At 60.4% G+C, this 48,169-nt stretch carries 59 protein-coding genes (1 of these 59 running past the window's edge); 26 read left to right on the top strand and 33 right to left on the bottom strand.

Annotation, left to right across the window (positions count from 1 at the left end):
- Window positions 1–120: 120 nt before the first annotated feature.
- From ISX84_RS10370 to ISX84_RS10355, 4 genes are all read right to left on the bottom strand, one after another.
- Complete coding sequence (locus ISX84_RS10370) at window positions 121–831, bottom strand: alpha/beta fold hydrolase (RefSeq protein ID WP_195820245.1); 711 nt, start codon at window positions 829–831, stop codon at window positions 121–123.
- 218 nt (window positions 832–1,049) lie between these two features.
- Window positions 1,050–1,679, bottom strand: a complete 630-nt coding sequence (locus ISX84_RS10365) for a hypothetical protein (protein WP_195820302.1) — start codon at window positions 1,677–1,679, stop codon at window positions 1,050–1,052.
- Between the two features lie 17 nt (window positions 1,680–1,696).
- Window positions 1,697–2,131, bottom strand: a complete 435-nt coding sequence (locus ISX84_RS10360; RefSeq protein WP_195820244.1) for a VOC family protein — start codon at window positions 2,129–2,131, stop codon at window positions 1,697–1,699.
- A 9-nt stretch (window positions 2,132–2,140) separates the two neighbouring features.
- Window positions 2,141–2,893: an alpha/beta fold hydrolase gene (locus ISX84_RS10355; RefSeq protein WP_195820243.1), complete on the bottom strand. Its 753-nt coding sequence runs from the start codon at window positions 2,891–2,893 to the stop codon at window positions 2,141–2,143.
- 117 nt (window positions 2,894–3,010) lie between these two features.
- On the opposite strand from ISX84_RS10355, the gene ISX84_RS10350 reads away from it, so the two are divergent.
- Together ISX84_RS10350 and ISX84_RS10345 are read left to right on the top strand one after the other, a co-directional pair.
- Window positions 3,011–3,769, top strand: coding sequence for an ArsR/SmtB family transcription factor (locus tag ISX84_RS10350; protein ID WP_195820242.1), 759 nt, complete (start codon window positions 3,011–3,013; stop codon window positions 3,767–3,769).
- A 3-nt stretch (window positions 3,770–3,772) separates the two neighbouring features.
- Window positions 3,773–4,186, top strand: coding sequence for an MAPEG family protein (locus tag ISX84_RS10345; protein ID WP_195820241.1), 414 nt, complete (start codon window positions 3,773–3,775; stop codon window positions 4,184–4,186).
- 21 nt (window positions 4,187–4,207) lie between these two features.
- Here the strand turns inward: ISX84_RS10345 and ISX84_RS10340 are convergent, their stop codons facing one another.
- Entirely contained in the window at window positions 4,208–4,540 is a 333-nt protein-coding gene (locus ISX84_RS10340) for a hypothetical protein (protein WP_229884198.1), read from the bottom strand.
- A 105-nt stretch (window positions 4,541–4,645) separates the two neighbouring features.
- Here ISX84_RS10340 and thrS point away from each other — a divergent pair, with 105 nt between their 5' ends.
- From thrS to ISX84_RS10315, 5 genes are all read left to right on the top strand, one after another.
- Window positions 4,646–6,604 (top strand): threonine--tRNA ligase, encoded by a 1,959-nt coding sequence (gene thrS, locus ISX84_RS10335; protein WP_195820240.1) that lies wholly within the window; start codon window positions 4,646–4,648, stop codon window positions 6,602–6,604.
- A 206-nt stretch (window positions 6,605–6,810) separates the two neighbouring features.
- Entirely contained in the window at window positions 6,811–7,113 is a 303-nt protein-coding gene (locus tag ISX84_RS10330) for a BufA1 family periplasmic bufferin-type metallophore (RefSeq protein ID WP_195820239.1), read from the top strand.
- A gap of 94 nt (window positions 7,114–7,207) precedes the next feature.
- The gene (gene bufB, locus ISX84_RS10325) at window positions 7,208–8,062 is read left to right on the top strand and encodes an MNIO family bufferin maturase (RefSeq protein WP_195820238.1); all 855 of its coding nucleotides are present in this window, start codon (window positions 7,208–7,210) and stop codon (window positions 8,060–8,062) included.
- Window positions 8,059–8,814, top strand: coding sequence for an HvfC/BufC N-terminal domain-containing protein (locus ISX84_RS10320; RefSeq protein ID WP_195820237.1), 756 nt, complete (start codon window positions 8,059–8,061; stop codon window positions 8,812–8,814). Before bufB ends, ISX84_RS10320 begins: the two co-directional genes overlap by 4 nt.
- Window positions 8,815–9,363 (top strand): DoxX family protein, encoded by a 549-nt coding sequence (locus ISX84_RS10315; protein ID WP_195820236.1) that lies wholly within the window; start codon window positions 8,815–8,817, stop codon window positions 9,361–9,363.
- Between the two features lie 5 nt (window positions 9,364–9,368).
- On the opposite strand, the gene ISX84_RS10310 is transcribed toward ISX84_RS10315, so the two are convergent.
- Window positions 9,369–9,686: an arsenate reductase family protein gene (locus ISX84_RS10310; RefSeq protein ID WP_195820235.1), complete on the bottom strand. Its 318-nt coding sequence runs from the start codon at window positions 9,684–9,686 to the stop codon at window positions 9,369–9,371.
- 190 nt (window positions 9,687–9,876) lie between these two features.
- Here ISX84_RS10310 and ISX84_RS10305 point away from each other — a divergent pair, with 190 nt between their 5' ends.
- On the top strand, window positions 9,877–10,083 hold the full coding sequence (locus tag ISX84_RS10305; protein ID WP_195820234.1) for a cold-shock protein: 207 nt from the start codon (window positions 9,877–9,879) through the stop codon (window positions 10,081–10,083).
- 118 nt (window positions 10,084–10,201) lie between these two features.
- Window positions 10,202–10,444 (top strand): hypothetical protein, encoded by a 243-nt coding sequence (locus tag ISX84_RS10300; RefSeq protein WP_195820233.1) that lies wholly within the window; start codon window positions 10,202–10,204, stop codon window positions 10,442–10,444.
- Here ISX84_RS10300 and ISX84_RS10295 read toward each other — a convergent pair.
- The 4 genes from ISX84_RS10295 to thyX all read right to left on the bottom strand — a co-directional run bounded on the left by ISX84_RS10295 (window position 10,441) and on the right by thyX (window position 14,166).
- On the bottom strand, window positions 10,441–10,731 hold the full coding sequence (locus ISX84_RS10295; protein WP_195820232.1) for a hypothetical protein: 291 nt from the start codon (window positions 10,729–10,731) through the stop codon (window positions 10,441–10,443). The genes ISX84_RS10300 and ISX84_RS10295 overlap by 4 nt on opposite strands.
- 60 nt (window positions 10,732–10,791) lie before the next feature.
- On the bottom strand, window positions 10,792–11,970 hold the full coding sequence (locus ISX84_RS10290) for a cytochrome P450 (protein WP_195820231.1): 1,179 nt from the start codon (window positions 11,968–11,970) through the stop codon (window positions 10,792–10,794).
- A gap of 400 nt (window positions 11,971–12,370) precedes the next feature.
- Window positions 12,371–13,096 (bottom strand): glycosyltransferase family 2 protein, encoded by a 726-nt coding sequence (locus ISX84_RS10285; RefSeq protein WP_195820230.1) that lies wholly within the window; start codon window positions 13,094–13,096, stop codon window positions 12,371–12,373.
- Between the two features lie 164 nt (window positions 13,097–13,260).
- The gene (gene thyX / locus ISX84_RS10280; RefSeq protein WP_195820229.1) at window positions 13,261–14,166 is read right to left on the bottom strand and encodes an FAD-dependent thymidylate synthase; all 906 of its coding nucleotides are present in this window, start codon (window positions 14,164–14,166) and stop codon (window positions 13,261–13,263) included.
- Between the two features lie 183 nt (window positions 14,167–14,349).
- Here thyX and ISX84_RS10275 point away from each other — a divergent pair, with 183 nt between their 5' ends.
- The 3 genes from ISX84_RS10275 to ISX84_RS10265 are packed head-to-tail and all read left to right on the top strand — an operon-like array spanning window position 14,350 to window position 16,204.
- The gene (locus tag ISX84_RS10275) at window positions 14,350–14,778 is read left to right on the top strand and encodes a VOC family protein (protein ID WP_195820228.1); all 429 of its coding nucleotides are present in this window, start codon (window positions 14,350–14,352) and stop codon (window positions 14,776–14,778) included.
- Complete coding sequence (locus ISX84_RS10270; protein ID WP_195820227.1) at window positions 14,775–15,485, top strand: DUF1194 domain-containing protein; 711 nt, start codon at window positions 14,775–14,777, stop codon at window positions 15,483–15,485. The genes ISX84_RS10275 and ISX84_RS10270 overlap by 4 nt, the downstream gene beginning before the upstream one ends.
- Window positions 15,482–16,204 carry a DUF1194 domain-containing protein gene (locus ISX84_RS10265; protein WP_195820226.1) on the top strand — a complete coding sequence of 241 codons (723 nt, stop codon included), beginning with the start codon at window positions 15,482–15,484 and terminating at the stop codon, window positions 16,202–16,204. The genes ISX84_RS10270 and ISX84_RS10265 overlap by 4 nt, the downstream gene beginning before the upstream one ends.
- Here the strand turns inward: ISX84_RS10265 and ISX84_RS10260 are convergent.
- From ISX84_RS10260 to ISX84_RS10250, 3 genes are all read right to left on the bottom strand, one after another.
- Window positions 16,198–16,710 (bottom strand): MarR family winged helix-turn-helix transcriptional regulator, encoded by a 513-nt coding sequence (locus ISX84_RS10260; RefSeq protein ID WP_195820225.1) that lies wholly within the window; start codon window positions 16,708–16,710, stop codon window positions 16,198–16,200. The genes ISX84_RS10265 and ISX84_RS10260 overlap by 7 nt on opposite strands.
- Window positions 16,711–16,804: 94 nt before the next feature.
- Window positions 16,805–17,071 carry a succinate dehydrogenase assembly factor 2 gene (locus tag ISX84_RS10255; protein WP_195820224.1) on the bottom strand — a complete coding sequence of 89 codons (267 nt, stop codon included), beginning with the start codon at window positions 17,069–17,071 and terminating at the stop codon, window positions 16,805–16,807.
- On the bottom strand, window positions 17,055–17,462 hold the full coding sequence (locus ISX84_RS10250; protein WP_195820223.1) for a helix-turn-helix domain-containing protein: 408 nt from the start codon (window positions 17,460–17,462) through the stop codon (window positions 17,055–17,057). The genes ISX84_RS10255 and ISX84_RS10250 overlap by 17 nt, the downstream gene beginning before the upstream one ends.
- Before the next feature lie 88 nt (window positions 17,463–17,550).
- On the opposite strand from ISX84_RS10250, the gene ISX84_RS10245 reads away from it, so the two are divergent.
- The 4 genes from ISX84_RS10245 to ISX84_RS10230 all read left to right on the top strand — a co-directional run bounded on the left by ISX84_RS10245 (window position 17,551) and on the right by ISX84_RS10230 (window position 23,525).
- A complete protein-coding gene (locus ISX84_RS10245; RefSeq protein WP_195820300.1) occupies window positions 17,551–18,753 on the top strand; it encodes a pyridoxal phosphate-dependent aminotransferase in 1,203 nt (400 codons plus the stop codon).
- A gap of 13 nt (window positions 18,754–18,766) precedes the next feature.
- Window positions 18,767–19,174, top strand: coding sequence for a hypothetical protein (locus ISX84_RS10240; protein WP_195820222.1), 408 nt, complete (start codon window positions 18,767–18,769; stop codon window positions 19,172–19,174).
- A gap of 315 nt (window positions 19,175–19,489) precedes the next feature.
- Complete coding sequence (locus ISX84_RS10235) at window positions 19,490–20,644, top strand: ABC transporter substrate-binding protein (protein ID WP_195820221.1); 1,155 nt, start codon at window positions 19,490–19,492, stop codon at window positions 20,642–20,644.
- Window positions 20,645–20,738: 94 nt separating this feature from the next.
- Entirely contained in the window at window positions 20,739–23,525 is a 2,787-nt protein-coding gene (locus ISX84_RS10230; RefSeq protein ID WP_195820220.1) for a methyl-accepting chemotaxis protein, read from the top strand.
- Window positions 23,526–23,682: 157 nt separating this feature from the next.
- Here ISX84_RS10230 and ychF read toward each other — a convergent pair whose 3' ends face one another.
- Window positions 23,683–24,780, bottom strand: coding sequence for a redox-regulated ATPase YchF (ychF, locus tag ISX84_RS10225; RefSeq protein ID WP_195820219.1), 1,098 nt, complete (start codon window positions 24,778–24,780; stop codon window positions 23,683–23,685).
- Between the two features lie 59 nt (window positions 24,781–24,839).
- Complete coding sequence (locus ISX84_RS10220) at window positions 24,840–25,031, bottom strand: hypothetical protein (RefSeq protein ID WP_195820218.1); 192 nt, start codon at window positions 25,029–25,031, stop codon at window positions 24,840–24,842.
- A gap of 151 nt (window positions 25,032–25,182) precedes the next feature.
- Here ISX84_RS10220 and trpA point away from each other — a divergent pair, with 151 nt between their 5' ends.
- Window positions 25,183–25,974, top strand: coding sequence for a tryptophan synthase subunit alpha (gene trpA / locus ISX84_RS10215; protein ID WP_195820217.1), 792 nt, complete (start codon window positions 25,183–25,185; stop codon window positions 25,972–25,974).
- A 2-nt stretch (window positions 25,975–25,976) separates the two neighbouring features.
- Here the strand turns inward: trpA and ISX84_RS10210 are convergent, their stop codons facing one another.
- Both ISX84_RS10210 and ISX84_RS10205 read right to left on the bottom strand, forming a co-directional pair.
- Window positions 25,977–26,432: a MarR family winged helix-turn-helix transcriptional regulator gene (locus tag ISX84_RS10210; protein ID WP_195820216.1), complete on the bottom strand. Its 456-nt coding sequence runs from the start codon at window positions 26,430–26,432 to the stop codon at window positions 25,977–25,979.
- Complete coding sequence (locus ISX84_RS10205; RefSeq protein ID WP_195820215.1) at window positions 26,425–27,531, bottom strand: Acg family FMN-binding oxidoreductase; 1,107 nt, start codon at window positions 27,529–27,531, stop codon at window positions 26,425–26,427. The genes ISX84_RS10210 and ISX84_RS10205 overlap by 8 nt, the downstream gene beginning before the upstream one ends.
- Before the next feature lie 137 nt (window positions 27,532–27,668).
- On the opposite strand from ISX84_RS10205, the gene ISX84_RS10200 reads away from it, so the two are divergent.
- Window positions 27,669–28,838, top strand: coding sequence for an alpha-hydroxy acid oxidase (locus tag ISX84_RS10200; protein ID WP_195820214.1), 1,170 nt, complete (start codon window positions 27,669–27,671; stop codon window positions 28,836–28,838).
- On the opposite strand, the gene ISX84_RS23465 is transcribed toward ISX84_RS10200, so the two are convergent.
- Window positions 28,832–29,998: an MFS transporter gene (locus ISX84_RS23465; protein WP_442800618.1), complete on the bottom strand. Its 1,167-nt coding sequence runs from the start codon at window positions 29,996–29,998 to the stop codon at window positions 28,832–28,834. The genes ISX84_RS10200 and ISX84_RS23465 overlap by 7 nt on opposite strands.
- 149 nt (window positions 29,999–30,147) lie before the next feature.
- On the opposite strand from ISX84_RS23465, the gene ISX84_RS10190 reads away from it, so the two are divergent.
- From ISX84_RS10190 to ISX84_RS10170, 5 genes are all read left to right on the top strand, one after another.
- On the top strand, window positions 30,148–30,819 hold the full coding sequence (locus ISX84_RS10190; RefSeq protein ID WP_195820212.1) for a 50S ribosomal protein L25/general stress protein Ctc: 672 nt from the start codon (window positions 30,148–30,150) through the stop codon (window positions 30,817–30,819).
- A gap of 105 nt (window positions 30,820–30,924) precedes the next feature.
- Window positions 30,925–31,617 carry an aminoacyl-tRNA hydrolase gene (gene pth / locus ISX84_RS10185; RefSeq protein ID WP_195820211.1) on the top strand — a complete coding sequence of 231 codons (693 nt, stop codon included), beginning with the start codon at window positions 30,925–30,927 and terminating at the stop codon, window positions 31,615–31,617.
- On the top strand, window positions 31,617–32,663 hold the full coding sequence (locus ISX84_RS10180) for a DUF2332 domain-containing protein (protein ID WP_195820299.1): 1,047 nt from the start codon (window positions 31,617–31,619) through the stop codon (window positions 32,661–32,663). Before pth ends, ISX84_RS10180 begins: the two co-directional genes overlap by 1 nt.
- A gap of 3 nt (window positions 32,664–32,666) precedes the next feature.
- Window positions 32,667–33,830 (top strand): serine hydrolase domain-containing protein, encoded by a 1,164-nt coding sequence (locus ISX84_RS10175; RefSeq protein WP_195820210.1) that lies wholly within the window; start codon window positions 32,667–32,669, stop codon window positions 33,828–33,830.
- A 10-nt stretch (window positions 33,831–33,840) separates the two neighbouring features.
- Window positions 33,841–34,215 carry a DUF2237 family protein gene (locus ISX84_RS10170; protein WP_195820209.1) on the top strand — a complete coding sequence of 125 codons (375 nt, stop codon included), beginning with the start codon at window positions 33,841–33,843 and terminating at the stop codon, window positions 34,213–34,215.
- 171 nt (window positions 34,216–34,386) lie between these two features.
- Here ISX84_RS10170 and ISX84_RS10165 read toward each other — a convergent pair whose 3' ends face one another.
- The 6 genes from ISX84_RS10165 to ihfB form a co-directional block, all read right to left on the bottom strand.
- Window positions 34,387–34,590 carry a hypothetical protein gene (locus ISX84_RS10165; RefSeq protein ID WP_195820208.1) on the bottom strand — a complete coding sequence of 68 codons (204 nt, stop codon included), beginning with the start codon at window positions 34,588–34,590 and terminating at the stop codon, window positions 34,387–34,389.
- 232 nt (window positions 34,591–34,822) lie between these two features.
- Window positions 34,823–36,055 (bottom strand): tryptophan synthase subunit beta, encoded by a 1,233-nt coding sequence (gene trpB, locus ISX84_RS10160; protein WP_195820207.1) that lies wholly within the window; start codon window positions 36,053–36,055, stop codon window positions 34,823–34,825.
- 14 nt (window positions 36,056–36,069) lie between these two features.
- Window positions 36,070–36,516, bottom strand: a complete 447-nt coding sequence (locus tag ISX84_RS10155; RefSeq protein WP_195820298.1) for a GNAT family N-acetyltransferase — start codon at window positions 36,514–36,516, stop codon at window positions 36,070–36,072.
- Window positions 36,516–37,160: a phosphoribosylanthranilate isomerase gene (locus ISX84_RS10150; protein ID WP_195820206.1), complete on the bottom strand. Its 645-nt coding sequence runs from the start codon at window positions 37,158–37,160 to the stop codon at window positions 36,516–36,518. The genes ISX84_RS10155 and ISX84_RS10150 overlap by 1 nt, the downstream gene beginning before the upstream one ends.
- Window positions 37,161–37,205: 45 nt before the next feature.
- The gene (locus ISX84_RS10145; RefSeq protein ID WP_195820205.1) at window positions 37,206–37,556 is read right to left on the bottom strand and encodes a LapA family protein; all 351 of its coding nucleotides are present in this window, start codon (window positions 37,554–37,556) and stop codon (window positions 37,206–37,208) included.
- Window positions 37,556–37,840: an integration host factor subunit beta gene (gene ihfB, locus ISX84_RS10140; protein ID WP_195820204.1), complete on the bottom strand. Its 285-nt coding sequence runs from the start codon at window positions 37,838–37,840 to the stop codon at window positions 37,556–37,558. Before ihfB ends, ISX84_RS10145 begins: the two co-directional genes overlap by 1 nt.
- Window positions 37,841–38,310: 470 nt before the next feature.
- On the opposite strand from ihfB, the gene ISX84_RS10135 reads away from it, so the two are divergent.
- On the top strand, window positions 38,311–39,957 hold the full coding sequence (locus ISX84_RS10135; protein ID WP_195820203.1) for an NAD(P)-binding domain-containing protein: 1,647 nt from the start codon (window positions 38,311–38,313) through the stop codon (window positions 39,955–39,957).
- Between the two features lie 114 nt (window positions 39,958–40,071).
- Here the strand turns inward: ISX84_RS10135 and ISX84_RS10130 are convergent, their stop codons facing one another.
- From ISX84_RS10130 to ISX84_RS10110, 5 genes are all read right to left on the bottom strand, one after another.
- Window positions 40,072–40,494 carry a cupin domain-containing protein gene (locus ISX84_RS10130; RefSeq protein ID WP_195820202.1) on the bottom strand — a complete coding sequence of 141 codons (423 nt, stop codon included), beginning with the start codon at window positions 40,492–40,494 and terminating at the stop codon, window positions 40,072–40,074.
- Window positions 40,495–40,624: 130 nt separating this feature from the next.
- Window positions 40,625–40,891 (bottom strand): hypothetical protein, encoded by a 267-nt coding sequence (locus ISX84_RS10125; protein WP_195820201.1) that lies wholly within the window; start codon window positions 40,889–40,891, stop codon window positions 40,625–40,627.
- A gap of 76 nt (window positions 40,892–40,967) precedes the next feature.
- A complete protein-coding gene (gene rpsA, locus ISX84_RS10120; RefSeq protein ID WP_195820200.1) occupies window positions 40,968–42,644 on the bottom strand; it encodes a 30S ribosomal protein S1 in 1,677 nt (558 codons plus the stop codon).
- A gap of 187 nt (window positions 42,645–42,831) precedes the next feature.
- Window positions 42,832–43,530, bottom strand: coding sequence for a hypothetical protein (locus tag ISX84_RS10115; protein WP_195820199.1), 699 nt, complete (start codon window positions 43,528–43,530; stop codon window positions 42,832–42,834).
- Complete coding sequence (locus tag ISX84_RS10110) at window positions 43,527–44,237, bottom strand: VPLPA-CTERM sorting domain-containing protein (protein WP_195820198.1); 711 nt, start codon at window positions 44,235–44,237, stop codon at window positions 43,527–43,529. Before ISX84_RS10110 ends, ISX84_RS10115 begins: the two co-directional genes overlap by 4 nt.
- Window positions 44,238–44,326: 89 nt before the next feature.
- Here ISX84_RS10110 and ISX84_RS10105 point away from each other — a divergent pair, with 89 nt between their 5' ends.
- On the top strand, window positions 44,327–44,488 hold the full coding sequence (locus tag ISX84_RS10105; protein WP_195820197.1) for a hypothetical protein: 162 nt from the start codon (window positions 44,327–44,329) through the stop codon (window positions 44,486–44,488).
- Between the two features lie 84 nt (window positions 44,489–44,572).
- On the opposite strand, the gene ISX84_RS10100 is transcribed toward ISX84_RS10105, so the two are convergent.
- From ISX84_RS10100 to trmB, 4 genes are all read right to left on the bottom strand, one after another.
- Entirely contained in the window at window positions 44,573–45,118 is a 546-nt protein-coding gene (locus ISX84_RS10100; protein WP_195820196.1) for a hypothetical protein, read from the bottom strand.
- A 101-nt stretch (window positions 45,119–45,219) separates the two neighbouring features.
- On the bottom strand, window positions 45,220–45,834 hold the full coding sequence (locus ISX84_RS10095) for a (d)CMP kinase (RefSeq protein ID WP_195820195.1): 615 nt from the start codon (window positions 45,832–45,834) through the stop codon (window positions 45,220–45,222).
- Window positions 45,831–47,183, bottom strand: coding sequence for a 3-phosphoshikimate 1-carboxyvinyltransferase (gene aroA, locus ISX84_RS10090; protein ID WP_195820194.1), 1,353 nt, complete (start codon window positions 47,181–47,183; stop codon window positions 45,831–45,833). Before aroA ends, ISX84_RS10095 begins: the two co-directional genes overlap by 4 nt.
- Before the next feature lie 82 nt (window positions 47,184–47,265).
- A complete protein-coding gene (gene trmB / locus ISX84_RS10085; RefSeq protein WP_195820193.1) occupies window positions 47,266–47,967 on the bottom strand; it encodes a tRNA (guanosine(46)-N7)-methyltransferase TrmB in 702 nt (233 codons plus the stop codon).
- Window positions 47,968–48,084: 117 nt separating this feature from the next.
- On the opposite strand from trmB, the gene ISX84_RS10080 reads away from it, so the two are divergent.
- On the top strand, window positions 48,085–48,169 hold the beginning of the coding sequence (locus ISX84_RS10080) for a response regulator (RefSeq protein WP_195820192.1). Its footprint extends 797 nt past the window's final position; 85 of the gene's 882 nt are visible here — the first part of the coding sequence; it begins with the start codon at window positions 48,085–48,087; its stop codon lies off the right edge, out of view.

Raw genomic sequence — 48,169 nt, 5'->3', positions numbered from 1 at the left:
AGCCATTGCGACGTGGTGAGTTCGTAACGCTTGGTCATGTGATCATCTCCAGACTGCTCAATCTGGTCCTCTATGAATCACACAATCACATCCCTTGTGAATCCTGAATGTCGATTGGTCCTAGCGCAGCACCAATGGCAGCCCCATCCAATCGCGCAGCGCCTGCGTTGTCTCATCCGGCTGTTCCAGCGTCGGCAGATGGCCGGAATTCGGCAAAACGCACAGCGTCGCATAGGGGATGAGTTCGGACATGAACTCGTGCCGTTTGACCGGGCAAAGCGCATCATGCGCGCCGCACAGCACCAGCGCCGGGACCTTGCATTTGCGCAGCGTGCTCTGCTGATCCCGCCGCCGCTGCAGCGCTCGCGATTGCCGCACGAAAATCTCGGGGCCCAGCGCATCGGCCATATCCATGACCAGATCGAGCACCGCCTGCTGGTGCGGCCCCGGTGCCAGGTAGTTCGGCTTCATCTCCTCGCGCATCACGTCGAGCATCCGACCCGTACGCGCGGCCACGATCTGCGGCTCGCGCGCGGCGGCAACCTGCGGCGTTTCCGCCAGCGGGTTGGTGTCCATCAAGGCGATGCGCGTCACCCGGTCCGGCGCGCGGCGCAGGATCTCCATCGCGACGATGCCGCCCATGCTCAGCCCCGCCAGAGCAAACCGACCGGGCAGTTGATCCAGCAGGCCGGAGGCAATTTCTTCCACACGTTCGCCTTGCGTGATCGGGCCGACCATCACCGCCGTATCCGACGACAACGCCGCGATCTGCGGCCCAAAAAGCCGCGCGTCACACATCAGGCCGGGCAGTAGAACCAGGGGTTCAGCCATCCTACATTCCACTATCCGCAATGGTGATGGTGCTGATCATATCCTGCCCTGTTAACTGGTCGTTTTGCGGCAGTCTTACCCGCCATATGCGCAATCACAAGGCCATCCGGGGAGTGTTCGGCAAATCCCGGCCTTTCACCTGATCTCGGCAAAGCGCAGCGCACCTGGAAGCTGATCGGCAATCCGCACTCAATCGGGATTTTGGAGGCGCCGCGAGGTCATTCGGTCTGGCAATTGGGAAAATCTATGCTGCGAAAAGGTGGAAAATCAGCATAGCGCGCCTGCCTTTCCTTCAAAGGCTCAGACGGCTCCTCTCCGGCGCGCAGCAACATCCCCCTTGGCGCGATGTAGCTCGAAATCGTGCGCAGCGGCGACGGGCGCCAGACAAGGTTGAAGGCTGCGAGCTTTGGAAAGAACCACGCCTCGGAATAGGGCAGATGGTCGTGGATCCACCATGCCAGATCGCGCCAGTCGCGGCCCGCCTCATAGCGATCCGTGAACCACGGGATGGCCAGCGACGTGCCCGCCACCGCCTTGTCACCGCGGCCGATGTCCCAGATGTGACATTCGATCGGGTTGTCGTTGGCCGCGCAGTTCAGTTTGTGCGCGTTGCCGTATCCGTTCAAAGTAGGCGAGCGGTATCCCGACCGGATGGCGAGGCGGCCAAAGGTCTCTTCCAGCGGATCCAGCAGTTCGGTGCACAGCATACGCCCATTCTCGATGGTCAGCTCCGGGTCGGGCGGCACGTTGGGCACCCCATGCATATTGCTGATTTCGGAATAGAGGAAATCGCGCATGTAGAAGTGTTTTGACAGACGCACCCGGCCCAGCGTTTCAAGGCTCCACATGGATTTGGGGCTGCGCATCAGCCGTCCCCGTAGCCCAACCACCGAAATGCGCCGTCCTCTCTCAAGGGTGAAAAGGGGTTATGTGCGATTTCCCAGATGTGGCCCTCGGGGTCGGCAAAATAGCCATGGTGCCCGCCCCAGAACACATCCTGTGCGGGCTTGAGGATTTTGGCGCCCGCAGCCTCTGCCTGCGCCAAAAGCGGGGCGACGTCGCCTTTGTCGGGCAGGTTGTGGGCGAAGGTACTGGCGCCATACCCAAGATCCGTCAGCGGGACACCGATGTCTTCCGCAAGCTTATCCAACGGGTAGAGCCCAAGGGTCTGGCCAATCAGGTCATAGGCGATCACCCCGTCCGGCGACGGCGTGCGTTGCCAGCCCAAGGCGTCGTAGAACGCCGCCAGTGCCGCGACGTCGCGCGCGCCAAGCGTGATGAGACTGATCCGCTGGTCCATGTGATCCTCCTATTTTGTTGCATCCAAAATATCGACAATCGCGTCCTCGATCAGCCCCAGACACGGGCCGTCTGAAAACCGGTGGTCTGCATCCTTGACGAACGTGAGACGCATGTCGGGGCAGGTCGCATGCTCCATCAGGCGGAGGGCGGTTTCCGTGCTGACAGCGGTATCTGCCGTGCCCTGCAGGCAGCGCACCGGGAACGGCAGATCAAGCGGCGCGCGCAGGACGAGATTGCGCCGCCCGTCCTCGATCATCCGCCGCGTCACGATGTAGGGTTCCATGTAGTCGGACGGGATCTCCACCTGGCCCTGCGCCATCACCTGCTGCTGTTGGGCCTCGGAAAACCCGGCCCAATAGCTGTCTTCCGTAAAGTCAGGCGCGGCCGCAATGGTGACCAGCCCCGCCAGCCGGTCCGGTATCTGTCGCGCCAGCAAGAGCGCCTGCCAGCCCCCCATGGAAGATCCGACCGGGATGATTGGCCCCTCCGTTAGACCCGCGACGATGGCCGCGGTATCTTCTGCCCAGTCCCCGATGGCGCCCTCTTCGAAGGTCCCGGACGACTGGCCATGCCCGGAGTAGTCGAACCGAAGGAAAGCACGGCCCTCGCGCCGCGCCCAGTCTTCAAGATGCAGCGCCTTGGTGCCTTCCATATCGGATTTGAGCCCGCCCAGGAACACGACCCACGGGCCTGCGCCCGGTGTGCGATGATAGGCAAGCCGTCGGCCCTGCGGGCTATCGAAGAAGCTTGGAGAGGTCATTCGGAGTGTCCTTTTTGGCTGCGATCATGTGCGCAAGCCCATTGGCCCGCAATCCATTTTATATTTTTTATAGGTTACTATATTGTCACGTGACTAGTAAGTAACCTATAAGAGGATATGGATTCGATTTTCAAAGCCTTGGCCGACCCCACGCGCCGGATGCTGCTGGACAGCCTGCGTGCCAAACCGGGACAGAGCCTCCTTGATCTGCAAGGCCAGCTCGACATGTCGCGGTTTGGCGTGATGAAGCATCTGGGCGTGCTGGAAGAGGCCAAGCTGATCGTGACCCACAAGAAAGGCCGGTTCAAATACCACTACCTCAACGCCCTGCCCCTGCAGGAAGCGATAGACCGCTGGGTGGAGCCCCTGCTCCAGCAACCGGCGGCACGAGCGGTGCTAAATCTTAAAACTCAACTTGAAGGAACACCGAGAATGACCAAACCCGATTTCATGATGCAGACCTATATTCACTGCACCCAGGACGCGCTGTGGCATGCTTTGACGGACGCCGAGGCCAATGCCGCCTATAACTTCGTGGCGGGCAGCTGCGTGCGCGAGGGCAACAAGCTGATCCTGAAATTCGAGGACGGCACGCCGATGCTGATCCTGACGGAGACCAAGCTGACCCCCAAAACCCGGATTGAGAGCACGTTTGAGCCGCATTGGGCCGGACCGGATGTGCCGCTGGAGCATTCGCGTTTTGTCTATCTGATTGAACCGCAGGGTGAAAACTGCATGCTCACGCTTGAGCATTATGACATTCCCGCCGGTCAGGAAGGCGTGGCAGATGGCTGGCACCGCACCCTCGCTGGCCTGAAAACATGGCTGGAGACCGGGCAATCGGTGCGCTTTTCGCACGCAGAAGCGGAGGGGTGAGCGATGCAGGCCGGAACACTTCCTACTGAAATGGGCGTGCTGATCATGCTCTGCATTTTCGCAGCCTCCCTCTGGATCCCTTACATCGTCGGCGTGAACACGGACCCGCATCCGGCGGATAACTTCACTCGCCCCGGTGATCTGACGCAATTGCGGCCCTGGGTGCACCGGGCTTACCGCGCGCATCTGAACCTGCTGGAGCAGTTGCTGCCCTTTGCCATCCTGGTGCTGGTGATTGACCGTCTGGGCGGATACTCGACGCTGACTTACTGGACAGCCATCGCGTTCTTCTGGCTGCGGGTCGCCCATGCGGTGGGCATGATTTCAGGTCTCGCAAGGCTTCCCCTGCGCCCCATCATCTTCACCGCGGGCTGGATCTGTTGTCTGCTGATGGCATACGCGGCCTACACGGCCTGACTGCAACCGTCTTCGGCGCGGTTACCCACTAACGTAGGGGGCGGCGCCGGGGCGGTAAAAAATCTTCTGGTTGTGGAGACGCCCAAGCAGTTCTTCATTTTCCCGCTGATCCGCTTCGATGACGGTGATCGACTGCAGATCCGCAGGATTTTCCTCCGACAAAGCACGGCGCATCCGGCACAATTCCCGACCACGGGCCCGCAGAGATTCTTCGATCAGATCGACATCATGGATGCTCAATTCGAATGTGCGGTTATAGCGCGGCATGACGGTCCTTCCGGTCATTTTACCATTTGGGTACATGTCGGATTTAGCATACGAGATGTCGCAGTCAACGTATTCTTGGGTATACATTGGATAGCGCTGCTTGACACATCTGCCCCCAGGCGTCATCAGCACGCTCACATAACCCGCAACCGGGCGTCTCGTAGGCGCCAAACCGACGAGGAGTGCCAGCAGATGGCTCCCAAAGACAACGCAATCTCTCTCACCTTTCCCGATGGCAATGCGCGCAGCTTCGAGGCGGGCGTCACCGCAGGCGATGTGGCCGCCAGCATCTCCACCTCGCTGCGCAAAAAGGCGATCTCCGCCACCGTGAACGGGGTGCACTACGATCTCGCCTGGCCCATCGAAGAGGACGCCGAGATCGCCATTCACACCATGGCGGACGAAGAGCAGGCCAACGAGCTGGTGCGCCACGATCTGGCGCATATCATGGCCCGCGCCGTGCAGGAAATCTGGCCCGACACCCAGGTCACCATCGGCCCGGTGATCAAGGATGGCTGGTACTATGATTTTGATCGGGCTGAACCGTTCACACCGGAAGACCTGGGCCTCATCGAAAAGAAGATGAAGGACATCATCAACAAGCGTGATCCCGTCCGCACCGAGGTCTGGGACCGCGCACGCGCGATCAAGCATTACGAAGAGGCGGGCGAGCCTTACAAGGTGGAACTCATCGACGCCATTCCGGGGGACGAGCCGCTGCGCATGTATTGGCACGGTGACTGGCAGGATCTTTGCCGGGGGCCGCACCTGCAGCATACCGGGCAGGTGCCCGGCGACGCCTTCAAGCTGATGTCCATCGCCGGGGCCTACTGGCGCGGCGACAGCGACCGCGCGATGCTGCAACGTATCTACGGCGTGGCTTTCACCGGCAAGGAAAAGCTGCGGGCGCATCTCAACATGCTGGAGGAAGCCGCCAAGCGTGACCACCGCAAGCTGGGTCGCGAGATGGATCTCTTTCACATGCAGGAAGAGGCGCCGGGACAGGTCTTCTGGCACGCAAACGGCTGGTCGATCTACACCACCCTGCAGGACTACATGCGCCGCAAACAGCGCGCGGCAGGCTATCAGGAGGTGAACACCCCACAGGTCGTGGACCGCAAGCTCTGGGAGGCGTCTGGCCACTGGGACAAGTATCAGGAGCATATGTTCATCGTCGAGGTCGACGAGGAGCACGCGCGGGAAAAGGCGATCAACGCGCTGAAACCGATGAACTGCCCCTGCCACGTGCAGATCTTCAACCAGGGCCTGAAATCCTATCGCGATCTGCCGCTGCGCATGGCCGAATTCGGCTCATGCAATCGCTATGAGCCGTCTGGCGCGCTGCACGGGATCATGCGGGTGCGCGGTTTTACCCAGGACGATGGCCATATCTTCTGCCGTGAAGACCAGATCGAGGCGGAATGCGCGGCGTTCATCACCTACCTGTCGTCGGTCTACAAGGATCTGGGGTTCGAAAGCTTCGAGATCATGTTCGCCACCCGGCCTGAAAAGCGCGTGGGGTCCGAGGAGAGCTGGGATCACGTCGAGGCCGCGCTGGAAAACGCGATCAAGGCAACCGGACATCCCTATACCCTCGACGAAGGAGAGGGCGCGTTCTACGGGCCGAAACTGGACTTCAAACTGACCGACGCGATTGGTCGGGAGTGGCAGTGCGGCACCTTCCAGGTGGACCCCAACCTGCCCGAGCGTCTGAGCGCCACCTACGTAGGTGAAGACGGCGCGAAACATCGACCCTACATGCTGCACCGCGCCTGCCTAGGGTCGTTCGAGCGCTTCATCGGCATCCTGATTGAGAATTCGGCGGGCAAACTGCCGTTCTGGCTCGCACCGCGTCAGGTCGTCGTCGCCTCGATCATCTCCGACGCCGATGACTATGTGCATGAGGTTGTTGCGACTTTGAAGGCTGCCGGTGTCCGCGCCGAAGCCGATGTGCGCAACGAGAAGATCAACTACAAGGTCCGCGAACACTCCGTGGGCAAGGTGCCGGTTATCCTCGCCGTCGGCGCCCGCGAGGTCGAAGAACGCACTGTGACCCTCCGGCGTCTGGGCGAAAAACGCACAAGCGTCGAAGCGCTGGACAGCCTGACACAAACACTGGCGCGCGAAGCAACGCCGCCTGATCTTTTGTAACAATTCCGGCCCCCGCATGCCGCACAGCTGCCCGCGGGGACCGATTTTGTAACATTCCGTGAAGAATGGCGTGTTTTTGCCACTGTCTACCCAACGTCTTCTGACGGCTGCGTGAGGCACGACCTCGTGAGTGGAAAGTCCGTTTCCCAACGTCTAGATTTTGCCCTATCATTGACCGCGATGGTCCTCAAAAAGGGAATGAAATCATGTCCAACACAATGAAAACAGTCGCAATTGCCGGTGCTGTCGCTGCTGCCCTGACTGCACAGGTGACAACAGCCGAAGCGGCTGCGAAGGAAAAATGCTACGGCGTTTCGCTGGCAGGTGCCAATGACTGCGCGGCCGGCCCCGGCACAACCTGCGCGGGCACCTCCACCGTTGATTACCAAGGCAACGCCTGGACGCTGGTCGATGCTGGCACATGCGCTGAAATCGAACTGCCCGACCTGGCAGACGGCACACCGCGCCAAGGTTCGCTGGAAGAGCTGAGCCGCGATCTGCCTGCATAAGCATGCACACGAAATTGATCCCACCCGGTGATGCAGATCGCCGGGTGGGGTCCCCCTGAAAACGCCTCGGGACACATGACGTCGGAGGGCCAAGATGTTAGACAACTCCCCTCGTTTTGAACACCTGCCGCCCGCGCCCGGCGTCGGATACAAACCCCAGCATTTTGCGGAATTGCGCGCAGATCCCGGTGCGGTCGAATGGATCGAGATCCACGCGGAAAACTACATGGGCGATGGCGGGCGTCCCCTGGCGCAGTTGCGGGCGCTGTCCGAACAGTTTGCGCTGTCTGTGCATGGCGTCGGCCTCAGCATTGGCGGGGAGGACAAGTTGGACGCGGAGCACCTGGCGCGGCTGAAGACCCTTGTCGGTTGGTCCAAACCGGCAAGCTTTTCCGAGCATCTGGCGTGGTCCACCCATGGCGCGGAGTTCCTGAATGACCTGCTGCCCCTGCCCTACACAAACGACACGCTGACCCGCGTGGCCGATCACATCGATCAGGTGCAATCAACGCTTGGGTGCCAGATGTTGCTGGAGAACCCGTCAAGCTATCTGGCCTTTGCCGAAAGCACCTTGTCGGAGACCGATTTTCTGACCGAATTGGTGCGGCGCACCGGCTGTGGTCTCTTGCTGGACGTCAACAACGTTTTCATCTCCGCCACTAATCTCGGGATGTCAGCATCCGACTACATCGATGCCTTCCCGCTGCAGGCCGTTGGCGAAATACATGTGGGCGGCCATGACGAAGAAGTCGACGATCACGGCGCCCCCTTGCTGATCGACAGCCATGGCAAACCGGTAGATGATCCCGTCTGGGCGCTGCTGGACCTGACACTCGCCAAATCCGGCGCGCGCCCCGTTCTGGTAGAATGGGACAATGAAGTCCCCGACTGGCCGGTGTTGCGCAGCGAAACCGAGCGGGCAGCACGGGCACTTGCCCTGGTCAAATGACAGTCTCACAAACCACATTTCGAAGCGCCCTGCTCGATGCGGCGCAGGATGTGCCCGACGGCTTGTTGGATGGCCATGCCGCCCCTGCGGGCCGCCGCTTTTCCGTCTATCGAAATAACGTGGTGGTATCGCTGACAGAGGCGCTCCGCACGGCGTTTCCCTTGCTGCACAAACTGTTGGGGGCCCAGACCTTCGACAGGCTGGCCGCTGTCTATGTCCGTGCGCACCCACCGGCCTCTCCGCTGATGATGCACTACGGGGAAAAGCTGCCCGCGTTTCTGGAGAGCTTTGCCCCGCTCCAGCACATTGGCTACCTCCCCGACTGCGCGCGGTTGGATCTGGCGCTCAGACGGTCTTATCACGCGGCGGATGCATCCCCCGTACCAGCGGACACTTTCCAGTGTGATCCGCAGGAGCTTGTCCAGATACGGCTGTCACTGGCGCCCGCCGCGCAGATCGTCAGGTCCGCCTGGCCGCTTTACGATATCTGGCGGGTCAACAACGAAGCCGGCGCGCCGAAACCGCGCGCGGTGGCGCAGGACGTGCTGATCACGCGACCGGGATTTGACCCTGCCCCCCATCTGCTTTCAGATGGCGCGGCGGTATGGCTGGAAAACCTGCAAATCGGTCGAACGCTTGGCGATGCGCATGAGGCAGCGCTCGCGGCGCACCCCGCCTTTGACCTTGCCACATCCCTTTCGCAGGCTTTGCAAACCTGCGCCCTGACTGAATACAAGACAAAGGACAGCTAGATGATCTCTCTTTATGCTTCGGTGACACACCGTCTGTCGCAGGCGGACTGGCTGCTTGCGACATTGGCGCGGCTGGTCTTTGCGGGCACTTTGCTCATGTATTTCTGGGTGTCCGGGCTCACCAAACTCGGAGAGGGGTTCATGGGCCTATTTCAACCCTCCGTCGGGGCCTACGCCCAGATTTTTCCCAAGGTGATGGAGGCCGTCACCTACGACACCTCTCAACTGTCAGTGTTCCATTGGGCCGTCGTTGTCGCAGGCACATGGGCTGAATTCATCCTGCCGGCGCTGATTGTCATCGGCCTGCTCACCCGTCTTTCCGCCCTCGGGATGATCGGCTTTGTCGTCGTGCAATCCCTCACCGATCTTTTTGGTCACGGCGGGTTGGAGCACAAGGAAACCTTCGGCGCGTGGTTTGATCGCTTCCCGGACAGCGTGATCCTCGATCAGCGCAGTTTCTGGGTCTTTGTCCTGCTGGTTCTGGTCATCAAAGGTGCCGGCCCCCTGTCATTGGACAACGCCCTGCGCAAACGCACACCCGCCGCCTGATCGGCTCAGGCGGCCCCCAGCGCCGCCTGCGTGTCCTTGCTCCATCCCAGATGCATATCGGCCCCCGTCACGATCAGGGGCCGCTTCATCAAGCTGGGATGTGCCTGTAGCTGTTCCAGAGGTGGCCTGTTCCTTTCCGCCTCGTCCATCCCGCGCCAGGTCGTCGAGCGCGTGTTGATCAAAGCGTCGCCAAAATGCGCTAAAGCAGCCGTCAAAACCTCCTCCGGCACACCCTCTGCGCGGACATCCACGAGCTGTGCTTTGGGCAAGGCTTTCAGCGCTTTACGGCAGGTGTCGCAGTTTTTCAATCCATATAGTCGCATCAATTACTCACAAATCCGATAATTCGGGGGTGAAATCGTCGCGTTTCGCCCCGTTTCGCTTGATTTTTACACGCGAAGGGCAATCTCTTAAAGGGTAGCTGGTCTGATTTTTGCGATCAAACTGGCCGCACGAACAAGCTGCTCCGGAAGCGCTGGGGCGGTCAGGCAATACAAAGGAGGCACGGGACTGATGCCAAACGGCACCGTGAAGTGGTTTAACACCACAAAAGGTTATGGCTTCATCGCCCCAGAAGGCGGTGGATCAGATGTGTTTGTACATATCTCAGCGGTTGAAAGGTCCGGGTTGACCGGCCTGGCCGACGATCAAAAAGTCAGCTTCGAGCTGTCCGAAGGACGCGATGGACGGCAGATGGCGAGTGATCTCAAGCTGCTCTAACATTCTGACATAAAGCGGCCTTTTCAAGCGGGCGGCCAGCAGGTCGGCCGTCGGCAAACGCGCCGTTTACACATTGTTTGCCATGGATGGCGTATCTTTGCCGTCGAAGGTGAAGACAATGACTGAATTCCTCTCGGTTCTGCTGCTGTACTACGGCTGTGATGCAGTTGCTGCGACACGTGCGCTCGATCATTCAGAAGTCATGGAATGCATGGCGCATTACCAGGACGTCAAAGAGTATTTCACCGAACCTGGGATGGATGGCGCAGCGCATCCCCAAAGTGCCTATCAGAATTTCAAAGCGTGGGAACGCCGGAATGCCGAAACCGTCGCTGACCTGCGCCGCGCGGCATCAGGTTAAGCGGGATCATGTGGACCGAAATCCGTCCAGTGTTCGCCCATCGCAACGATGCACGACGTGCCTGACGCATAGCGCACAACCATCGTCCAATCGCCGCGCTGATCCGTCCAGACCTCCATCACCTGCTCCCGCCCGCGCAGCCCGCTGGCCTGCCGCGCACTGCCGTACTGAAGTGTAAGCCTGTCGCGCAACTCCTCTGACGGCGCGCAGAGAACGTCTCCGATCGGGGAGGCCTGTGCTGCGGATGGGACCGCCAGTGTGAGGAGAGCAAGAGCGCGAAACAACATATGTCCAATGTAACAGTTTTGCGACGCGCTGTGGATAAAAATCTGATCAGAAACGCGCGTCTACACCTGAGCGTGCAGCGACGCATACCCGCGGAACCGAATGCGACCGCCCTGCACGCGCCTTGTGATCGCGTAATCCGGAAAACGTCGCAGAAAGCGGGCCACAGCAATGCGCCCCTCCATCCGCGCGAGGGTCAGACCGACGCAGACATGCGGCCCGCTGGCAAAAGCCAAATGACGGTTTGGCTGGCGCGTGATGTCAAATCGCGCCGGATCCTCAAAAACCTCCGGGTCGCGATTTGCAGCACCAATACAAAGATGCAGGTTCGTCCCCTTGGGGATGCTGTGACCGCCCAGCGATACATCTTGCGTGGTCTCCCGGTTGCCAAACTGGTTCGGGGAGCGGAAGCGGAGGACCTCTTCGATGGCACCATCAATAAGGGTCGGGTCAGAGATCAGTTTTTCACGCTGGCTCGGGTGGTCGTGCAACAGCGCAAGGCCATTGCCGATCAGGTTCGTGGTCGTCTCATGTCCCGCGTTCAGGATAAAGATGCAGTTTTGAATGAGTTCGATTTCTGACAGTTGCCCGCTGTCATCGCCTTGAATGAGGCGGGTCAACACATCGGTCTCTGGGTCACCGGGCGCGGCGCGTCTCCGGTCGATAAGGTCCTGCAAATATGCTTTGAATGCCGTGACCGCCTGATGGCCACGGGAGAGCTGTGCCTCGGTCAGCGTAGGCTCCAAGGCCCCGAGGATAGCCAGGGACCAGTCCCGCAGCGGGCCGCGCTCTGCCATAGGCACGTCGAGCAGGTTGCCGATGACCTGAATAGGAATCGAGGCGGCGAAGTCCTCAATCAGGTCAGGGGCTTGCGGCAGCGCCTCAAGCAAGGCATCGACCGTGGCAATCAGTCCCGGTTCCATGCGCCTCAGCGCTTTCGGCGTGAGTGCCGATGTCATGATCCGCCGCACGCGCGTGTGCAGTGGCGGGTCGTTGAACACGAGCGATGTCGTGTGGTGCTCGAAGAGCGGTGAGCCTGCGCCAAACTTCGGGGCGAAGGCAGCCTTTTTGTCCGATTTGTAGAGGTCTACATCCCGGTAAATGGCGCTGAGGTCCGCGTGGCGGGAGAGCAGGAAAGAGCCGTCAGGCTGCGCGGAGACAGGCGCCTCGCGCAGCAGGGCATCATAGTACGGAAAAGGATTTTCCACGAAATCGGCCGGGGGCGCTGCGAGGGTGAGCATGGGGGCAGTCTGCGCACCATAAATGTCTTGTCAATGGACGGGCCAAGCGTACACACAACCCGACAACGCGAGTTGATCGCAGACCGACGGTGCCAACAAAAAGACTACGAAGGACTACGGTTACGGCACCATTAAGAAAACCAGCAATACTTACTTGGCTGGGGCAAATCCATACCAGCTAAGCGTAACACCGACGCATGATCAATATCCCCTCTCTCCCGACACAATAGCAGATGAGGGCGACACCCCGGGCGCCAAAAGTGGCTTTCTTACCTCACGACTATTTCTAAAAGTCCACACTACAAGATCCCACCAGATAGAAAAACCTGCCCCCAACCCCAAAATGTGTTGAAGCTTATCGGTGTTCACGTTTACTCAGAACCAAAACCGTGCATCGCGGTCACTGCTTTCTAATCAGGTCTGCGAGCACCGTATCTTCAACTGTGCATCTTGAATTTACGTCCTTGAACACCTCCATAACACGAAACCTGTCCATCATTGGATCAAAGGCGTCGCCCCTTGTCATTTTCACTTTTTTCCAGAAAATCTGGCTCTGCGTGTAATAGTGGTTGATCTGCATGGTTGCATTGTCGGAAACCGTCCGTGCTGAATCCAAACCCTTGATTGTATGTATTTCAATCATCGACGACTTGGTCAGCTTTTTAGCCCGCACGAGGTACTTTCGATGCCTATGGCCACCAAGATCAGCTTGTTTGAAACAGAGCTCTTTTCTCAGGCTCTTCGGGTGATCGCCTTCATTCGGGCACCCAAACACGCTCCAATTGCAGTACACAACGTCAAGTGTTTCATATTCGGCAAGTTTGTTCTTTAGTGGCTGTCCATTTTTTACGAACCAAAACTCATCCAAATCAGCAATCAGCAACCACTTCCATTTCTGACGAACCTCAAAGTGCTTGATTGCTGTCCAGTAGTGCTCGGTTTGCCGGTGCGGTTGGTCGAGCCGTATACAGGAGACGCGATCGTCATTGCGCCACGCCTTTATGCGATCTGCGGACCCATCCGTACTACCGTTATCGATCAGAATAATCTTATCCGCGCCAAGCCAAATATAATGTTGTATCCATTCGTCTAAAGCCAGTTCCTCGTTCTTGAAGATTCCCAACACGCACAGTGTGTCTGCTTCTTCTTCCCTGACTCTAGTACGACTTCGCTCCTCAAGACGATTGCGATTCCATGCTCGAAGACTTCGCACGAAGCCATTGGACCAACTTTTCGTATTTATTCCCAAAAACTTCACAACGTCACCTTCCCATTGTTCTCTCTACGTTGTCAGGCAATGGCTTGTCGGAACTCCCGCCACTCCCCCTTGCTCATCCCAGAGGTCTCCTGCGTGACCTCCTCTCCGGCGAGCATCTTCTTGATGCACTCGAGCGCCCGGCCTGAGAGCGTGGCTCCGCCCAAACGATAGTCCTCGAAGGCGCCGTAGGCGGCGGGGACCCAATCCTTGACCATGGCACAGACCGCATCCGCATAGACGCGGATTTCGTATTGCGCGTGCGCGTCGGCGCGCAGACGCAGGAAGTGGAAGAGGTTGTGCAGGTCCACCTTCCAGTACCATTGGGTGTAGACATTGGCGGGCAGGTTCATGCGGGCAAGCTCGCGCGCGAGGCCCTGTTGGCCGTCCTGTGAGATCATCTCTTCGTAGTGGTCATAGCACTGCATGGCGTCCTGTTGCAGGTAGCGCAGGACGCGTTCGGCCTCTTCGCCCGTCAGGGCCTCACCCCGGCCCTGGTTGTTCACCACGGATTGGGCGGCGAGGTCGTCCGGTGCCGGAATGTAGAATTCACGGTCGAGGATCGAGTAGCGGGCGGAGTATTCGTTCACGTTGGCGGTCCGGTGGCGGATCCACTGGCGGGCGACAAAAACGGGCAGTTTCACGTGCAGCTTGACTTCGCACATCTCGAAGGGGGTGGAGTGCCAGTGGCGCATGAGGTAGCGGATGAGCCCCTCGTCGTTCTGCACGGATTTGGTGCCGCGGCCGTAGGAGACGCGGGCGGCCTGGCAGATGGCGGCGTCGTCGCCCATGTAGTCGATGACGCGGACAAAGCCGTGATCGAGCACGGGCTGCGCGGTATAGAGGTGCTTTTCCATGCCGGGGGCGGTGGCGCGCAGGGTCGGCGTGGGCTGGCTGCGTTGAGCGTCGATTTCGGCTTGATGCTCGGCGGAAAGCGGCATGGGGACATCCTTTCGAGGGCATGAGTCGCATACGACTATATCTGGGCGCGCACGCGCGCGGAACAGCTATATGGTGTATTTCGGTATTGTTTTAGAACGGCCGTTGATCAGGGGGATGTGACTGGCATCCCGGTGCGAGCGTGCTAGTGTTGCGTCGAACGAGTGAAGTGATGGAGGGGCGCAATGAGCCTGACGTATTTGCACACGATGGTCCGGGTGAAGGATCTGGAGAAATCGATCGCGTTTTACGAGCTGTTGGGGTTGAAGGAAACGCGACGGATGGACAGCGAGGGCGGGCGCTTCACGCTGGTGTTCATGGCGCCGCCCGGACAGGAAGAGTGCCCGGTGGAGTTGACCTACAACTGGGATGGGGACGAGGGGTTGCCCGATGACAGTCGTCATTTTGGACATCTGGCATACCGTGTCGGCAATATCTACGAGGTCTGTCAGCATCTGATGGACAACGGCGTGACGATCAACCGGCCACCGCGCGACGGGCATATGGCCTTCGTCCGCTCGCCCGACAACATCTCCATCGAACTGCTGCAGGAAGGCGACAATCTGGCCCCGGCCGAGCCTTGGGCGAGCATGGAAAACACAGGCCACTGGTGATCCGCGCGAGCCTCTGCGCAGGTCTGCTGCTGGCGGGTCCGGCGGCGGCGGAGTGTCGGCTGGCGCTGGTTCTGGCGCTGGATGTGTCAAGCTCCGTCGATGCCGCGGAGGACAGGTTGCAGCGGGGCGGTCTTGTGGCCGCTCTGACCGCACCCGAAGTGGAGGCAGCCTTTTTCGCGGCGGACAGCCACGTAGCACTTGCCGCATACGAGTGGTCCGGGCGCTACAATCAGGAAATGCTGCTGGAGTGGACGCTGATCGACAGCCGCGCCACGCTATTGCACGCGGCGGAGACGATTGCGGCGAGCAGCCGCAGCCACAACGATTTTCCGACCGCGATGGGTTATGCGCTTGGATATGGTGCGGGATTGCTCACGCGCGGGCCGCGCTGTCTCTACCGGACGCTCGACATGGCCGGGGATGGGCAGAACAACGAGGGCTTTGGCCCGGCACAGGCCTATGCCGAGTTTCCGTTTGATGGGGTGACGGTCAACGGTCTGGTGGTCAATGGCGCGGACTACGAGGCCGAAACCGGGTTGATCGCTTTCTATCAGGCGCAGGTGCTGCACGGGCCCGGGGCTTTCCTTGAAATTGCGCAGGGGTTTGAAGATTACGAGCGCGCCATGCGGCGCAAGCTGGAGCGGGAGCTCTCGCCTCCGGTGATCGGAGCGGTGCCAGCAGGGTCCGATGGGGAGCCGAAGGGATGAACCGCCTGCGCGGCCTCTGCCTGAGTTTATCGCTGGCTGCCGGGCTTGTCGGTGAGGCCACAGCTGCGTGTCGTCAGGCGCTGGCACTTGCGCTAGACGTATCGGGCTCGGTTGATTTGCGGGAGTACCGCCTGCAGCTCGATGGTTTGGTCACTGCGCTGAACGATCCTGAGGTGGTGCAGGCGCTATTGGCTGTGCCCAGTGCTCCGATCACGCTGATGGTGTTCGAGTGGAGCGGCCGGTCGGATCAGGTTGTGCTGGTCCCCTGGACCACGCTGACGGATCGCGCCACGCTGGCGGACATCAGCGGCACACTGGCGGGCACGAAACGGCGGGTTGCAACCCCCGGAACCGCGCTGGGGATCGCGATGAATGTCGGCGCGGCCTACCTCGATCAGCAAAAGGACTGCACCAAACGAACCCTCGATATCTCAGGGGACGGCGAATCAAATCTTGGTCCCCGGCCTCGCGAGTTCCGCGATGCCATTGGCGCCCGCGGCATCACCATCAACGCGCTGGTCATCGGTGCGGATGCCGCGACCAAAGGTGACCGTGGACAGGACGACATAGGTGAGCTGTCTTCCTACTACCGGGCTGAAGTGATTACAGGGCCGAATGCATTTGTGCAAACGGCCCTGGGCTTTGAGGATTATGCGGCAGCCATGACCGCCAAGCTGAAACGCGAGATTGATGGTCTGACGATCAGCAAACTTCAGTAGATATAGCGGATTTGGTCGGACCAATACCGCTCCATGCGCTTCAGCGACCGCGTGATGTCGTCGATACCATCCGGGCCCAAAACGCCCTTGGCCTCCAGACCATCTGCATGACGGGAGAATAGCTCGGAAACGACAACCCTGATTTTCTGCCCCTTGTCCGTCAGCTTCACCCGCACCGAACGCCGGTCAATCTCGCAACGCTGGTGGTGCATGTAGCCCATATCCACCAGTTTCTTCAGATTGTAGCTGACGTTGCTGCCCTGATAGTACCCGCGGCTTTTCAATTCGCCTGCGGTCACCTCGTTGTCGCCGATGTTGAAGAGCAGCAGTGCCTGTACCGCATTGATCTCCAGCACGCCGACACGCTCAAATTCGTCTTTGATGACGTCCAGCAGCAGTCGATGAAGACGCTCCACCAGCGACAGCGCTTCCAGATAGCTGACCATGAAGCCTTGTGTTCGGCTCATGGCGGCAGGGTCCGACGGAATTTGATCTTGTATGCTCATTTACGCGCTCCGACTCGTTCTAATTTGGTCGGAATTTGCGTGAGAAACGCCAATAATTCGTTAAAAACGCGAAAATGGCGCGTACGGTGGTGCGTCAGACAGAGCCGCGCGGCAGCTGATCCACGATCTGATCGATCAGCGCAGCATAGCGATCAGGAGCCGGCGTCTGCCGGCTAACCCATTGATAAAGATCATGGTCGTTCTCGCTGAGCATATCGTCGTAGAGACGCAGCCCGGCCTCATCCATGTCCTCGAGGTTGGCTTCGGCGAAAGGCTGCAGGATCACGTCCATCTCTTTGATCCCGCGCCGCATCGACCGCATTTTCAGACGCTTGATGCGCGTCTCACGCGGCTCTTTCATGCAGATCTTCCTTCAGGGCCGCCCGCAATTTCTTCTCCAGCCGGCCCATCTGTTCCACACGAGCAATCATATCGGTGCGCAGGTCACGCAACTCATTGAGGATATCATGCGCAGAGGCTGGCAGGCTGGCTTCTTCCATCGGCGCATCAAGGCCTTCGCCCTGACCGTTGATCAGCCACATCATCGATACGTTCAAAAGCCCCGCCATCATCGACAGGCGGTTGGCACGCGGTTCGCTGAGATCGTTTTCCCAAGCCCGGAGCGTGGAGACACGCACCCCAAGGCGGCGGGCCAGCTGAGCCTGCGTCATATCGGCCATGTCACGGGCCGCAGCCACGCGGTCGCCAAATGTCGCTGTCTCGGGACCGTACCAGTCTTGAGTATCGTGCATGCTTTGATCTCCTTTGCGATGATCGCGCTTGAACGGCGGCAAGCTGCCCCCTATGAGTTGGCCAATGTCTTATCAAACTGAGGCCAGAATGGAATTCCTGTCTACGACCCTTGCCCGCGTCAAACCGTCTCCCACCATTGCCGTGACCACGAAAGCGGCTGAGTTGAAGGCCGCGGGGCGTGACGTCATTGGCCTTGGCGCAGGTGAACCGGATTTCGACACGCCTCAGAACATCAAGGACGCCGCCGTGGCCGCCATCGCCGGTGGAAAGACAAAGTACACCGCCGTGGACGGAATTCCAGAGCTGAAGCGCGCAATCTGCGATAAACTGAAACGTGACAACGATCTGAGCTATGAGCCATCGCAGGTCAGTGTGGGCACAGGTGGTAAACAAATCCTTTACAACGCGCTGATGGCGACGCTGAACGAAGGGGATGAGGTGGTGATCCCGGCGCCCTATTGGGTGAGCTATCCGGATATGGTGCTGCTGGCCGGGGGTACGCCCGTGATCGCCGAGGCCTCGCTGCAGACCGGTTTCAAGCTGACAGCAGACCAGTTGGAAGCGGCGATCACGGACAAGACCAAGTGGCTGATCTTCAACTCGCCCTCGAATCCGACCGGTGCGGGCTATACCTGGGACGAGCTGAAAGAACTGACCGATGTGCTGATGCGGCATCCCCATGTCTGGGTGATGACCGACGATATGTACGAGCACCTCGTCTACGATGATTTCACATTCTGCACACCTGCGCAGGTGGAGCCGGGGCTTTATGACCGCACGCTGACGGTCAATGGCGTTTCCAAAGCCTACGCAATGACCGGCTGGCGCATCGGCTATGCGGCGGGACCCGAAGAGCTGATCAAGGCGATGCGCAAGGTGCAGTCGCAGTCCACTTCCAACCCCTGCTCGATCAGCCAGTGGGCAGCGGTCGAAGCGCTAAACGGCACGCAGGACTTCATCGCGCCCAACAACGAGATGTTTGCGCGCAGGCGGGATTTGGTGGTGGAGATGCTGAACGCCGCCGAGGGCATCCGTTGCCCGGTGCCGGATGGGGCATTTTACGTCTACCCGTCGATTGCCGGCTGCATTGGCAAGACCTCTGCCGCAGGCACCAAGATCGTGGATGATGAGACCTTCGCCACAGCCCTGCTGGAAGAAACGGGCGTGGCCGTGGTCTTTGGGGCCGCCTTCGGGCTTTCACCGAACTTCCGCGTCAGTTACGCTACCTCGGATGAGGCCCTGAAAGAGGCTTGCACCCGCATCCAGACCTTCTGTGCCGGGCTGACTTGAACAAGGACACGCTATGTCAGGAGAGCTGCCGGAGTACTATTTTCGCGTCCGAGAAAACGGGGCCGCGGTGTTTCGTGTCGACACCGAAAACCGGCAGCGGCGCATAGAGATGGATCAGATTGCCGTTGTGAACATCCGCAACGGCGATATCAAGCCGCAAGGCGACCGAACGCTTTCAGATGCCGATCTGACGGTCATTCAGGACTGGATCGCCGAGCGCACCGCACTTCTTGCCAGGCGGGACATCGACGATATCCACCGCGCGGTGGACCACATGAACCTGACCACACAATGGGCCCAATCGCGGGCAACAGCCGATCAGCTGGAGGCCGTGACTGACGACTTGCTGCTGGCAATGCATGATCTGAGATCGGTGTTGGTGCGCAAGAAGGCAGACCGGCTGATGAAGGGTGACGATTGAGTCGCGGTCCCCTCTCGCGGAGGGTCCCGGCGGCATCAGCCTTCGCATAGTCTGCAAATCATTCAATTTCTAACAACCTCGATCAGGGCGCAATCCACACAGATTAATCTCCCCGTTAGAACCGATCCAAAGGTCGCGGGCGGCCTGATCTTAAACGGTTTTCTCAACAGACGCTCATGTCACCCGCGTGACCTTCCGCATAAATCGGCCGTGGCGCGGCGCTGCAATCCTTACCATTCCCATGACGCATTAAATGTTTGTTGAGTTCTGCGCGCCTTATTGTCGCAGACTGACAACAGCTTTCGGGATATTATCATGTTTCACTTTTCGCGCGCCGCCGCCTTTGCCACGATTGCACTGGCCGCCGGGCCGCTTGCCGCTGAGCAAGGCGTCACCGACGACAGTATTCAATTTGCCCAAGTCGCCGCCCTCGAAGGCCCGGCTGCCGCCCTTGGGACCGGCATGCGCCAGGGTCTTCTGGCGGCCTTCGAAGAAGCCAACCGCGCAGGCGGGATCAACGGGCGCAGCATCAGCCTGACCAGCATGGATGATGGCTACGAGCCCGACCGCTCCGTCACGCAGACCCGCTCGGTCATCGACAGCGGTGACTATCTCGCGCTGGTCGGCCCGGTGGGCACCCCCACAACGAAGGCCACGCAACCCATTGCCACGGAAGCGAATATGCCGATGATTGCACCTTTCACCGGTGCCGGTTTCTTGCGCGACTCCGCGCTTCAGAACGTCGTCAACGTGCGCGCGACCTATGATGCAGAAACGCAGGCGTGGGTGGACTATCTGGTGGATGACCTTGGTCTGACAGACATCGCGATCCTGTTCCAGGATGACGGTTTCGGTCGCGTCGGTCTGGCAGGCGTTGAGAAAGCGCTGGACGCGCGCGGCATGTCGCTGGTGGCGCAAGGCAGCTACACCCGCAACACGGTCGCGGTAAAATCCGCGCTGCTGGATATCCGTAAGGCAAAGCCCCAGGCGATCGTTATGGTTGGTGCCTACAAGCCACTGGCCGAATTCATCAAACTGTCGCGCAAGATGAAAATGGACCCGACATTCGTCACCATCTCCTTTGTCGGATCAAAAGCACTGGCCGCTGAGCTAGGGCCCGATGGCGACGGCGTGATCGTCAGCCAGGTCGTCCCACAGCCCTGGGACACTAATCTGGCCATCGTGGCAGAGTATCAGGCCGCCCTCAGCGCGCTTGACGCAAGCGCCGAGCCCGGTTTCGTGTCGCTGGAAGGCTATGTCGCCGGCCGGTTGGTTGTCGAAGGTCTCCGCAAGGCCGGGGCCGATCTGACGCGCGACAGCTTCATGACGGCGATGAACACGCTCGGCACCATCGATCTGGATGGCATGACGCTGACGTTCGGCCCAGGCGACAACCAAGGGTCCGACGATGTCTTCCTGACACGTATTCTGTCCGACGGCACTTTTGAGGCCATGCATCCGGGCAGCTGATACAAGATCGGGGCCCGGGTGATTATCCGGGTCCCTTCCAGCGATGAATACACCGCGGCACCGCCCGCATCGACTGAATGGGAAGGGCACCACTATGGGTTCCATCGTTTCTAACCTCTTTGGATCCGTCCTGATGCGCCTTGCGCTGATTTTTGGCGCGCTGGCCGCGATGACCGCCGCGGCCATCATCATCGGCTGGATGGTGTTTCAGTCAATTGCCACGAACATGGCGGTGCTCTCGGAGGAACGCCTGCCCGTCCTGCGCAACAGCGCCCAGGTTGTGGCCGCCGCTGATCGGGTGCGCGATGTCCTCTCCAACATCCTGATCGCCCGCAACGAAGAAGAACTGAGCAACTTGTCAGGTCGGACACAACTGGTGATCGCAGACATCAGCGACGCCGTCCAAAACCTTGACCCCGAGCAGGCCAGCGTCCTTACCGATGACATAACCCAGGTGGAAAGCGCCCTGACAGCGCTTAGCAACGCCCGGTCTGAAGCATTCGCCCGCGCCGACAGTCTTGCGGCAGATGTTGAAAACGCGCTGATACTCTCAACCACCGCAAGCGCATTGCTCGATCAGGCCTCTGATGACGCCTATTTCGACCTGGTCATCGGGGCGGACGATACGATTGCAAACATCGATCAAACTCTGGCGCAATTGATCGAAAAGGACTTCGCCGTCTATCAGGCCACGCTACAGGTGCGCGCGGAGATTAATCTGCTGTCCGGAATTGCGCTGAGCACTCTGAACACACGCGATCCAGCTCTGATTTCGATCCTGACAGATCTGTCCGACGCAGCCCAGGATCAATTGAACACATTGCTGCCGGTGATCGAGGAAGCCGGTGGGTCGTCGGACCTCTATGCGCTCGTGCAAAAGGCCGAAGCCGATTTCCAGACCATTTTCTCCTCTGGCCGTACGTCACTCAAACCTGAAGAAATACTGTCGTTGCGCCAGGAGATCGATGCCGCGCTGGCGACGGCACTTGATGACATCTACTTTGAACTGGTGATCAACAGCGATGACGCAAAGACCACAAACGACGATTCCATTCGTGGTCTGATGGACGACCAAGTAACCCGCATCCGGCGACAGGCTGCGCTTGACGCGGCAACCAAGTCCTTCTTTGCCGCCGCCATGCAAACAGCCCTGGCGCGCGATCCACAGGAACTCGCGCGTCTCCAGGACGCACTGAATGTGAATGCTGCAAAACTGCGGGACGCCATGGAGAATGCCTCTCAGGAGATCACGCAAAACCTCGAGGCCATTCTCGAAATTGCTGATGCGGAGACGGGAATTGGCGCGACAAGGTCAGCCGCCTTTGATGCGCAGCAAAAAGCCGTGGTTTCCGCGCAGAGTGCCGCCCGTGCCGTTCAGGAGATCGGTTCAGAAATCAGTGCCGTCGCGGGCGCTGCCCAGGACAAGATTGACGCAACCTCTGAGGCGCTGAACCTCGAGGTTGCTCAGGCACGCGGACGGATGCAGCAAATCGCCTGGGCAAGCCTTGCACTTGTGCTGCTGGCCCCCTTGCTGATCTGGAAGATGGTGACGCAACCTTTGAACAAGGTGACGTCTGTGACGGAGCGCCTGGCATCGGGTGATCTGTCAGAGATCGAAGGATTGGGCAGCAAGAAAGGCGAGATTGGACGCCTCGCCCATGCACTTGAGGTCTTCCGGGATGGCGCGCTTGAACGCATTCACCTGCAGGAGGAAGACCAGCGGCGGCAAAAAGAGATGCTGGAGGCCGAACGCGCAGCCGAGAAAGCCAAGCAGGAGGCTGAGCAGCGGGACCGCGACGCAGAAGCCAAACGGGAGCGCGAAGAGCGCGAGCGAGAGGCCGCTGAACAAGCGCGCAATGAACAAGCCCGCGCCGCAGCCGAGGCGGAGCGCAAGGCACATGCAGATGAGCAAGAGGCCGTGGTTTCAGAGCTCGCCCGCAGCTTGCAGCGTCTTTCTGCAGGGGACCTTAGCCGCACAATCGACACCGAGTTTCCCGGCGCATACGAGGCCTTGCGTCAGGATTTCAATGATGCGGTGGCAAACCTGGCGGACCTCATCCGCAGAATCGGTGACAGTTCAGGTATGATTGACGCCAGCAGCGCCGAGATCGCTTCTTCGTCGCTTGATCTGTCGCGCAGAACGGAGAATGCAGCCGCGACACTAGAGGAAACCGCCGCTGCCTTGAGTGAGTTGACAAGCAGCGTTTCGTCGGCTGCACGGGGCGCATCAGACGCGACCACGACCGTCGAGACGGTCAAAAAAGACGCCGAAACCAGTCAGCAGGTGATGCACGACGCGGTGAACGCGATGAGCGAGATCGAGACGTCCTCTTCGAAAATCTCCAAAATAGTCGAGGTCATCGATTCCATTGCCTTTCAGACGAATCTGTTGGCCCTGAACGCGGGTGTCGAGGCTGCCCGCGCGGGTGAAGCCGGACGCGGTTTTGCCGTTGTCGCGTCAGAAGTGCGCATCCTCGCGCATCGTTGTTCGGAAGCCGCTTTGCAAATCAATGGGTTGATCTCGGAGTCTGCGGGACATGTTGAAAGCGGCGTCGCGTTGATCGATCAAACCAGCGAGGCGCTTGAGACCATTCTCAAGGGCATCACGAACGTATCTCAGAACGTGTCCGAAATCGCCAACTCTGCCAACGAACAATCGACCGGTATCACCGAGATCAACACCGCAGTGGAACAACTCGACAGATCGACCCAGCAAAACGCCGCGATGTTCGAGACCACAACAGCCGCCAGCCAGGCCCTTACCGGCGAAGCTGGAAAACTTGCGAAACTCGTCGCGGGATTTGTCGTCGATCAGAAAGAGGTCAACTCCGACGGCGAAGAAACAGGGGCGATGCAGGAAAAAGAGGTGAAATCCGCCTGAGTCTGCTGGTCGGGATGCGGTGGTGCCAGGCGATGTCCCAGAATTCAGTCGCGCGGACAGGCCCCTGCATCGACAACCTAGAAAGGGTGATTTCGGTCCCCGCTAGATCGCGACGTTGGAAGAACCGGTCCGCATAATTCCAGAAACTTAAGATCTTTCAGGTGTTGAAGAGGAAATGGAGCACATCACCGTCCTTGACGACGTATGATTTGCCTTCTGCGCGCATTTTACCCGCTTCTTTTGCGGGCTGCTCACCGCCCAGCGACACAAAATCATTGTAGCTAATCGTCTCTGCCCGGATGAACCCCTTCTCGAAATCTCCGTGAATGACCCCGGCGGCTTTCGGTGCGCTGGTACCATGCCGAATGGTCCAGGCGCGGGCTTCCTTCGGGCCAACGGTAAAATACGTTTCGAGGTGCAGCAGCGCGTATCCCGCTTGGATCAAGCGATCCAGACCCGCTTCCGACAGACCCATTTCCTCCAGAAACATCGTCGCCTCTTCGGGCTCCAGCTGGCTAATCTCTTCTTCGATCTGCGCAGAGATCACGACATGGGCATTGCCTTCGGCAGCCGCCATTTCGGCAACTTTGGCCGCATGCGCGTTGCCTTCCGCGGCCTCCGCCTCGCCCACGTTGCACACGTAGAGCACAGGTTTGGTCGTCAGAAGCTGCAGCAGCTTCCAGGCGCGCAGATCTTCGGCGTCGACCTCAACCACGCGCGCGGGCTTACCTTGCTCCAGAGCTTCCAGCGCGGCACGCATCAAGCGTTCCTGTTGTACCGCCTCCTTATCGCCCCCCCGCACTTTACGGACAATGTTCTGCAAGCGTTTTTCAATGCTCTCGATATCGGCCAGCATCAACTCTGTTTCGATGGTCTCTGCGTCAGCAACCGGATCGACCCGGCCCTCAACATGGGTGACATCCCCGTCCTCGAAACAGCGCAGCACATGCGCAATCGCATCAACTTCACGGATGTTGGCCAGAAACTGGTTGCCCAACCCCTCGCCTTTTGAGGCCCCTTTCACCAGACCGGCGATATCGACAAATGTCATGCGGGTAGGAATGATCTGCTTCGACTGCGCGATCTCCGCCAGACGGTCGAGACGCGCGTCCGGCACCGCAACGTCGCCGACATTCGGTTCGATGGTGCAAAATGGAAAATTCGCCGCCTGCGCTGCAGCGGTGCGGGTCAACGCATTGAAAAGAGTGGATTTGCCTACATTTGGCAACCCCACGATACCCATCTTGAAACCCATATCGACGTCCTTGTTGTGGTGGCGCTTGTCCTAGGGGGTCTGACAGGCCAAGACAAGACCTAGCGGTGACGCCGATCTTCGCGGGCGTGGAAGATCAGAAACCACGCCAGAAGGATGAACATCGGATGGGTCAGACCACCGGAAAAGATGAGTGCGGGGATCCAGATGAGAAATACCAGAATGGCGAGGATCACCCGGCCGGTCAGCAGGATCGACAGCGGTGGCAGCAGAATGGCGAGCAAGTAATTCATGGCTGATAGGTAGGCGGTCTTTGGAAAATCTAAAGGGGGAAATCCTGATAGGCCGCGCCATTTCCGACAAGTGGCACAGAGTGGCCGTTGATGCATTGATTTTCCGTTTGGTTTTCGGCATTGCGGGGCGATACCACGAAAGGCCAGCCTGATGACCCGAATTGACGCCAAGTTTGCAGAGCTTTCCAAAGCCGGAAAGAAGGCCTTTGTTGCCTATGTCATGGCCGGAGATCCGGATTTTGACACATCGCTGGAGGTGGTGCGCGGCCTGCCGGCGGCGGGGGTGGATGTGATCGAACTGGGATTGCCCTTCACCGATCCGATGGCCGATGGCCCCACGATCCAGCTGGCCGGGCAGCGCGCCCTGGAAGGTGGAATGACGTTGCAGCGGACGCTGGATCTGGCGCGCGCCTTTCGGAAAGAGGACCAGACGACACCGATTGTCCTGATGGGCTACTACAATCCCATTTACAGCCGGGGCGTCGACCGGTTTCTCGCCGAGGCTATCGACGCGGGTATCGACGGATTGATCGTCGTGGACCTGCCACCGGAAGAAGACAGCGAATTGTGCCTGCCCGCGCAAGAGGCCGGGCTCAACTTCATCCGTCTGGCGACCCCCACGACGGATGCGAAACGGCTGCCACGGGTGCTGCAGAACACTTCGGGCTTTGTATATTACGTCTCCATCACCGGGATCACCGGCGCTGCCGAAGCGCAAGCCGGGGATGTCGGCCCCGAGGTGGCGCGGATCAAGTCGGCAAGCGGCCTGCCCGTCATCGTCGGTTTTGGCGTGAACACACCGGAGAAGTCACGCGCGATTGCCGATGTGGCGGACGGCGTTGTCGTAGGCTCGGCGATTGTCGGCAAGATCGGCGCGGGCGAACCTGTTGCGGATGTTTTGGCCTTCGTGAAAACCCTCTCGGACGGGGCGCATAGCGCCTAGGTTCAGCCCGACGGATTTCTGTCCTCATCCAGAAAGATGCGAAGATCCCGCAGCACCGGCAGGATCGCGTCCAGACGATGCGTGTCAAACCCCGACGCAAGCCGCTCAAAATCTGGGGTGAGATCTGCAATGGCCTGATCCCGGGCGGCGCGGCCCTTCTGCGTGATCCAGACCAGTTTCGACCGACCGTCTTCCGGATTGGGGCGCACATCGACAAGCCCATGCGCCTCCAGGCCCTTTACCGTGTGGGTCATTGAGGTCTTGGGCACCTGAAAAGCGCGCGCCATATCGATTGGTGCGCGCCCGTCGCCCAATCGGATCAAGTGGTTCAAAACAGCGAAATGCGGTGCGATCAGGCCATCCGGCAAGCGCGCTTCAAGCAATGTGCGGCTGAGCTGTTCGATGATTCCGATCTCGTTGAAGACATCGAAATAGGTGGCGCGAGCGTCGTCAGGCATTCAGCAGCTTTGTCTCCAGAGGCCAGCGCGGCGTGCGGGGCGTTTGCGGACCGTAGCCCAATCGACCCAGCATTTGAACCGTCTGTCCCGGCGCCGCCAGAAGATCATGCGCCGTGTCAAAGTGCGGTGACATTTCGGGGTATTCCTGCAGACACTGGCTCACGGGATGCAGTGCCAGACCAAGGGCCGTGCATTTGAGGTTCAGTCGGAGCCAGCGTCGCCCGGCCTCGATCTGATCCCTGCGTGTGTTGCCATCGCTGGTCAGCGCGGCGTAAGCCGGTGTTGCCGCGAGCATCTCGCGGTAGATCTCGACACCCTGCTTGAAACTCGCGCTCTCCGGATCAGACTGTGCATCCCGGCTCAACATGCCGACCAACATCAGGCTCTCCAAGAAGGGCCCGCCGAGGTCTATGCCATCCGGGTTCGCATTGATCTCGGCCTTGCCAAAGCGCATCAGATCAACGGATTCCATCATCGTCCGGCGTGTCTGCGCCTCGGTTTCCCACGCATTCCAGGTGAGCGATTTCAGCGCACTGACCATCGTCTCATCAGTGTAGATGTCGGCGAAGAGCTCCAATTCATTTGCTTGCACACCATCAACTGGCCGCGCCTCGAATGGCTCCTTGCAGGACCTGCGCGCGAGGATCTGCGTGCTGAGCGGATCAGGCGCTCCGCCGGAGGAAAACGTTGCACGCGCAACCGGGTCATCGGCGCCGTCGGGATAGAGGGACAAGTGGACCGTGTGTCCCGCAGCGCCCGCGGCCAAAACCATCTGCTCCAGAAAACATCCCAAACCGATGGTAATCTGCCGGTCATAGGGGTCAGTTTCCGGCAAGCGACGGGCCGGGTCCAGATAGATGGACAGGCTGTGCTGCCCTTCAAGTGCAACCTGCCAAGGCTGCAGATTGTGAGGGTTCGGCGCCAGCAATGCAAAGCTGAGCGCGTTGAGGCGGGGATCATCATAGCTCCCGGCAAGGTCCCACGGTGCCAGAGTGGCGCGTGGGGTTCGGCTGGCGAGAAACCCGGCGGCAGACGCGGATGCAGCCAGAACGGCGCCCCCACCGATTAGGGACAAGGCTTTGCGGCGAGACAGGTTCATGGTGTTCTCTGTTTATAGTGCGATATCGAACTACATATAGTTCGATATCGCACTAATCAAGTCAGCCCGCGCATCTTTTTGTCGATTGATCTTTCTGTGGTGAATTGGTAATCAAAACTGACCAATATGAGGGTGCCATGCCAACAATCACCACGATCCAGGATCTCAAGAAGCTTCACCAACGTCGTGTGCCCCGTATGTTCTACGACTACGCGGAATCAGGCAGTTGGACGGAACAGACCTTTCGCGAGAACACCACCGACTTTGAGAAGATCAGGCTACGCCAGCGCGTGGCCGTGGACATGACGGGCCGCTCGACCGCCAGCCAGATGATCGGCGAGGATGTGGCGATGCCGGTGGCCCTGGCCCCGGTCGGATCAACCGGCATGCAACACGCGGATGGTGAGATCCTCGCGGCCAAGGCAGCGGAGGCTTTTGGCGTGCCCTTCACGCTCTCCACCATGTCAATTTGTTCGATCGAAGATGTGGCTGCGAACACCAGCAAACCCTTCTGGTTCCAGCTTTATGCCATGCGCGACAAGACCTTCATCAAGAACATCATCCAGCGGGCCAAGGATGCGAAGTGTTCGGCGCTTGTGGTCACGCTCGACCTGCAGATCCTCGGACAACGCCACAAGGACATCAAGAACGGGCTATCCATCCCGATCAGACCGACAATTGGCAATATCGCCAACCTGGCCACCAAGTGGCGCTGGATTGCGGGCATGGCCAAGACGAAACGGCACCAGTTCGGCAATATCGTCGGCCACATCGATGGCATCAGCGATCTGTCTTCTCTCTCCGTCTGGGCGGCTGAGAGCTTTGATCCCCAGCTGAATTGGGAGGAGGTCAAGGAGATCAAGAAAATGTGGGGCGGCCCGCTGATCCTCAAGGGTATTCTGGATGCGGAAGACGCCAGGATGGCGCTGCAGGTCGGCGCGGATGCGATCATCGTGTCCAACCACGGCGGGCGGCAGCTCGATGGCGCGCTCAGTTCGATCCGCGTTCTGCCCTCCATCATGGACGCGGTCGGTGACAAGGTCGAGGTGCATCTGGACAGCGGCATCCGCTCTGGTCAGGACGTGCTCAAGGCGCTGGCCCTGGGGGCCAAGGGGACCTACATCGGGCGTGCCTTTGTGCATGGTCTGGGCGCGATGGGTCAGGCCGGTGTGACGCGGGCACTGGAAGTAATCCACAAGGAGCTGGACACGACCATGGCGCTCTGTGGCGAGACCAGTGTGAAGGATCTTGGCCGGCACAATCTGCTCATTCCGGAAGATTTCGAGGGGCGCTGGCTGGATCAGTAGGCCTGCTGCGCGCGGGCCGCGATACGGGCGGCCAGCACCGGCACCAGCGCGGCAATGCAGATCAACAGCAGGGCAGCGACCACCCAGAAACCCGCGCGCAGGCCAAGCGCTTCTGAGGTGAAGCCCATCAGCGGTGGGCTCACGAAAAACGCAGCGTAGCCGAGCGCCGAGGCGCGGCTGATGGCGGCAAGGCGCGCCTTGGGTGGAACCAACCGCCCGATCAGCGCAAGCGCCAGCGGGGCGACCACCGAAATGCCGAGACCGGTGAGGGCAAAACCGATGTAGGCCATAAAGAGCGTCGGTGCCCCCCCGACCAGGATCAGCCCCGCCGCCGCGACGACGGAGGCCACCGTGATGAAGGGCAAGGTCGGCACCCGGTCTGACAGGAAGTGCCCCGAAAGCCGCCCGATCCCCATGCTCAGCCCCAATAGCGCGGGCCCCAGCGCGCCTTCGGCCGGACCGCCGCCCAGCGTGCGTTCCAGGTGCAGTGCCGACCATCCCTCAGACGCGGCCTCCGTCAAGAAGGCGACCATCACGATCGCCCCGACGCCCCAGACCAGCAAATGCGGCAGCGGCGCATCGTCCGGGGTTTCGTCCGTTGGCATGGGGGGAGCACGTCTTTCCAGCATGACCCAGCCTGCCAGCGCGGTCAGCCCGATCAGGACAGTGAAGACCTGCGCAGGCGACCAACCCAGCTCCCGCATGATGCCCGTGGCCAGCGCACAGCCCGCGTAGGTGAAGGAGAACATCGCGTGATTGAGGTTCATTAGGTGGCGGCCACTGGTCTCCTCGATCTCGGAGACCCGCACGTTGGCCAAAACATCCGTGATCCCGGCCCCGACAGAGGCACAGGTCATCGCGATTCCAAAGGCCACGATCTCGGCGGACATGCCCGCGCCCAGCATGCCGCCCGACATGATCATTGCCCCCAGCGGCAAGGCCCAGCGACCTGCGATCCGGTGCGCCAGCGGTGCCAGCCACATGGCGGCAAGCGCGCCCAGAGAGGCCAGCAGCATGACCGCGCCGTAGACCCCGTCAGAGGCACCGATGGCCGCCTTGATCACCGGCATCTGGGCGAAATAGCTGGACCAGGCCGCGCCAACGATGACGAAGCCAGCAACTGATTTTCGGGACAGCCAGAGATCGCTCACCAAACGCATGTGCCAGCGGTGACACGGGCGCGCGACGCCTGCAAGAGAGCATCTGCGAAAAACCTCTTTTCACGGGCCACAAACCGGTCTATACGCGCGGCTTCACGCGGGTCTACAGCCTTGGAGGAGGCCCGCCCTTAACATATTGGAGACAAAAGATGGCTGGAGCAATTCCGGATCTTGAAGCTCAGGAACGGACGGGGACAGGCAAGGGCGCCGCTCGTCAGGCACGCCGCGATGGCATGGTTCCTGGGATTGTATTTGGTGGCGACGTTGACCCGCTGCCGATCAACATTCCGTTCAACGTGCTGATCAAGAAGCTGCGCGCGGGCCGGTTCAAGTCGACCCTGTTCAACATGAAGGTAGAAGGCCACGACGACGTGCGTGTGATCTGCCGCGACGTGCAGCGTCACGTGGTCAAGGACCTGCCGACACACATCGATTTCATGCGCCTGCGCCGCACCACCAAGATCAACCTCTTCATCGCGGTTGAAGTGGAAGGCGAAGACGTCTCGCCCGGCCTGAAAAAAGGCGGCGTGCTGACGCTGGTGCGTCCCGAGGTTGAGCTGATCGTGACCGCGGGCGATATCCCCGATCACATCACCATCGACGTCTCGGAGATGGAGATTGGCGACAACGTCACGATTTCTTCGGTCACGCTGCCGGAAGGCGCCAAGCCGACCATCGACCGTGACTTTGTGATTGCCCAGCTTTCCGCGCCTGCGGGTCTGGCGTCTGCGGACGATGAAGACGAGGATGCCGATGTGGATGCGGATGAAGTGCCCACAACGGAGATGGATGCACCCGACGGCGAGCAAGCCGACGATTGATCCTCCACCTGGTGGGTTGAAACAAGTACGGGGCCCTTTGCGGCCCCGTATTTCGTTTGCGCCCCTGCTTTGCTATGCTGCACTGCAATATGAAGGAGCATTGTCATGAAGCTGATCGTGGGTCTGGGCAATCCGGGTGCAAAATACAGCAAAAACCGGCACAATATCGGGTTCATGGCGCTGGACCGGATCGCGGCGGACCATGGCTTTCCGGCGTGGAAGGGCAAGCATCAGGGCACAATCAGCGAGGGGCGCTTTGGCGCTGACCGGGCGGTGCTGCTGAAACCCGAGACCTTCATGAACAATTCCGGCCAGTCGGTGCAGGCCGCGATGCGGTTTTACAAGCTGGAGCCGGAAGATGTCGTTGTCCTGCACGACGAGATCGATCTCGCCCCCGGTAAGGTCAAGCATAAGGTCGGCGGCGGGCATGCAGGGCACAACGGTTTACGCTCCGTGCATGCACACATCGGGCCCGACTATGCGCGGGTGCGTCTGGGTGTGGGTCATCCGGGGCACAAAGACGCAGTGCCGGGGTATGTGCTGCGCGATTTCGCAAAGGCGGACGAGGACTGGCTGGATGACGTGCTGCGCGGTGTCAGCGACGGCGCGCCTGATCTGGCGACCGGCGATGCGGCGAAATTCATGAATGCGGTCGGATTGCGCGTCTCGCCCCAACGGTCCGGCACCGGTCAAAAAAACCCCAAGGCGGCAAAGCCGCAGCCAGTGCCCCCCCCGGAGCCGAACCCTAAGAAAGAAACAGCATCACCGCTGCAAAAACTCATCGAGCGTTTCCGGTGATGCTGGCAGAGGCCTTTCAGCATCAGGCCATCAGTTGCGAACGCATGGGGTCCCCTTTCATGGGGCGGTTGCTGCGGATCCTGGCGGAACACTGGCCGACGGACAGCGCTCTGGCACAGCGCTTGGCACAATTTGACGGAGACATCGGGCCTGCGGGCGCCTCCCTGCCCCTGCGCACTGCGGGGGGACTGCATGCGCTGGTCCTCACCGCGCGCGCGCCGGAGCTGGCGGCCCTCTACCCCCCGGCACAGGTCAGCGATGAGGCATTGCGCGAGGGCGTTCTGGAGGCGCTCGACCAACACGAAGCCTTCATGCTCGACTGGGTGGAAAGCCCGCCTCAAACCAACGAAGTGCGCCGCTCCGCTGCGCTGATCGCGGGGGCGGCCGTGACGGCGGACCACTTTGACCTGCCCTTCATGGTCTCGGAGTTGGGCGCCAGTGCGGGGCTGAACCTGATGTGGGACCGCTATGGGCTGTCTCTGCCGGGCGTGGAGATGACACCACCCGACCCGGTGATCACCCTCACCCCCGACTGGACCGGTCCCCTGCCTCCGCACATCCGCCCCGTCGTTGCAGAGCGCGCGGGCGTCGATCTGAACCCGCTTGATCCCAGTGACCCACAGGATCTGTTGCGCCTGACCGCCTATCTCTGGCCCGACCAACCGGAGCGTCTGGCGCTCACCCGCGCCGCTGCTGCGGTGACCGATGCGCCGGTTCACCGAGGCGATGCGATCGATTGGTTGGCAACCCGTCTGGCATCGGCGCCCGAAGGTCATCTGCATCTGATCCAGCACACGGTTGCCTGGCAGTATTTTCCCGCTGACGTTCAGGCCCGCGGCCAGGAAATGATCGAGACCGCCGGGGCGACGGCGACACCGACCCGCCCGCTGGCTTGGCTCTCGATGGAAAGCGATGGGGACACCACCGGCGGTATCGGCGCCGCACTGGTGCTCCGGCTCTGGCCCGGCGATATCACCCTGCATCTGGGACGTGCCGATTTCCATGGTCGCTGGATACGCTGGGACGGGGCACGGGATACAGGCTGAGACATGCGCAAACTTTTGAAATGGGCGCTGCGGCTGATGCTTGCGCTCGCCCTCGCCGCCCTGGTGGTCGGGGCCTGGAAACGGGATGAGATTTCGCGCCTGATGGCGGTGAACAGCCTGTTTCTGCCGGACCGGATCGCCCAGAACTTCAGCCATATGGACCAGGCGTTCCTGCACAGCCCGATCAGCCGGGGGACAGGACCGGTCGCGACACTGCCCACCGGACCGGCCATCGCACTGCCGGATGATTTTGAGCAGTTTGTTCGTGATCGGCGGGTGACGTCGGTAGTTGTCCTGAAGGATGGCAAGCTGGTCCATGAAAACTACTACCTCGACACCCGCCCCGACGATCTGCGCATCAGCTGGTCCATGGCGAAAAGCTATCTCTCCGCGCTGACCGGTATTCTGCTGGATGAAGGTGTCATTGTCTCGCTCGACGATCCGGTCACCGGATATGCGCCCGCGCTGAAGGGCGGCGCCTATGATGGCACCACGATCCGGCATGTCCTCAACATGGCCACCGGCGTGACATTCGACGAGGATTACACCGACAAGAACTCGGACATTAACCGGATGGGCCGCGTCCTGGCGCTGGGTGCGGAGATGGACGCCTTTGCCGCCGGGCTGAGCGAGACTTTCGCGGCACCCGGCTCCGAATGGCAATATGTCTCGATCGACACCCATGTGCTGGGCATGGTGCTGCGCGGCGCCACGGGGCGTTCGGTCATCGACCTGATGAGTGAGAAGATCGTCGCGCCGCTGGGCGTGGAGCAGGAACCCTACTACCTGACCGATGGCACCGGTGTGGCCTTTGTACTGGGCGGGTTCAACGGCACGACCCGCGACTACGCGCGCTTTGGCCAGATGTTCCTGCAGCACGGGCGGTGGCACGGTCGGCAGGTGGTGCCGGAGGCATGGGTGATCGCCTCGACAACCGCATCGGCACCGACAGCCACGGATCAATACGGCTATGGATATCAGTGGTGGATGCCCCGCGATGCGCGTCCCCGCGAGTACATGGGGCGTGGCATTTACGGCCAATACCTCTACATCAATGAGGAACAGGGTATCGTGATCGCGCTGACCGCAGTCGATCCGCAGTTTCGTGACAAGGCTGTGCAACGCAGCAACATCGAGATGTTCCGCGCCATCGCCGACAAAACGTAAGGAGGAGAGGATGGAGAAAGACGACAGCCTCAATGTACTGGGAGGATCGCTGGCCCTCTGCGGGTCAGACCCGGTGACAGGGTTCTTCCGCGATGGCCACTGCAACACCTGCGCGGCGGATCAGGGCAGCCACACCGTCTGTGCGGTGATGACGGAGGAATTTCTTGCCTATTCGAAATACGTCGGCAACGACCTCAGCACCCCGCGCCCGGAATTCGGCTTTCAGGGCCTGAAGGCGGGCGATAGCTGGTGCCTCTGCGCGGGACGATTCCTGCAGGCCCACGACGAGGGTTGCGCGCCACAAGTGCATCTGGCCGCAACGCACAAGCGCGCGTTGGAAATCGTTCCGCTGGAAGTTCTCGAAACCCATGCTTTGACCGTCTGAGGCGTTATCTGATCTGAGACTGCCGTGCCGCACGGTCAATCTGGCGGCTGCGGGAAAACTCAGGCCGTTCAGAACCGCACATGCTGGCTTTGCAGGCCCGATCCGGGTCGGCCACCTGCACGCCGCCATGCGCTACAGCTTGCAGCCACCGGTGCCCGGGAAGTCCAGCCGTCAACCCGATCCTTCTGCCATTCGTGTGTGACGACTGTGACCGCTGACCTGCCAACTCGAGATTTCGATCTGGGCGGCATCACCTTCTGAAAGCTCAAGCCGCAAGGCATCATGGTCGTTTCCCGGAATCGCGAAGCCGAAACCGACACAGCCCTGCCCAAGATCATCGCCGTAGCTGTCGTTGAGCTCGTTGAAGGCCACCATGCGGCGCAAAAGAAACCGGCGCGCCGCGAGCGCCGAAAGCTAGTCGAGACCCAACTGGGACGGTGGTACTGGGTTGGCCAAGGACGTAGAGATCCGGTACACAATATCTTTCGGGATTTGCGCCGCAGCCGCCAGCGCAGAGGCCCAAACAGCGCAATTGCCGACAATCCGTTTCATCCTCACCCCTCTTGCCGCGAAAGCAATCAAGGTCAGGATCGAGATCAGGCGTGGGTCAGGCGAATTCACCCATCTCAAAACCGAGCGCCTTGGCGACGGTGAAGATATCCTTGTCGCCACGGCCACACATGTTCATGCAGATAATGTGATCCTTAGGCAGCTCAGGCGCGATCTTCGTGACATGGGCGAGCGCGTGAGAGGGTTCCAGCGCCGGGATGATGCCTTCGAGTTCGCAGCAGAGCTGGAAGGCCTCCAGCGCCTCTTTGTCCGTGATCGCGACATACTCCGCGCGCCCGATCTCGTGCAGCCAGGCGTGCTCCGGACCGATGCCGGGATAGTCGAGCCCGGCGGAGATCGAAAACCCTTCGAGGATCTGGCCGTCATCGTCCTGCAGCAGATAAGTGCGGTTGCCGTGCAGCACGCCAGGGCGGCCACCGGTCAGCGACGCGCAATGCTCCATCTTGGCATTCACGCCCTTGCCGCCCGCCTCAACACCAATGATGCCAACCTCCTTGTCGTCAAGGAACGGGTAAAAAAGACCCATCGCGTTCGACCCGCCCCCGATGGCAGCAATCACCGTATCGGGAAAACGACCCTCGGCGGCGGTCATCTGTTCGCGGACCTCCTTACCGATGATCGACTGGAAATCACGGACCATCGCCGGATAGGGGTGCGGACCAGCGACGGTGCCAATGCAATAGAAGGTGTCGCGCACATTGGTCACCCAATCGCGCAGCGCATCGTTCATCGCATCCTTGAGCGTGCCACGCCCGGAGGTCACGGGCACCACTTCGGCGCCCAAAAGGCGCATGCGGAAGACGTTCGGTGCCTGACGCTCGACGTCATGCGCGCCCATGTAGACCACGCACTTCAGCCCGAATTTGGCGCAGACGGTGGCGGTGGCCACGCCGTGCTGGCCCGCGCCGGTTTCGGCGATGATCCGGGTCTTGCCCATGCGGCGCGCCAGGATGATCTGGCCCAGCACGTTGTTGATCTTATGCGCGCCAGTGTGGTTGAGCTCGTCCCGCTTCATGTAGACCTTGGCGCCGCCCAGATGCGCGGTCAGGCGCTCGGCGAGGTAAAGCGGGCTGGGCCGACCCACGTAATGGGTCCAGAGGTGGTTCATCTCAGCCCAGAAGCTATCGTCAGTCTTGGCTTTTTCGTATTGCGCTTCCAGCTCAAGGATCAGCGGCATCAGCGTCTCGGATACGAACCGCCCGCCAAAATCGCCGAACCGTCCGTTTTCATCCGGGCCGGTCATGAAGGAATTGAAAAGATCGTTTGCCATCCCGCGCACTCCTGTCAGATCAGATTGCGTTTATACCCGATGTGCGAAGGGGTAAAGCCAAGGTCGCCGTAGAACCGCGCGCTGTCGGTGCGGCTTTTGTTCATGGTGAGCTGGATCAGACTGCATCCAGCTTCCCTGGCGCGCTGCACCGCGTCCTCAATCATCCGGTGGCCGATCCCCTGCCCGCGCAGATCGCTGGACACCCGCACGCTTTCAATCTGTGCGCGGCGTGCGGCGCGCAGCGAAAGGCCCGAGATGAAGGTCAGCTGATAGGTGGCCACAACCCGAGTGCCGTGTGCACCTACGATAAGCTGGTTGCCGCCCTCGGTCGTCATCCAGTCGAAGGCCGCAAGATAGGTTTCAAGGTCGCTGCCTTCCCGGGCAGATCCCAGCATATCGTCCTGCAGTAACGCGACAATGGCCGCGACCTCGTGACGCTCCGCCGGGCGGAAGGTGACCATCATGCCTTGGCCGCGTGCACGAAGCTGCGGACCACATCGTGATCCTTGACCCCCGGCGCGAGCTCGACGCCGGACGCCACATCCACCTGTTTCGCGCCGGTCAAGGCAATGGCTTCGGCAACATTGTCCGGGGTCAGCCCCCCCGCCAGCATCCACGGCACCGGCCACCGGCGCCCCGCGACAAGCCGCCAGTCAAAGGTGAGCCCATTCCCGCCCGGCAGCTCAGATGTCTTGGGCGGCTTCGCATCGACCAGAATCTGGTCCGCCACGGTCAGATACCGATCAAGCTCTGCAAGATCGTCCGCGTCAGCAATCCCCACCGCCTTCATCGCCGGCAATCCGTACCGTGCCTTGATCGCCGCGACACGCTCAGGCGTTTCATGCCCATGCAATTGCAGCATGTCGAGCGGGACCTGTCGGGTGAGATCATCCAGAAAGGCATCATCTGCATCGACCGTCAGCGCAACCTTGGCAAGGCCCGGCGGTGCCGCTATCGCCAGCGCCCGCGCGTCCTCAAAGCCGATGCTGCGCGGGGATTTGGTGAAGAAGGTAAACCCACAATAAGACGCGCCGGCCCCGGCCACCGCCGCGACATCTTCGGGCGTGCGCAGACCGCAGATTTTTACAGATATATCGTCAGGCATGGGCGCGTTTGAGCACGGCACCGGCGCAGATACAAGAGCGCAGGATCAGCTGGCTTCGTCCAGCAGCGCCAGAACTTCATCTTTGCCTGCGTGCTTCTCACCCTTGAGCTTGGCGATCTCGCGTTCCAGCCGGCGCATCTCGCGGGCCTGACGCGCCGCTTCGGCCCGCTGCCCATGCTCGCGGATCCACTCCCAGACAAAGCCGATCAGCAGGCCCGAAACGATGCCGCCAAAAATCACGAGAAAGAGCGGCAGTTCGATCTGGGGCGTGACCGAAAACCAGCCCGCAACTTCCGACGGGATCAACTGCAAGGACACCATGCCGCGGTTGGCAATGGCCACTGCAATCAGCGCGATCCCGAATGTCGCGATGCAGGCGTAGCGGATGTAGCGCATCAGGATTTCCCGTTCAGACGATCACGCAGCAGCTTGCCGGTCTTGAAAAACGGCACGTGTTTTTCTTCTACATGCACGGTTTCGCCGGTGCGGGGGTTCCGGCCCACGCGGGAATCGCGTTTCTTGACCGAGAACGCGCCGAAGCCGCGCAGCTCAACCCGGTCGCCCCGGGCCATCGCACCGGTCACCTCTTCAAAGATGGTGTTGACGATACGCTCCACGTCGCGCTGATACAGATGTGGATTTTCATCGGCGATCTTTTGAATCAGCTCCGAACGGATCATGGCAGCGTCCCCTTGTTGGTTGTTGGCACTTTTGCCGCGCCTATGCCGGAACTATAGAAAGAAACCCGGCTTACGGAAAGTGAGCCCGTGGCCACGTTATCACTTTTTTTGACGCAGAACACGCTGTATTATAGCGCTTTTTCCGATCCCTGCGCGGCTGTCCGCGCTTGCAGGCGGATGTATGCCAAATGCCGCAGCGCAGCGTCAGCTTATGATTCGGAACCACCGAGAGAGGGTTTGCCAGGTGTCCCGACACGAGACGTTTGGCATCGCCACCCGGCAAAAACACACAGCCCCTGCCCAGCCGTTTGGCACCTTGTACCTGCACGCCCAGGTAAGGGCCGCCGGACGAGCGCGCGCATTGCGTGAAAACCCCGTTTCTGCTTAGCTGGCGACGGGGTTGCCCGCAAATTTCCATCGAGAGAAATGGGCCTAGAAACGATAGCACCACGGCGAGGGATAGGACGGGAATGACGCAAAAGGATGGGCCACGCGATGTCTGCGTGATCGGATCGGGTCCGGCAGGGCTTCAGGCCGGATACTACTTCCAGAAAAAGGGTATGGATTTTGTCATCCTCGAGCGCGGCTCGGAGGTGTGTAGTTTCTTCCGCACCTTTCCGCGACACCGTCAGTTCATTTCGATCAACAAGGTGCATACGGGCCTCTCGAACCCTGAAACGCGCCTGCGCTACGATTGGAACTCACTGCTGAACGACGAAGGCATGCTTTTCAAGGACTGGAGCCGGAAATACTTCCCCTCTGCCGAAGACTTCGTTGATTACGCCGAGGCCTTTGCCGCCCAGATGCAGGACCGCATCCTGTGCGACAGCAACGTGGTCGAGATTTCGAAAACCGATGGCATCTTTGCCCTGCGGTGCTCGGACGGCGCGACACATCACGCGCGGAATGTGATTGTTGCCACCGGCGTGTCGCAGCCCTGGGATCCGGGGATCGAGGGGTTCGATCTGGTCGATAATTACTTCGATTTTGACCCCACGCCGGAGCAGTTTGAGAACGAACGTGTGCTGATCCTGGGCAAAGGCAATTCTGCCTTCGAAACGGCTGATTCGCTGGTGGAACACGCGGCTTCGATACACGTGATGAGCCCGAACCCGGTGCGCTTTGCCTGGCAAACGCATTTCGTCGGGCATCTGCGCGCCGTAAACAACAACTTCCTCGACACCTATCAGTTGAAATCACAGAACGCGGTGATCGATGCCAAAGCGGTGAAGATCGAGCGCAAGGACGGGCTCTACACCGTCACCGCGCAGATGCGGGCCGCAGAGGATCATGAGATTACCCTGACCTATGACCGTGTCATCGCCTGCACCGGCTTCCGCTTTGATGCCGATATCTTTGCCGAAGATATCCGGCCCGCGCTGCGTCACTTCGACAAGTTCCCGGCGATGACGTCGGAGTGGGAAAGCGAAAACGTCGAGGGGCTGTTTTTTGCAGGCACGATCATGCAGTCGCGCGACTATCGCAAGACCATGTCAGGTTTTGTGCACGGCTTTCGGCATAACGTGAAATGCCTGTCCGAATTCGTGGCCGGGCGCGTGACGGGCACCGCCTATCCGAGCACGCAAACCGAACTCGCCCCCGATGGATTGACGCGCGCGATCATCGACCGGATCAGCACCTGCGCCGGGGTGTTTCTGCAGCCGGGGTTTTTGTGCGACGTCATCCTGCTCGATCAGGAGGACGCGGGACGCAGTTATCATGATGTACCCGTGGAATGGGTGCAGGACGCCAAGAGTTTCGCCGGTCGGGAGTATCTGATGGTGACCCTCGAATACGGCGATTTCGGCGCAGATACGATGCATGTGAAACGCGAGCACAATATCTTTGGGGACACGCCCGATGCCTTCATTCACCCGGTCATCCGGCATATCCGCTCCGGCGCGCAAATTGGGGAGGTGCATCTGGCCGATCATCTGGACGCCGATTGGCGCCCGCGGGCGGAGCGGGACGCAAATGCCGCGACGGTGCTGCGGATGACCTTCAAGGATGCGGGCGACGCCCTGCCCCCGTCCGAGGTCGCCCATCGTCAGATCAGCAGCTTTCTGGAACAGCAGGGGATTGGCGAAGCCCGCGGCAAACGGACGGCGGCGGAGTAGCGCGGCGAAGGAACCTCCGGCCCATTATACCCAATGGCGACCCTCACCGCGCAGCGCGGCGAGGGTCTTTTCGTAATCTCGTCGGCTTTGAACCTGAAACACTGCGCTACCGAATTACTGCACCGGCAGAAAGTCAAAGGCGCCGTCCTGATAAAGGTAGGCGATGCAGGGATCCGCTGACACACAAGCCGACACATGCGGCAGCCCGCGCGGAATCCGGTAGAAGGAACCGGCTCCGATGGGCTGGGCCTGCGCCGGATCAGCACCCTGCACGTAGTGGATCATCTCTCCCTGCAGCATGACGCCGAACATATTGGCCGATTTCACATGCGGCGGGCTGACAAGGCCTGCGGGCAGCCGCACCATGGCCTGATAGGATTCGCTGAAACGGTCCCCTTGCAGCGGCGCAAAAGCCACCCCTTCCGCCGTTGTTTCCCAGTCGAAACTGCCCGCAGCCGTCAGTTCGATGCCCTCACCCGAAGCAACCGTTGCGGCAGCGGATAAGGTGAAGGCAAGTGTGTTTAGCATATTCGTCATGATCAACCTCATAATACCATTTGGTATCCTTTAATATGATACTAAATGGTATCAAGTCAACCAGTTTGCCGGACATGCTGGCCTGCGCCCAGCCGGACGCAAAAATCTGTGTCAAAGACGGCTCGCCAGATCAGCCGCAGACGGCGACGAAAGACTGTCCCTTGCGCCTATGTACGTCTCCCAGTTGCAGCGCGACCAGCGTCTTCCCGGCCCCCGCACAATCACGGCCCAGAGACGCCCGGACCTCCTCTGCGCTCCAGTTTTTTCCGTAGTGTCCGTGCATCTGCAATTGCCCCTGCACAACCTTCGTTTTGAACGAAAAGAAATTGTCCTTGCCGCCAGCCTGCGCAGCGCTTGCCGCAAGGCAGAGACAAAGGCCTACCGCCAGTTTCCGCATTGTCGTTCTCCCAATAAAAAGCCCCGCAGAATAACGTCTGCGGGGCTTTTGTGGCAATTTAAGGACCGGTTGCGGGTCAGTCGTCGCCCTTGTTGAGCGCGGCACCCAGGATATCGCCAAGCGATGCACCGGAGTCCGAGGAGCCGTACTGTTCCACGGCCTCTTTTTCTTCCGCGATCTCGCGCGCCTTGATGGACACACCCAAACGGCGGGACTTGTTGTCCACATTGGTGATGCGCACGTCGACCTTGTCCCCCACGGAGAAACGCTCGGGGCGCTGCTCGGCACGGTCACGCGACAGGTCAGAGCGGCGGATGAAGGACTTCATACCTTCGTATTCCACCTCGACACCACCGTCTTCGATGGCGGTCACGGTCACGGTCACGATGGAGCCACGCTTCACGCCGCCCACGGCTTCGGCGAACTTGTCCCCGCCCACGGCCTTGATCGACAGAGAGATGCGTTCTTTCTCGACGTCCACTTCGGAGACAACGGCCTGCACCATGTCGCCTTTGCGGTAGTCCTGGATCGCCTCTTCGCCACGCTGGTCCCAGCTGAGGTCGGAGAGGTGCACCATGCCGTCGATGTCGCCGTCGAGGCCGACGAACAGACCAAACTCGGTGATGTTCTTGACTTCGCCTTCGACTTCCGTGCCCTCGGGGTGTGTTTCTGCAAACACTTCCCATGGGTTGCGCATGGTCTGTTTCAGGCCCAGAGACACACGGCGCTTGGCACCGTCGATTTCCAGCACCATGACTTCGACTTCCTGAGAGGTCGAGACGATCTTGCCCGGGTGCACGTTCTTCTTGGTCCAGGACATCTCGGAGACGTGTACCAGACCTTCAACACCGGCTTCGAGCTCAACAAAGGCACCGTAGTCGGTGATGTTGGTCACGCGGCCAGTGTGCGTGGAATCCAGCGGATACTTCGCGGCCACCAGATCCCATGGATCTTCCTGCAGCTGCTTCATGCCAAGGCTGATGCGGTGTGTCTCTTTGTTGATCTTGATGACCTGCACCTTGATGGTCTCGCCGATCGACAGGATCTCGGACGGGTGGTTGACCCGGCGCCATGCCATATCGGTGACGTGCAGCAGGCCGTCGACACCGCCGAGGTCCACGAAGGCCCCGTATTCGGTGATGTTCTTGACCACGCCGTCGACGGTCTGACCTTCGGTCAGATTGCCGATGACTTCGGCGCGCTGTTCGGCACGGGATTCTTCGAGGATCGCACGACGCGATACCACGATGTTGCCCCGGCGGCGGTCCATTTTCAGGATCTGGAACGGCTGCTTCAGACCCATCAGAGGGCCTGCGTCCCGCACGGGACGTACATCAACCTGAGAGCCGGGCAGGAAGGCCACGGCGCCGCCGAGATCGACGGTGAAGCCACCTTTGACACGGCCGAAGATGGCGCCTTCGACGCGCTCTTCATCGGCGTAGGCTTTTTCCAGACGATCCCAGGCTTCTTCGCGGCGGGCCATTTCGCGGGAAATGACGGCTTCGCCACGGGAGCTTTCGACCTGACGCAGGAAGACTTCTACTTCATCGCCAACTTCGATTTTGGGCGCTTCGCCGGGATCTGCGAATTCTTTGAGCTCGACGCGGCCTTCCATCTTGTAGCCTACGTCGATGATGGCCTGGCCCGCTTCAATCGCGATCACCTTGCCTTTGACGACAGACCCTTCTTCGGGTGTGTCCATTTCGAAGCTTTCTTCTAAGAGTGCTTCAAACTCATCCATCATATTTGCCATGTGGCGTCGTTTTCCTAACTTGGTTTTGTGTCTGGCCGTGCGGTTGTCTCCGCCGGTCTTTGAGGTTTCAATTGGTCAAAGCGAAAAACGAGAAAGGGCCGGAAGAACCGGCCCTGCTCGCCACTGCGGTGTTTTCCCCGCTTTAACGAGGCCGCGTATAGGCGCAAACGGCGTCTATCGCAAGTGCTTAAGCCCGGTATCTGCCGCGTTTTACCAGGCCGAGCGCCCAGAACCCCGCCAAAAGCAGTGGAAGACTTGCAGGCAGGGGCACTGCCGCCGGGGTTCCACCACCGGAAGACGGATCATCGAACACCTGGACGCTGTCGAAATCGATCAGAAACTGCATGCCAATCGCGGGGGCGTTGTCCTGATCCTGCAGGACGATGAATTCTCCGGTTGTCATCGCCCCCAAAGTGCCCGTCGCCAGCATCTCCAGATCGCTGCCGGACAGAACATTTGCGTCTCCCTCAAACGTCAGAAGGATGCGGTCAAGCGGTCCGGGGCCTGTTGCAGCCTCTGATGTGAACAGCACCATGTCCATGGTGTTGAGACTGCTGACCAGCAACAGAGTATCCGATGCCGTCCACGACCCAAGCGTATTGCCACCGACACCAAATGCTTCATAGGAAAAGGACGTTACCGCAGAAAAATACTGGGCAATTGTTTCGCCTGCTCCAATGTCTGCCACCACATCCGGCGCAGAGGTTTCATCGAGATCGATGATGACCTCAAGTGTGGCGGGCTGCTCGGCCAGCGGGTACTCGAAACCGACGAAGTTTTCCGCCTCGAAGAGACCGGTAAAGCTGATGGTCTTGGCGTCCACCGGATTGGCAAGGACCACCGCCCATGCAACCGCCGCAGCCGTGGCTTTGAGACCGCCGGTCATGCCACGGCCTTAAGGCGCGGGCCGAGGCCGAACAGACGCTTGCGGTGCCGAACCAGTCCCAATGCACCCCATCCCGCCAGCAACAGCGGCAGACCCGCAGGCAGCGGCACGACAGAGGGGCGCGGATCATCGTCCGTGACGACGATACTATCGCCGTCGATCAGGTAGGACGCCCCGATTGCGCCATCGCCGAGGAAGCTGGAAATGCCGATCACCCCGGTGGACAGCGCCTTTAGGTTTTCCTCCGTCAACAGGTCGAGGTCGGTGCCCGAAAAGGTGTCGGCGGGGCTGTCGAAGAATATCAGCAGATTGTTCAGGGGTGCCGGGCCCGTCGCATTGCCGGAGAAAAAGTGAAAGCTGTCACCGAACACAAAGTCGACGATCGTCAATTCGAAATCCGATGCTGACCAGCTGCCAATCGAATTGCCGCCGACACCAAAGGCCTCGTATTGCGCGGAGGTCACGGCTGTCAGGTAGCTCGCGGACTGACCGAGACCACCGGAGTCGACCGAGGAGTCCACGGGTGCCGAAGTATCAATTCCAATGGTGACATCAAGCGTTGCGGGTTGTTCGGAGAACGGTTGTTCCGATCCGATGTAGTTTTCGAAATCGAGAATGCCGGTGAAGCTGATCGATTTGGCGGAGACAGGGGCGCAAAACGCGATCAGGGCTGCGGAGAGAAGGGATGGTGCAAGAAAATGTTTCATAGAAGTACTCATGCTGAACTACGACAAATGCGCCGCACAGGGTCGTCCGCGACCATCATCACCAGAGTATCCGTTGCAGGCCAATTGCCATGCGCATCATGCGTGCCACGGCGGAAAAACAGGAAAAATACCGTGGCCCGTATGTTTGGTTCGTCCAGTTTCAGGCGCAGCCACTGAGGGACGGCCTGAAATGTCCTGAGATAGATGACCGCGCGACTTTAACCCTGCGCAGCGCGCTCAGCATGCAATAGTTAGTGAAACCTTACCAACAAAAGGAAAGGCTTCGATATAAGCTGGGTTGATCGCGTTTTGCGGGGTCCCGTGGGCGGTGCAGACTAGAGTGCCTGGCCCTTGCGCAAGTCATCCAGCAGGTCCTGGTAGATGCCATTGCTGTCGCCACCGCCAAAGACCTGGGCGCCGCCGGAATAGGTTTGCCCGTAGGTGCGGGCCACGTTCACGGTCTGCACCAGCGCCGACAGAAACTGGTCCTGCTCCAGCGGGGAGAGCGGATGGATAAAGACCCCCCAGAGTCTGCCACGCGCCACGGCATACCGGGCGTCCAGCGCGCTGTCGAAATTGGCCTGCATGAGGCGCATCAACTCTTCGGGGTCCAACCCATCGGACGAACGGATCGGCACCATGGCCCGCATCCGGTCGGCGCGCGGATCGGCCACGACGATCACCGGGATATCCTGAATGGTGAACTCGATGGCAGAGCCGCGCAGCTGCGCATCTTCGTCGATGTTCAGAATGATATTGGCCAGCCGCTCCAGCGTCATCGGCGGTTCCGAAAGGGGCTCCGGGGCGGGCGTCTCGTCTTGCTGGGCAAAGCTGAGCGTGCCGCAAAGGATCAGCGCCAGAGTCAGAGGAAATCGTGCCATGAAAATGCCCTTTCGCGATATCTGTATCGCCAAAGCTAGCCCCGGATCGCTTCAAACACCAAGCACCCTTTGGTGATCGCCCTGCAATAATCAGTATGGGGTCAGGATCTGCGCGCCTCGATGGCAGCGATTGCCGCCGCAATCGCGTCCTCAATGCTCATATCGGAGGTATCGATTTCCACGGCGTCCTGCGCCGGGATCAGCGGTGCCGCCGCGCGTTCCCGATCCCGTGCGTCACGTTCTTTCACATCTGCCAGCACCTGTGCGCGGCTGACAGCGGCACCTGCTGCGTTCAATTCGGCAAAGCGCCTGTCGGCACGGACCTCGGCGCGCGCGGTGACAAAGAGTTTGGCCTCTGCATTGGGGCAAATCACCGTACCGATGTCGCGCCCATCCAGCACCGCCCCGCCGGCCCGGCGGGCAAAGCTGCGTTGGAAATCCAGCAGGGCCGCGCGCACCTCGCCGATCACCGCAACCTTGCTGGCGGCCTGCGCCACCTCCGGGCTGCGCAGATCACCGCCTTGCAGATCTTCTGCCGTCAATGTTCGCGCCGCGACCACCGGGTCCATACCCAGCAACAGCTTGGCCCCGACGGCCCGGTAGAGCAGCCCGGTGTCCAGATGCGCAAAACCGAAATGTGCGGCAACAGCCTTGGAAATCGTGCCCTTACCCGCCGCTGCCGGCCCGTCAATCGCTATGGTGAAGGGCGCGCTCATGCATTGTCGCGCACCAGATGCGCGCCCAGCTCGGACATCAACGGCTCGAAAATCGGGAAGGAGGTGGCAATCGGGCCGCCGTCATCCACGCTCACCGGTTTCTGTGCGGCCATGCCGAGGATCAGGAAGGACATCGCGATCCGGTGATCGAGATGGCTGGCGCTGGTGGCCCCGCCCGGTACATTGCCATGCCCAAGCCCCGTCACGGTCCACCAGTCCGGCCCTTCGTCCACGGTGATCCCATTGGCGCGCAGCCCCACGGCCATGGCATCAATCCGGTCGCTTTCCTTGACGCGCAGCTCTTTCACGCCGCGCATCACCGTTTCGCCTTGCGCAAAAGCCGCCACCACAGAGAGGACCGGGTATTCGTCGATCATGCTGGCCGCGCGCTCGGGTGGCACCTCGATGCCTTTCATCTCAGGCGAGAAACGCGCGCGCAGATCGGCGACGGGTTCGCCGCCTTCGGTGCGTTCATTCTCATAGGTCAGATCGGCGCCCATCTCGCGCAGCGTGTTATAGAGACCTGCGCGCGTCGGGTTGAGCCCGATGCCGGGCACCAGCACATCCGACCCCGGCACGATGAGTGCGGCGCAAACAGGGAATGCGGCAGAGGATGGATCACGTGGCACGTCGATCTTTTGCGGTTTGAGCTCCGGCTGGCCGGTCAGGGTGATCACCCGGCCTTCGTCGGTCTCTTCTACTGTGATCTCGGCGCCGAAACCTTTCAGCATACGTTCGGTGTGGTCCCGCGTGGCTTCAGCTTCGATCACCACGGTTTTACCCGGCGCGTTCAACCCCGCCAGCAGCACTGCCGATTTCACCTGCGCCGAAGGAACCGGCACCGTATAGGTGACAGGCACCGGGTCAGCAGCCCCCAGAATGGTCATCGGCAACCGCCCCCCTGCCCGGCCAAAGGCCTGCGTGCCGAAAAGCGCCAGCGGGTCGGTCACCCGCGCCATCGGCCGTCCGTTCAGGGACGCATCACCGGTAAAGGTCGCAGCAATCGGCGAGGTGGCCATGGCCCCCATGATCAGCCGCACACCGGTGCCGGAGTTCCCGCAATCAATCACCTGCTCAGGCTCGGCAAAGCCACCGACGCCGACACCATGGACGCTCCAGTTGCCGCCACCGTGATCGGTGACCTCGGCGCCAAAGGCCCGCATCGCCTTCGCCGTGTCCAGCACGTCCTGCCCTTCGAGCAGGCCGGTGATCTCGGTTTCGCCCACGCAAAGCGCCCCGAGGATCAGCGACCGGTGCGAGATCGACTTGTCGCCCGGCACCCGCGCTTCGCCCTTCAGCGGGCCGCAGGGGCGGGATGTCATGGGGATGGAGGCGCCGTGGCTGGACATGGGACTTCTCGTATCGGTCAGAGGTTCCGCGAGACTTAGCCGCTGTCTCTGTCCGGGTCCAGCCCTTTAGCCGCCCGGACTGTTAGCGCTTGCGGAAAGTCAGGTAGTGCGGCGTACGGCCTTCGCGCAGGGCTTTCTGTTCATAGCGCGTGGAGAGCCAATCCCCCCAAGGCTGCTGCCAATCCTGCGGGCGCTCGGCCAGCCAGTCAAAGCCGTGGCGCGGCACCTCTTCCAGGGTCTGGCGCACGTAGTCCTCGATGTCCGTCGCAACGCGGAAAATCGACCCGGGCTTGAGCACCCGCGCCAATGGCGCCAAATGCTCCTGCGTGACAAAGCGGCGGCGGTGGTGCCGGGTTTTCGGCCAGGGGTCGGGATAGAGCAGGAAGGCGCGCTCGATGGATTGATCCGGCAGCACATCGAAGAGATCCCGCACGTCACCAGGGTGCACGGCGAGGTTTGACACGCCAGCCCGCCGGATTTTACCCAACAGCATGGCAACACCGTTGATATAGGGTTCTGCCCCGATCAGCCCGATCTGCGGATTTTGAGCGGCCTGATGCACCATGTGCTCACCCCCGCCAAACCCAATCTCCAGCCAGACCGGCTTGCCGTCAAACAGCTGCTGCAGATCAATCGGCGTCCGATCCGGATTGTCCTCCCAACTTATCGCACCGGGTGACAAGGCGGCGAGATCTTCTTCCAGATAGCCCTTTTGCGACTGCTTGAGGGATTTCCCCTTGAGGCGGCCATAGAAGTTTCTGCGGGGTCGGTTTTGGTGCGTCATGCGCGGCGTCTACCCCGGACCGGGCACGGCTGCAACGCTCTGACCCGGCGCTTTAACGGTTTCATCAAGAATTAAGACAGCCCTGCTACATTCCCTCTGCTCAGCAGGAGAACGTACGTGGCCAAGGTTGGAAGAGTTCACGCCAGAGTGCGTCCTGAAACCACAAAACTGCCCAAACTGGCCAGCATTCTGGTTGTGGATG

This window comes from Roseobacter sp. MH60115 (genome assembly GCF_015644665.1).
Taxonomy (GTDB): Bacteria; Pseudomonadota; Alphaproteobacteria; order Rhodobacterales; family Rhodobacteraceae; genus Roseobacter.
The sequence above is the reverse complement of the archived record's forward strand: the minus strand, read 5'-3'. Positions and strand labels throughout refer to the sequence as shown.

Bases quoted from the DNA above. Each gene is read 5' to 3' on its own strand.
- ISX84_RS10370 (WP_195820245.1), bottom strand. From the start codon at position 831: ATGGCTGAACCCCTGGTTCTACTGCCCGGCCTGATGTGTGACGCGCGG.
- ISX84_RS10365 (WP_195820302.1), bottom strand. From the start codon at position 1,679: ATGTGGAGCCTTGAAACGCTGGGCCGGGTGCGTCTGTCAAAACACTTC.
- ISX84_RS10360 (WP_195820244.1), bottom strand. From the start codon at position 2,131: ATGGACCAGCGGATCAGTCTCATCACGCTTGGCGCGCGCGACGTCGCG.
- ISX84_RS10355 (WP_195820243.1), bottom strand. From the start codon at position 2,893: ATGACCTCTCCAAGCTTCTTCGATAGCCCGCAGGGCCGACGGCTTGCC.
- ISX84_RS10350 (WP_195820242.1), top strand. From the start codon at position 3,011: ATGGATTCGATTTTCAAAGCCTTGGCCGACCCCACGCGCCGGATGCTG.
- ISX84_RS10345 (WP_195820241.1), top strand. From the start codon at position 3,773: ATGCAGGCCGGAACACTTCCTACTGAAATGGGCGTGCTGATCATGCTC.
- ISX84_RS10340 (WP_229884198.1), bottom strand. From the start codon at position 4,540: ATGTATACCCAAGAATACGTTGACTGCGACATCTCGTATGCTAAATCC.
- thrS (WP_195820240.1), top strand. From the start codon at position 4,646: ATGGCTCCCAAAGACAACGCAATCTCTCTCACCTTTCCCGATGGCAAT.
- ISX84_RS10330 (WP_195820239.1), top strand. From the start codon at position 6,811: ATGTCCAACACAATGAAAACAGTCGCAATTGCCGGTGCTGTCGCTGCT.
- bufB (WP_195820238.1), top strand. From the start codon at position 7,208: ATGTTAGACAACTCCCCTCGTTTTGAACACCTGCCGCCCGCGCCCGGC.
- ISX84_RS10320 (WP_195820237.1), top strand. From the start codon at position 8,059: ATGACAGTCTCACAAACCACATTTCGAAGCGCCCTGCTCGATGCGGCG.
- ISX84_RS10315 (WP_195820236.1), top strand. From the start codon at position 8,815: ATGATCTCTCTTTATGCTTCGGTGACACACCGTCTGTCGCAGGCGGAC.
- ISX84_RS10310 (WP_195820235.1), bottom strand. From the start codon at position 9,686: ATGCGACTATATGGATTGAAAAACTGCGACACCTGCCGTAAAGCGCTG.
- ISX84_RS10305 (WP_195820234.1), top strand. From the start codon at position 9,877: ATGCCAAACGGCACCGTGAAGTGGTTTAACACCACAAAAGGTTATGGC.
- ISX84_RS10300 (WP_195820233.1), top strand. From the start codon at position 10,202: ATGACTGAATTCCTCTCGGTTCTGCTGCTGTACTACGGCTGTGATGCA.
- ISX84_RS10295 (WP_195820232.1), bottom strand. From the start codon at position 10,731: ATGTTGTTTCGCGCTCTTGCTCTCCTCACACTGGCGGTCCCATCCGCA.
- ISX84_RS10290 (WP_195820231.1), bottom strand. From the start codon at position 11,970: ATGCTCACCCTCGCAGCGCCCCCGGCCGATTTCGTGGAAAATCCTTTT.
- thyX (WP_195820229.1), bottom strand. From the start codon at position 14,166: ATGCCGCTTTCCGCCGAGCATCAAGCCGAAATCGACGCTCAACGCAGC.
- ISX84_RS10275 (WP_195820228.1), top strand. From the start codon at position 14,350: ATGAGCCTGACGTATTTGCACACGATGGTCCGGGTGAAGGATCTGGAG.
- ISX84_RS10265 (WP_195820226.1), top strand. From the start codon at position 15,482: ATGAACCGCCTGCGCGGCCTCTGCCTGAGTTTATCGCTGGCTGCCGGG.
- ISX84_RS10260 (WP_195820225.1), bottom strand. From the start codon at position 16,710: ATGAGCATACAAGATCAAATTCCGTCGGACCCTGCCGCCATGAGCCGA.
- ISX84_RS10255 (WP_195820224.1), bottom strand. From the start codon at position 17,071: ATGAAAGAGCCGCGTGAGACGCGCATCAAGCGTCTGAAAATGCGGTCG.
- ISX84_RS10250 (WP_195820223.1), bottom strand. From the start codon at position 17,462: ATGCACGATACTCAAGACTGGTACGGTCCCGAGACAGCGACATTTGGC.
- ISX84_RS10245 (WP_195820300.1), top strand. From the start codon at position 17,551: ATGGAATTCCTGTCTACGACCCTTGCCCGCGTCAAACCGTCTCCCACC.
- ISX84_RS10240 (WP_195820222.1), top strand. From the start codon at position 18,767: ATGTCAGGAGAGCTGCCGGAGTACTATTTTCGCGTCCGAGAAAACGGG.
- ISX84_RS10235 (WP_195820221.1), top strand. From the start codon at position 19,490: ATGTTTCACTTTTCGCGCGCCGCCGCCTTTGCCACGATTGCACTGGCC.
- ISX84_RS10230 (WP_195820220.1), top strand. From the start codon at position 20,739: ATGGGTTCCATCGTTTCTAACCTCTTTGGATCCGTCCTGATGCGCCTT.
- ychF (WP_195820219.1), bottom strand. From the start codon at position 24,780: ATGGGTTTCAAGATGGGTATCGTGGGGTTGCCAAATGTAGGCAAATCC.
- ISX84_RS10220 (WP_195820218.1), bottom strand. From the start codon at position 25,031: ATGAATTACTTGCTCGCCATTCTGCTGCCACCGCTGTCGATCCTGCTG.
- trpA (WP_195820217.1), top strand. From the start codon at position 25,183: ATGACCCGAATTGACGCCAAGTTTGCAGAGCTTTCCAAAGCCGGAAAG.
- ISX84_RS10210 (WP_195820216.1), bottom strand. From the start codon at position 26,432: ATGCCTGACGACGCTCGCGCCACCTATTTCGATGTCTTCAACGAGATC.
- ISX84_RS10205 (WP_195820215.1), bottom strand. From the start codon at position 27,531: ATGAACCTGTCTCGCCGCAAAGCCTTGTCCCTAATCGGTGGGGGCGCC.
- ISX84_RS10200 (WP_195820214.1), top strand. From the start codon at position 27,669: ATGCCAACAATCACCACGATCCAGGATCTCAAGAAGCTTCACCAACGT.
- ISX84_RS23465 (WP_442800618.1), bottom strand. From the start codon at position 29,998: ATGCGTTTGGTGAGCGATCTCTGGCTGTCCCGAAAATCAGTTGCTGGC.
- ISX84_RS10190 (WP_195820212.1), top strand. From the start codon at position 30,148: ATGGCTGGAGCAATTCCGGATCTTGAAGCTCAGGAACGGACGGGGACA.
- pth (WP_195820211.1), top strand. From the start codon at position 30,925: ATGAAGCTGATCGTGGGTCTGGGCAATCCGGGTGCAAAATACAGCAAA.
- ISX84_RS10180 (WP_195820299.1), top strand. From the start codon at position 31,617: ATGCTGGCAGAGGCCTTTCAGCATCAGGCCATCAGTTGCGAACGCATG.
- ISX84_RS10175 (WP_195820210.1), top strand. From the start codon at position 32,667: ATGCGCAAACTTTTGAAATGGGCGCTGCGGCTGATGCTTGCGCTCGCC.
- ISX84_RS10170 (WP_195820209.1), top strand. From the start codon at position 33,841: ATGGAGAAAGACGACAGCCTCAATGTACTGGGAGGATCGCTGGCCCTC.
- ISX84_RS10165 (WP_195820208.1), bottom strand. From the start codon at position 34,590: ATGGTGGCCTTCAACGAGCTCAACGACAGCTACGGCGATGATCTTGGG.
- trpB (WP_195820207.1), bottom strand. From the start codon at position 36,055: ATGGCAAACGATCTTTTCAATTCCTTCATGACCGGCCCGGATGAAAAC.
- ISX84_RS10155 (WP_195820298.1), bottom strand. From the start codon at position 36,516: ATGGTCACCTTCCGCCCGGCGGAGCGTCACGAGGTCGCGGCCATTGTC.
- ISX84_RS10150 (WP_195820206.1), bottom strand. From the start codon at position 37,160: ATGCCTGACGATATATCTGTAAAAATCTGCGGTCTGCGCACGCCCGAA.
- ISX84_RS10145 (WP_195820205.1), bottom strand. From the start codon at position 37,556: ATGCGCTACATCCGCTACGCCTGCATCGCGACATTCGGGATCGCGCTG.
- ihfB (WP_195820204.1), bottom strand. From the start codon at position 37,840: ATGATCCGTTCGGAGCTGATTCAAAAGATCGCCGATGAAAATCCACAT.
- ISX84_RS10135 (WP_195820203.1), top strand. From the start codon at position 38,311: ATGACGCAAAAGGATGGGCCACGCGATGTCTGCGTGATCGGATCGGGT.
- ISX84_RS10130 (WP_195820202.1), bottom strand. From the start codon at position 40,494: ATGACGAATATGCTAAACACACTTGCCTTCACCTTATCCGCTGCCGCA.
- ISX84_RS10125 (WP_195820201.1), bottom strand. From the start codon at position 40,891: ATGCGGAAACTGGCGGTAGGCCTTTGTCTCTGCCTTGCGGCAAGCGCT.
- rpsA (WP_195820200.1), bottom strand. From the start codon at position 42,644: ATGGCAAATATGATGGATGAGTTTGAAGCACTCTTAGAAGAAAGCTTC.
- ISX84_RS10115 (WP_195820199.1), bottom strand. From the start codon at position 43,530: ATGACCGGCGGTCTCAAAGCCACGGCTGCGGCGGTTGCATGGGCGGTG.
- ISX84_RS10110 (WP_195820198.1), bottom strand. From the start codon at position 44,237: ATGAAACATTTTCTTGCACCATCCCTTCTCTCCGCAGCCCTGATCGCG.
- ISX84_RS10105 (WP_195820197.1), top strand. From the start codon at position 44,327: ATGCGCATCATGCGTGCCACGGCGGAAAAACAGGAAAAATACCGTGGC.
- ISX84_RS10100 (WP_195820196.1), bottom strand. From the start codon at position 45,118: ATGGCACGATTTCCTCTGACTCTGGCGCTGATCCTTTGCGGCACGCTC.
- ISX84_RS10095 (WP_195820195.1), bottom strand. From the start codon at position 45,834: ATGAGCGCGCCCTTCACCATAGCGATTGACGGGCCGGCAGCGGCGGGT.
- aroA (WP_195820194.1), bottom strand. From the start codon at position 47,183: ATGTCCAGCCACGGCGCCTCCATCCCCATGACATCCCGCCCCTGCGGC.
- trmB (WP_195820193.1), bottom strand. From the start codon at position 47,967: ATGACGCACCAAAACCGACCCCGCAGAAACTTCTATGGCCGCCTCAAG.